Source organism: Acetobacter farinalis (assembly GCF_011516935.1).
Classification (GTDB): Bacteria; Pseudomonadota; Alphaproteobacteria; order Acetobacterales; family Acetobacteraceae; genus Acetobacter; species Acetobacter farinalis.
This window is the reverse complement of record NZ_WOTF01000010.1, coordinates 1-57,671: the sequence shown is the minus strand read 5'-3', so window position 1 is coordinate 57,671 and position 57,671 is coordinate 1. Positions and strand designations below refer to the sequence as shown.

The 57,671-nt window shown below is 59.1% G+C and carries 48 protein-coding genes (1 of these 48 running past the window's edge); 27 read left to right on the top strand and 21 right to left on the bottom strand.

Annotation, left to right across the window (positions count from 1 at the left end; translation table 11 throughout):
* From GOB82_RS09205 to GOB82_RS09195, 3 genes are all read left to right on the top strand, one after another.
* Nucleotides 1-259 carry the 3' portion of a Hint domain-containing protein gene (locus GOB82_RS09205; RefSeq protein WP_166122353.1) on the top strand. Its footprint begins 1,424 nt before the window's first position, so 259 of the gene's 1,683 nt are visible here — the last part of the coding sequence; its start codon lies beyond the left edge, outside the window; the stop codon is at nt 257-259.
* 177 nt (nt 260-436) lie between these two features.
* Entirely contained in the window at nt 437-1,666 is a 1,230-nt protein-coding gene (locus GOB82_RS09200) for a putative DNA modification/repair radical SAM protein (protein ID WP_166122352.1), read from the top strand.
* A 17-nt stretch (nt 1,667-1,683) separates the two neighbouring features.
* Nucleotides 1,684-2,607 carry a TIGR03915 family putative DNA repair protein gene (locus tag GOB82_RS09195; RefSeq protein WP_166122350.1) on the top strand — a complete coding sequence of 308 codons (924 nt, stop codon included), beginning with the start codon at nt 1,684-1,686 and terminating at the stop codon, nt 2,605-2,607.
* Here the strand turns inward: GOB82_RS09195 and GOB82_RS09190 are convergent.
* The 6 genes from GOB82_RS09190 to GOB82_RS09165 form a co-directional block, all read right to left on the bottom strand.
* Nucleotides 2,556-4,046 carry an L-serine ammonia-lyase gene (locus GOB82_RS09190; protein ID WP_166122348.1) on the bottom strand — a complete coding sequence of 497 codons (1,491 nt, stop codon included), beginning with the start codon at nt 4,044-4,046 and terminating at the stop codon, nt 2,556-2,558. The two genes, GOB82_RS09195 and GOB82_RS09190, sit on opposite strands and share 52 nt — an antisense overlap.
* Nucleotides 4,047-4,069: 23 nt before the next feature.
* Nucleotides 4,070-5,608: a glycine betaine/L-proline transporter ProP gene (gene proP / locus GOB82_RS09185; protein ID WP_166122346.1), complete on the bottom strand. Its 1,539-nt coding sequence runs from the start codon at nt 5,606-5,608 to the stop codon at nt 4,070-4,072.
* Nucleotides 5,609-5,731: 123 nt separating this feature from the next.
* Nucleotides 5,732-7,954 (bottom strand): TonB-dependent receptor, encoded by a 2,223-nt coding sequence (locus tag GOB82_RS09180; protein WP_166122373.1) that lies wholly within the window; start codon nt 7,952-7,954, stop codon nt 5,732-5,734.
* A 460-nt stretch (nt 7,955-8,414) separates the two neighbouring features.
* On the bottom strand, nt 8,415-9,359 hold the full coding sequence (locus tag GOB82_RS09175) for a 2-hydroxyacid dehydrogenase (protein ID WP_166122344.1): 945 nt from the start codon (nt 9,357-9,359) through the stop codon (nt 8,415-8,417).
* 23 nt (nt 9,360-9,382) lie between these two features.
* The gene (locus GOB82_RS09170; RefSeq protein ID WP_166122341.1) at nt 9,383-10,672 is read right to left on the bottom strand and encodes an MFS transporter; all 1,290 of its coding nucleotides are present in this window, start codon (nt 10,670-10,672) and stop codon (nt 9,383-9,385) included.
* Between the two features lie 9 nt (nt 10,673-10,681).
* Nucleotides 10,682-13,153: a TonB-dependent receptor gene (locus GOB82_RS09165; protein WP_265794540.1), complete on the bottom strand. Its 2,472-nt coding sequence runs from the start codon at nt 13,151-13,153 to the stop codon at nt 10,682-10,684.
* A gap of 606 nt (nt 13,154-13,759) precedes the next feature.
* On the opposite strand from GOB82_RS09165, the gene GOB82_RS09160 reads away from it, so the two are divergent.
* Nucleotides 13,760-15,055, top strand: a complete 1,296-nt coding sequence (locus GOB82_RS09160; protein WP_166122339.1) for an NAD(P)/FAD-dependent oxidoreductase — start codon at nt 13,760-13,762, stop codon at nt 15,053-15,055.
* 99 nt (nt 15,056-15,154) lie between these two features.
* Complete coding sequence (locus tag GOB82_RS09155) at nt 15,155-15,865, top strand: GntR family transcriptional regulator (RefSeq protein WP_166122337.1); 711 nt, start codon at nt 15,155-15,157, stop codon at nt 15,863-15,865.
* A gap of 42 nt (nt 15,866-15,907) precedes the next feature.
* Here GOB82_RS09155 and GOB82_RS09150 read toward each other — a convergent pair whose 3' ends face one another.
* On the bottom strand, nt 15,908-18,352 hold the full coding sequence (locus GOB82_RS09150; RefSeq protein ID WP_166122335.1) for a membrane-bound PQQ-dependent dehydrogenase, glucose/quinate/shikimate family: 2,445 nt from the start codon (nt 18,350-18,352) through the stop codon (nt 15,908-15,910).
* A gap of 295 nt (nt 18,353-18,647) precedes the next feature.
* On the opposite strand from GOB82_RS09150, the gene GOB82_RS09145 reads away from it, so the two are divergent.
* The 6 genes from GOB82_RS09145 (at nt 18,648) to GOB82_RS09120 (ending at nt 27,661) form a co-directional block, all read left to right on the top strand.
* On the top strand, nt 18,648-19,586 hold the full coding sequence (locus tag GOB82_RS09145; RefSeq protein ID WP_166122333.1) for a transporter: 939 nt from the start codon (nt 18,648-18,650) through the stop codon (nt 19,584-19,586).
* Between the two features lie 406 nt (nt 19,587-19,992).
* A complete protein-coding gene (locus tag GOB82_RS09140) occupies nt 19,993-22,095 on the top strand; it encodes a M13 family metallopeptidase (protein WP_166122331.1) in 2,103 nt (700 codons plus the stop codon).
* 170 nt (nt 22,096-22,265) lie between these two features.
* Nucleotides 22,266-23,069 (top strand): gluconate 2-dehydrogenase subunit 3 family protein, encoded by an 804-nt coding sequence (locus tag GOB82_RS09135; RefSeq protein WP_166122329.1) that lies wholly within the window; start codon nt 22,266-22,268, stop codon nt 23,067-23,069.
* A gap of 2 nt (nt 23,070-23,071) precedes the next feature.
* Nucleotides 23,072-24,853, top strand: a complete 1,782-nt coding sequence (locus GOB82_RS09130) for a GMC family oxidoreductase (protein ID WP_166122327.1) — start codon at nt 23,072-23,074, stop codon at nt 24,851-24,853.
* Between the two features lie 209 nt (nt 24,854-25,062).
* A complete protein-coding gene (locus GOB82_RS13600) occupies nt 25,063-26,409 on the top strand; it encodes a c-type cytochrome (protein ID WP_377792248.1) in 1,347 nt (448 codons plus the stop codon).
* 97 nt (nt 26,410-26,506) lie between these two features.
* Nucleotides 26,507-27,661 carry an energy transducer TonB gene (locus GOB82_RS09120; protein WP_166122325.1) on the top strand — a complete coding sequence of 385 codons (1,155 nt, stop codon included), beginning with the start codon at nt 26,507-26,509 and terminating at the stop codon, nt 27,659-27,661.
* A gap of 21 nt (nt 27,662-27,682) precedes the next feature.
* On the opposite strand, the gene GOB82_RS09115 is transcribed toward GOB82_RS09120, so the two are convergent.
* Nucleotides 27,683-28,183 (bottom strand): DUF6622 family protein, encoded by a 501-nt coding sequence (locus GOB82_RS09115; RefSeq protein WP_166122323.1) that lies wholly within the window; start codon nt 28,181-28,183, stop codon nt 27,683-27,685.
* Nucleotides 28,184-28,326: 143 nt separating this feature from the next.
* Between GOB82_RS09115 and GOB82_RS09110 the strand changes: the two genes are divergently transcribed.
* A complete protein-coding gene (locus tag GOB82_RS09110; RefSeq protein WP_198911963.1) occupies nt 28,327-29,205 on the top strand; it encodes a LytTR family DNA-binding domain-containing protein in 879 nt (292 codons plus the stop codon).
* A 70-nt stretch (nt 29,206-29,275) separates the two neighbouring features.
* Nucleotides 29,276-29,707, top strand: coding sequence for a hypothetical protein (locus tag GOB82_RS09105; protein ID WP_166122321.1), 432 nt, complete (start codon nt 29,276-29,278; stop codon nt 29,705-29,707).
* A 78-nt stretch (nt 29,708-29,785) separates the two neighbouring features.
* Here the strand turns inward: GOB82_RS09105 and GOB82_RS09100 are convergent, their stop codons facing one another.
* Complete coding sequence (locus tag GOB82_RS09100; protein WP_166122319.1) at nt 29,786-31,300, bottom strand: UvrD-helicase domain-containing protein; 1,515 nt, start codon at nt 31,298-31,300, stop codon at nt 29,786-29,788.
* A 205-nt stretch (nt 31,301-31,505) separates the two neighbouring features.
* Between GOB82_RS09100 and GOB82_RS09095 the strand changes: the two genes are divergently transcribed.
* From GOB82_RS09095 to GOB82_RS09085, 3 genes are all read left to right on the top strand, one after another.
* Nucleotides 31,506-32,966: an AMP nucleosidase gene (locus tag GOB82_RS09095; protein ID WP_242007308.1), complete on the top strand. Its 1,461-nt coding sequence runs from the start codon at nt 31,506-31,508 to the stop codon at nt 32,964-32,966.
* A gap of 49 nt (nt 32,967-33,015) precedes the next feature.
* Nucleotides 33,016-33,450, top strand: a complete 435-nt coding sequence (locus tag GOB82_RS09090) for an acyl-CoA thioesterase (RefSeq protein ID WP_166122317.1) — start codon at nt 33,016-33,018, stop codon at nt 33,448-33,450.
* A 188-nt stretch (nt 33,451-33,638) separates the two neighbouring features.
* Complete coding sequence (locus GOB82_RS09085; protein ID WP_166122315.1) at nt 33,639-34,463, top strand: ferritin-like domain-containing protein; 825 nt, start codon at nt 33,639-33,641, stop codon at nt 34,461-34,463.
* Nucleotides 34,464-34,541: 78 nt separating this feature from the next.
* Here GOB82_RS09085 and GOB82_RS09080 read toward each other — a convergent pair whose 3' ends face one another.
* A complete protein-coding gene (locus GOB82_RS09080) occupies nt 34,542-35,888 on the bottom strand; it encodes a glucosyltransferase domain-containing protein (RefSeq protein ID WP_166122313.1) in 1,347 nt (448 codons plus the stop codon).
* A gap of 237 nt (nt 35,889-36,125) precedes the next feature.
* On the opposite strand from GOB82_RS09080, the gene GOB82_RS09075 reads away from it, so the two are divergent.
* On the top strand, nt 36,126-37,334 hold the full coding sequence (locus GOB82_RS09075) for an acyltransferase family protein (RefSeq protein WP_166122311.1): 1,209 nt from the start codon (nt 36,126-36,128) through the stop codon (nt 37,332-37,334).
* 37 nt (nt 37,335-37,371) lie between these two features.
* Here the strand turns inward: GOB82_RS09075 and GOB82_RS09070 are convergent, their stop codons facing one another.
* Nucleotides 37,372-37,902: a GNAT family N-acetyltransferase gene (locus GOB82_RS09070; protein WP_166122309.1), complete on the bottom strand. Its 531-nt coding sequence runs from the start codon at nt 37,900-37,902 to the stop codon at nt 37,372-37,374.
* 305 nt (nt 37,903-38,207) lie between these two features.
* Here GOB82_RS09070 and GOB82_RS09065 point away from each other — a divergent pair, with 305 nt between their 5' ends.
* Both GOB82_RS09065 and GOB82_RS09060 read left to right on the top strand, forming a co-directional pair.
* A complete protein-coding gene (locus GOB82_RS09065; RefSeq protein ID WP_166122307.1) occupies nt 38,208-38,594 on the top strand; it encodes a VOC family protein in 387 nt (128 codons plus the stop codon).
* 183 nt (nt 38,595-38,777) lie between these two features.
* The gene (locus tag GOB82_RS09060; protein WP_166122305.1) at nt 38,778-39,737 is read left to right on the top strand and encodes a metallophosphoesterase family protein; all 960 of its coding nucleotides are present in this window, start codon (nt 38,778-38,780) and stop codon (nt 39,735-39,737) included.
* Nucleotides 39,738-39,812: 75 nt separating this feature from the next.
* Here GOB82_RS09060 and GOB82_RS09055 read toward each other — a convergent pair whose 3' ends face one another.
* Nucleotides 39,813-40,019 carry a cold-shock protein gene (locus tag GOB82_RS09055; protein ID WP_043551757.1) on the bottom strand — a complete coding sequence of 69 codons (207 nt, stop codon included), beginning with the start codon at nt 40,017-40,019 and terminating at the stop codon, nt 39,813-39,815.
* Nucleotides 40,020-40,195: 176 nt separating this feature from the next.
* A complete protein-coding gene (gene crcB / locus GOB82_RS09050; protein ID WP_166122303.1) occupies nt 40,196-40,660 on the bottom strand; it encodes a fluoride efflux transporter CrcB in 465 nt (154 codons plus the stop codon).
* Nucleotides 40,661-41,070: 410 nt separating this feature from the next.
* Between crcB and GOB82_RS09045 the strand changes: the two genes are divergently transcribed.
* The 3 genes from GOB82_RS09045 (at nt 41,071) to GOB82_RS09035 (ending at nt 44,250) form a co-directional block, all read left to right on the top strand.
* Nucleotides 41,071-42,075: a DMT family transporter gene (locus GOB82_RS09045; protein ID WP_194300441.1), complete on the top strand. Its 1,005-nt coding sequence runs from the start codon at nt 41,071-41,073 to the stop codon at nt 42,073-42,075.
* Between the two features lie 249 nt (nt 42,076-42,324).
* Nucleotides 42,325-42,651, top strand: a complete 327-nt coding sequence (locus GOB82_RS09040) for a hypothetical protein (RefSeq protein ID WP_166122301.1) — start codon at nt 42,325-42,327, stop codon at nt 42,649-42,651.
* A 258-nt stretch (nt 42,652-42,909) separates the two neighbouring features.
* A complete protein-coding gene (locus tag GOB82_RS09035; RefSeq protein ID WP_166122299.1) occupies nt 42,910-44,250 on the top strand; it encodes a hypothetical protein in 1,341 nt (446 codons plus the stop codon).
* Between the two features lie 135 nt (nt 44,251-44,385).
* On the opposite strand, the gene GOB82_RS09030 is transcribed toward GOB82_RS09035, so the two are convergent.
* The 4 genes from GOB82_RS09030 to GOB82_RS09015 form a co-directional block, all read right to left on the bottom strand.
* Nucleotides 44,386-45,153, bottom strand: a complete 768-nt coding sequence (locus GOB82_RS09030; protein ID WP_166122297.1) for an SDR family NAD(P)-dependent oxidoreductase — start codon at nt 45,151-45,153, stop codon at nt 44,386-44,388.
* An 84-nt stretch (nt 45,154-45,237) separates the two neighbouring features.
* The gene (locus GOB82_RS09025) at nt 45,238-45,663 is read right to left on the bottom strand and encodes a contact-dependent growth inhibition system immunity protein (protein ID WP_265794542.1); all 426 of its coding nucleotides are present in this window, start codon (nt 45,661-45,663) and stop codon (nt 45,238-45,240) included.
* A gap of 384 nt (nt 45,664-46,047) precedes the next feature.
* A complete protein-coding gene (locus GOB82_RS09020) occupies nt 46,048-47,445 on the bottom strand; it encodes an inorganic phosphate transporter (RefSeq protein WP_166122293.1) in 1,398 nt (465 codons plus the stop codon).
* Nucleotides 47,446-47,563: 118 nt separating this feature from the next.
* Entirely contained in the window at nt 47,564-48,085 is a 522-nt protein-coding gene (locus tag GOB82_RS09015) for an RrF2 family transcriptional regulator (protein WP_166122291.1), read from the bottom strand.
* Nucleotides 48,086-48,183: 98 nt separating this feature from the next.
* On the opposite strand from GOB82_RS09015, the gene hmpA reads away from it, so the two are divergent.
* The 4 genes from hmpA to GOB82_RS08995 all read left to right on the top strand — a co-directional run bounded on the left by hmpA (nt 48,184) and on the right by GOB82_RS08995 (nt 51,775).
* Nucleotides 48,184-49,407 (top strand): NO-inducible flavohemoprotein, encoded by a 1,224-nt coding sequence (hmpA, locus tag GOB82_RS09010; RefSeq protein WP_166122289.1) that lies wholly within the window; start codon nt 48,184-48,186, stop codon nt 49,405-49,407.
* 34 nt (nt 49,408-49,441) lie between these two features.
* Nucleotides 49,442-49,861, top strand: coding sequence for a DUF488 domain-containing protein (locus GOB82_RS09005; RefSeq protein WP_242007307.1), 420 nt, complete (start codon nt 49,442-49,444; stop codon nt 49,859-49,861).
* A gap of 469 nt (nt 49,862-50,330) precedes the next feature.
* Nucleotides 50,331-51,176: a formyltetrahydrofolate deformylase gene (gene purU, locus GOB82_RS09000; RefSeq protein ID WP_166122287.1), complete on the top strand. Its 846-nt coding sequence runs from the start codon at nt 50,331-50,333 to the stop codon at nt 51,174-51,176.
* Nucleotides 51,177-51,208: 32 nt separating this feature from the next.
* Nucleotides 51,209-51,775 (top strand): hypothetical protein, encoded by a 567-nt coding sequence (locus tag GOB82_RS08995; protein WP_166122285.1) that lies wholly within the window; start codon nt 51,209-51,211, stop codon nt 51,773-51,775.
* A gap of 47 nt (nt 51,776-51,822) precedes the next feature.
* On the opposite strand, the gene GOB82_RS08990 is transcribed toward GOB82_RS08995, so the two are convergent.
* A complete protein-coding gene (locus GOB82_RS08990) occupies nt 51,823-52,266 on the bottom strand; it encodes a hypothetical protein (protein WP_166122283.1) in 444 nt (147 codons plus the stop codon).
* Between the two features lie 279 nt (nt 52,267-52,545).
* On the opposite strand from GOB82_RS08990, the gene GOB82_RS08985 reads away from it, so the two are divergent.
* A complete protein-coding gene (locus tag GOB82_RS08985) occupies nt 52,546-53,580 on the top strand; it encodes a cupin-like domain-containing protein (RefSeq protein ID WP_166122281.1) in 1,035 nt (344 codons plus the stop codon).
* A 138-nt stretch (nt 53,581-53,718) separates the two neighbouring features.
* On the opposite strand, the gene pnuC is transcribed toward GOB82_RS08985, so the two are convergent.
* From pnuC to GOB82_RS08970, 3 genes are read right to left on the bottom strand one after another with little or no spacing between them, the layout of a single operon-like run.
* Nucleotides 53,719-54,279 (bottom strand): nicotinamide riboside transporter PnuC, encoded by a 561-nt coding sequence (gene pnuC, locus GOB82_RS08980; protein WP_166122279.1) that lies wholly within the window; start codon nt 54,277-54,279, stop codon nt 53,719-53,721.
* Entirely contained in the window at nt 54,276-55,487 is a 1,212-nt protein-coding gene (locus GOB82_RS08975; RefSeq protein ID WP_166122277.1) for a phosphotransferase enzyme family protein, read from the bottom strand. Before GOB82_RS08975 ends, pnuC begins: the two co-directional genes overlap by 4 nt.
* Before the next feature lie 5 nt (nt 55,488-55,492).
* Nucleotides 55,493-57,559, bottom strand: coding sequence for a TonB-dependent receptor (locus tag GOB82_RS08970; protein WP_265794535.1), 2,067 nt, complete (start codon nt 57,557-57,559; stop codon nt 55,493-55,495).
* Between the last annotated feature and the right edge of the window lie 112 nt (nt 57,560-57,671).

Here is a 57,671-nt window from a genome sequence, read left to right as displayed (position 1 = left end):
CCGTTATATGGGTGTCGCTGTCGCAGGTATTCATTTTACGGGAGCAAAAACCCCTTCAACATCCATCACCACGCATCTTGAGGATGTCAGACCAACCGGCTGGTATGCCAGAGAGCCGCAGGCTGACTGGGCATGGACTGACGGAAATGCTGTCCTGCCACTGCATGATGAAACGCAGGGGGAAATGGGGCTTCTGACTCTCGAAATCCGTGCGGCGGGCCCCTATGTGATCACACCGGCCAAACGCATGTCCGCCTGATTTTCCGTCACCTGTGCTCAGCACGGGGACTGCGAAAGATCCATAAAGAAAGCCGTCTCTTCCCGAACTGAAGGGAGGGACGGCTTTTTTATACAAGCCAGCCCCTACGGCCTCCTACACAGCCCCCCCTGCAAGAGAGCACTTGCATGGCACCAGACAAGAACATATCATGAACACATGAAGCAAAGCCTGTCTGACCGTCTGGCTCTCCTCTCGGATGCCGCCAAATATGACGCCTCCTGCTCTTCCAGTGGCGCAGGCAAACGGGATTCCGCAGCCACAAAAGGGCTGGGGTCTGTCAGCAACGGAATCTGCCATGCCTACACACCGGATGGCCGCTGCATTTCCCTGCTGAAAATCCTGCTGACCAACTTCTGCATCTATGACTGCGCCTATTGTATCAACCGCTCCTCCTCCAACGTGCCGCGCGCACGGTTTACCCCGGATGAGGTGATCTGGCTGACACTGGAATTCTACCGCCGGAACTATATTGAAGGGCTGTTTCTCTCCTCCGGCATCATCCGCTCTTCAGATGACACCATGAGCCAGATGGTGCACGTTGCGCGGGAGTTGCGGCAGACACATAATTTTCGCGGCTATATCCACCTCAAGACCATTCCCAACGCCTCCCCTGCCCTGCTGGCGGAAGCCGGCCTGTATGCGGACAGGCTCTCCATTAACGTGGAAATGCCAACCGAGCAGGGTCTGGCAGCGTATGCCCCGCAGAAGCATGCCTCGGAAATCCGCCACTCCATGGGGGAGATGCGCACGCATATCGAAGCCGGGAAGGATCGTACCCTCACAGGGCGCAAGCCCCCGCGCTTTGCGCCCGGCGGCCAGAGCACACAGATGATTGTGGGAGCCGATGCGGCAACTGACCGCGATATTCTCTCCAGCAGTTCCTCCCTTTATACCGGATACCGGCTGAGGCGCGTCTATTACTCGGCGTTCAGCCCTATTCCGGATGCCTCGGCCATTCTGCCTGTCAAAGCACCACCCCTGCTGCGTGAGCACAGGCTGTACCAGGCCGACTGGCTGTTCCGCTTTTATGGGTTCCAGTTTTCAGAAATCACCGCGGCCCGGCCAGATGGCATGCTGGACCTTGAGCTGGACCCCAAACTGGCCTGGGCGCTGGCCAACCGCGCCCTGTTCCCTCTGGACCTGAACCGCGCGCCCAAAGAAATGCTGCTGCGTGTGCCGGGGCTTGGCGTGCGCTCCGTGCAGGCCATTCTGTCCGCCCGCAGCCACCGGCAGTTACGTCTGGAAGACCTCGTGCGGCTGAATGTTTCCATCCGCAAGGTCAAACCGTTTCTCTACGCCACCGGATGGACCCCGGGCAGGCTGGCGGAGCGGCAGAACCTCCGGGAACTCTTCCTGCCGCAGCCCCAGCAACTTTCCCTGTTCTGACCACAGAGTGCCCGACCATGGCCTACGGCTTCGTTCTTGATGACTACGCTTCCTTTTCCGCATGGCGCCCTCTCGCCCGCCAGAGCTTTCTGGCTGGCTGCGCGCCGGAAGAGATTGAATGGCGCGGCACATCGGAAGAAACCACGCTGTTTGACACCCCGCTGGCATCCCCTCCTCCGGCCAGAGCCGGAGCGCAGCCACCAGTTCTGCGCAGCCAGTGCCATGCCCTGCTCCGCTCCATTCTCCGCCATGCGGACAAGACCCGCTTTGCGCTGGCCTACCGCATTCTCTGGCGTGCGCAGACAGAACCCGCCCTTGCCAGCATCGCGACAGACCCGGACATTGCCCGCGCCCTGCGCATGCATCAGCAAGTACGGAAAGATGTGCATAAAATGACAGCCTTTGTGCGCTTTCGGGAACATGGCTCCGCACAGGCAGGCCGCCGGTCCTTTTATGCGTGGTTTGAGCCGGACCATTACATTCTGCCCAGCGTGGCACCGTTTTTCGCAAGACGCTTTGTGGATATGGACTGGGTGATCCTCACCCCCAAAGGCTCGCTGGCGTGGAATGGGGACACCTGCGCCTTCAGCCCGGTTCCATGCGCAAAACCGAAACTGTCAGACACCATAGAGCAACTCTGGCAGACCTATTATGTATCCACCTTCAATCCGGCACGTATCAAGACAAAAGCCATGCTTTCTGAAATGCCGCGCAAATACTGGAAGAATCTACCGGAAACCACATTGATCCCACGCATGCTGGCCGAGGCGGACGCCCGCGTGACCGCCATGGCCGCGCAGGCCCCCCGCCCGGCCCCGGCGTTCCACCATAAATTGCAGCAACGCCGCAGCGCGACCGCACCTGCGGTGCAAGAGGAACCAGCTCCCCCTCAGCACTCCGGGAAATTCATAGCCAGCCCACCAAGCGATGTTTCCTTGTAGCGGTGGTTCATATCCCGGCCTGTCTCGGCCATGGTCTGCACCACCTGATCCAGAGAGACGCGATGCTCTCCATCCCCGCATAAGGCGAGTGAGGCCGCATTGATCGCCTTGATCGCGCCAAAGGCGTTGCGTTCGATACAAGGGATCTGCACCAGCCCGCCCACCGGGTCACACGTCATGCCCAGATGGTGCTCCATGGCAATTTCCGCCGCGTTTTCCACCTGCGCCGGTGTGGCTCCCAGCACGGCAGCCAGCCCCGCCGCCGCCATGGAGGACGCGACCCCCACTTCCCCCTGACACCCGACTTCCGCCCCGGAAATAGAGGCATTCAGCTTGAACAGGCTGCCAAGGGCGGCGGCTGTCAGCAGAAAATCTCGCATACCGTATCGGAAGGCTTCGGAAGCCTCTTCCCCGTCGGAACGCCCGCCATATGTCTGGCTGCCTTCAGGGCCGCCTTTCTGGCCTGCACCCTGATCGTACTCATGGCTGCTGCTCTGGTGGCAGGTCTGGCAATAATCCCGATAGTAGCGCAGCACCGCTGGCACCACGCCTGCTGCCCCATTAGTGGGGGCTGTCACCACCCGGCCCCCGGCGGCGTTTTCCTCATTTACGGCAATGGCGAACAGGCTGACCCAATCCATGATTTCATGCGGCAGGCTGCTGTTGCGCTGGTCTTTCTCTTTCAGCCGCTCATACAGCGCATGCGCCCGCCGTTTGACACGCAGCTTGCCCGGCAGAATACCATCCTGCGCAAGGCCGCGTTCAATGCACTGCATCATGATCGCGGCAATATGGTCCAGATGCGCCACCACGTCCGCAGCCGGACGCAGGGCACATTCATTCCGGAACACAAGCTGGGCAATGCTCAGGCCGGTTTTCTGCGTAAGCGCCAGCAGATCCGCGCCGGAACGGAAATCATACGGCACATCCGGCATGGTATAGGACGAGCTTTCCACGGCCTCTTCAGACACGATAAAGCCACCCCCGACAGAGCAGAACCGCGCGGCCAGCAGCAGGGCGCCCTGTACGTCAAACGCTTCGAACTGAAGGGTGTTCGGATGTTTGGGCGGCTGGGTTTCCTTGTCGAGAAGAATATCCACATCCGGCTGAAACCGCACCGGTGCCCTGTCCCCCCACGCAGGAAGGCTCCCCGTGGCCCGGACATGCGCCACCATAGCCTCGGTCTGGTCCGGCTGGACCGTTTCCGGATGCGCGCCACACAGCCCCAGAATCACCGCCTTGTCCGTGGCGTGGCCTGTCGCGGTCCAGGCCAGAGACCCGTACAGCGTCACCCGGATCTGCGCGACAGCACCGCCTGCGGCGGTCTGCCCCAGCGCAGCGCACTCCTCCGCAAAGCGCGCCGCGGCCCGCATGGGGCCAACCGTGTGAGAGGAGGAGGGACCAATACCAACTTTAAAAATATCGAAGAGACTTATCATACCCAGTCCCTTTCAGGGCGGCTTCAGGCAACAGGTGGAGGCGCGTGATCAACGGTCAGCGGTTGCTTGCTGTTCATCAGCCGCTCGGCCTCATCATCACTGGCCACTGCGGGCGGGGAGCCACGCAAGGGCAGCCGTGCCGTTTCCCGCACGGTCAGCATCGTGACCACCCCGATCACGGCGGCCCCCATCAGATACCATGCGGGCATATCCAGCATACCGGTTTTTTTCACCAGCCACGCCGTCACCAGCGGTGTGGTGCCCCCGAACAGGGAAACGGAGACATTAAACGCCACGGAAAGAGCCGTGTAGCGCACCGGTGTGTAAAACAGGGCGGGCAGAGTGGAAGGCATGGAACTGGTAAAGCAGACCAACGCCAGCCCCAGCAGCATCAGGCCCGCAAAAATCTCGAGATCATTGCCACTGCGGATCAGGTGCAGGCTGGGAATGGCCAGCACCAGCAGAGCCAGACAGGCGCTGATCACCATGGGCCGGCGGCCCAGCCTGTCACTGAAATATCCGCCCAGAACGTTCAGCGGCATCATCAGCACCATCACAAGAATGATCAGCAGCAGCCCCTTGCTTTCGGGGTAGTTCAGCGTGACGGTCATGTAGCTGGGGATATAGGTCAGCAGCATATAGTCCGTTACGTTAAAAACCAGCACCAGCCCGACACATTTCAGCAACTGCCGCCAATGCACCGCAAACAGGTGCCGCCAGCCGGGTTTTTCATGCTCACGCCGCTCCGCCTCCGCCGCATAAGCCTGAAAAGCGGGGGTTTCCTCCAGTCTGGTCCGCATATAAAGGCCCATCAGCCCCAGCGGACCCGCTACCAGAAAAGGAATGCGCCAGCCCCAGGACAGCATCGCGCTCTCATTCAGAAAAAACTGAAGTGCCGTCACCACCCCGGCCCCGGCCACATAGCCGCCCAGTGTTCCGAATTCGAGCCAGCTTCCCATCAGCCCCCGGTTCCGGTCCGTGGAATATTCCGCAATGAAGGTGGCGGCTCCGCCATACTCCCCGCCGGTGGAAAAGCCCTGCACAAGCCGGGCCACAAGCAGCAGCACCGGGGCCCAGAGGCCAATCCGGCCATAGGAAGGAATAAGCCCGATGCAGAATGTGCCCAGCGCCATCATGATCATGGTAACGGCCAGCAGCTTCTGCCGCCCGTAACGGTCCCCCAGCGGGCCGAAAACAGCTCCACCCACCGGGCGGACCAGAAAGGCCACGGTAAAGGTGGCAAAAGTGGCTATGAGCTGGAGTGTCGGGTCTGACGCGGGGAAAAAGACCTTCCCCAGCGTGACGGCAATATACCCATACACCCCGAAATCGAACCACTCCATGGCGTTGCCCAGCGCCGCAGCGCCCACGGCCCGCTTGAGCATATCGGCATCAACAACCGTGATATCGTCCGATGTGAGGTGCTTGCGGCGTTTGAACCAGCCGAAATGCGCGCGTGCTGCATCATGGCCTGTCGTGGGAAATCCCTTCTCTGGGGGAACTTTCCGGGTCTCTGTTTTCAGAATATCGGCGGCGGGTATGTCATCTTCACTGTAAGTCATACCTCTGATTAATACACAATACTGCCGCATATGTCGAAAAAGACATGTACAGCCGCCCCGCAGGCAGCCCGGACAGGCCGTTCTGACGGCGTTTTCGCCTGCCTTCACCTCACACGAAGCGCCTCAATAGGTGTAGGATACCCGCCCGCCAATAAAGCGCGGTTCCCCCGGAATATAGAAATACGTGGTGGTGGCCTGCCCGCCACTTTCCGCAAAGCGGCGGTTCAGGATATTACGGGCATACACCGTTGCCTCCCACCGGCCGGAAGCCGAACGCAGGGATACATGCGCCCCGAGCAGGAAATACGGTGGCAGGCGGTAAAAGCCCGTGCCGCCCGGGGTGATGGCCTGACTGCCCCGGTACTGCCAGTCCGGCCCCAGTTCCAGCGTATAGGCCCGCGCCAGCGGCTGCCGCCACTCCGCCGAACCATTCAGCGTCAACTTGGGCTGACCGTTATCCACTCCGGCAAAATTGTCGTTAATGGCTTTCCACACCCCGTGATGCGCATAATAGGCGTTTGTCTTGGCGCGATTGACGGTAGGAAAATCCTGAAAATTGCCGCGCTGCCAACCAAAATTCTGTGTCAGGTGCAGATGGCTGAAGGGATGTGCCTCAACCGTGCCCTCAAACCCCCAGCTTTCGGATTTTGGCGCATTGGTAATTTCGCTCAAAGGGCCGTAATCGGGGATCAGCACTGTGCCCAGAATCTGCTGATTATGAAAATCGTTGTAAAATGCAGCTCCATTGATGCGCAGCCTGTCCGGAATGGGGTCAGACTTGAAACCTGCTTCATAGGTCAGCACGGTTTCCGGTTTAAACGGATCAAGCTGCGCCTGAATCTGGGTATTGTTGGCGGTAAAGCCCCCGGGTTTGAAGCCCTTGCTCATTTTATAATAGACCAGCGCGTGCGGCAGCATCTGCCACGAAACCCCCAGTTGCCCGGCAAACTGGTCCGCAGTCGTGCTCTCACCATGAAAATTCGTGGTAGCACCACCAAAAATCTGAGATTTCAGGCCCGTGATGGACCGTTCATCCCGCTCATGCAGAAGGCCGCCCCACACCATCACGCCATGCGGCAGCCGATAGCTCAGATGCCCGAATTCCGAAAGACTTTGCTGATTGAGACCAAAGGTGGTCGCCATCATATAGCCGCGCGCGGGCCGGTAATCCGTATAGTCAAAAAAAAACCGCTGATCCATGCGGGTACGCTGGTAATGCGCGCCCACCACCCATTGCAGCCTGTCCTGCGTGTTGGAGGAATGCAGCCGCAGTTCCTGCGTAAACGTATTGGCGTCAATCGTGCGGTATGTATCCGCCTGAGAGAGTGCCGTGCCGTCCTGATCCGTATATTCGCCCTGCCGCTCTGTTTCGAATGCGCTGATGGCCGTAAGGCTCAGCGGCCCGAAATCATGGTCGATATGCAGGTCCGCTCCCCAGAACTGGTTGTGTTCGCTCGGTTTGAGGCCAGCCTTGCGGCCCACAAGATGCGCGAACTGCGGGCGGGAGGACCATTCCGCCTGCTGCCATGAGGAAAAACTCGGCAGAGGCTGCGTGCCGATCAACCGGCTGACGGGCACAGCCGTAACAACCTCACTGTTATCCTGCGTGACATGGCCGGAGAGCAGAATGGTTGTGTGCGCATCAGGCTTCCAGCGCAGTTTGCCGCGCAGGGCCCAGAGGTCCGCATCGCCCAGATGGTCCCCGTTCAGGGGGTTGGTCTGCCAGCCGCCACCGTGCTGCGTCTGCCCGGCCAGACGGAAGCTCAGCCCGCGCGCCAGTGGGCCGGACACATAGGCTTCGCTGCGGCTGCGGGCGTAGGAGGCAATATCCTGCGTCGCCCCGAAATGCCATGTGTTGGTGGGGTCATTCGTGCGCAGGCGCACTTCCCCACCCGTGTCGGACTGGCCGTGCTCCGTACCCACCGGGCCGGGGGTGACACTGGCTCCGGCAAGGTCAAACATCATGCCGCTGGTCATGGAGGAATATGGGAAGGCTACATCATCCACATACGTCAGAACCGGGGGCATGTTGTTCTGCGTGAAGTCATTGAACCCCACCCCGCGCAGATAGAAATTGGTGGATGCCGTGCCGTTGATGCTCTGGATCGTCAGGTTCGGGGCCACTCGTTCCAGCCCCCGCAGTGTCACCACGCCCCGCTCGGCCAGCCGCTCCGCCGTGATGCGTGTGGTGGCATCGGGGATATGCTGGGCTTCCTGATACGCAAAATCATGCCGATGCGCGCTGACATCCACAGCCGTGACCTGCCGCGCCGGCACCGCGCCGGGTTTTACCCTGCCGGAAGGCCGGACAAGCCCTGCCCGATGCCTCGCAACACCCACCTGCATCCCGCCCCGAGAGCGCGCCACCCCCGAACGTACGGCACCTGAAGGCGCAGAAGCCTTCGGTGCGGTGGAAGAAGACGCTGCTCTCTGATTTTCTCCCTGGCCCGATGCTGCCAAGGCCACCACAGCCGCCGTGTGTATGCCCCCCACACCCGGGCGACCGTTGGCCGATGCGCTAACACCCTCAGCCTGCGTCGCCGCACACCAGACAGGCATCATTCCCATCAGGGTCAGCGCCGTGCCAAATCTGCTCATCTGTCTGGCGTTTCCTGCCTTACGTCGGGAAACGCCATTTTGGCCAAGGTAGAAAATCAGAACACTCCTTCACTTCTTGCTTTCGGGCACCGCGTCCCGGCTGCCCGGAAACTGCCTTCCTATGGCGGCTGCCCCTACCCTCTTGCAAGCACGGAATGCCCTTCAGGCATAAAAATTCTGCTCTATCCTGCCCCCGGTTAACACGCTTTTAATACCCTTTTACCGGATCATAACGCAGAGGCACATCGCGCCCCTGCTCCAGCGCCTGAATAACGGAAGCCACATACTCAGCCCGCGCCGGGCGCGAGGACTCTGCTGCAGCATGCGGCGTGATCAGCACACGCGGATGCGCCCAGAGGGGCGACGCAGCGGGCAGCGGTTCAGCATCAAATACATCAAGCACCGCCATGTGCAGCGTGCCATCATCCAATGCACGCTGCAAGTCCGCCTCCACCACCAGCGCACCACGCGCAACGTTGATCAGTCCGGCAGGCCTGCGCAGCCTCGCCAGCTTCTCATATGTCACCATCCCGATGGTCTCTGGCGTTTCCGGCAGCAGGCACACCAATGTGTCACACGCCTGCAAAAAATCGTTCAACCCCTCGGTGCCCGTGTAACAGGTCACACCCTCCAGCGTTTTTGCATGACGCGCCCAGCCAGACACGCGAAAGCCCGCCTGCACCAGCCGGGTTGCCACCGGGCCACCCAGACTGCCCAGCCCCATCACCCCGACATGCATCTCTGAAGACATCCGCGCAGGGCCAGCCTGCCGGGTCCAGACCTTGTCCTGCTGCCCCACACGCCAGGTGGCGGCATCGCGCAAAATGGACAGCACCGCCCAGAGAACATAATCCGCCATCTGGAGAGCAGGCTCCTCACCCCCCATGCGGATAAGGGGCACATGCTTCGGCCAGTCCGGATCACTGGTGATATGGTCCACCCCCACGGCGGCACTCAAAATGGCTTTCAAATTTACCATTTTTGCCAACCGCCCCGGGTCAGGCTTCCAGACCAGCGCATACGTCACCTGAGCCGGGTCCAGCGCCGGATCATTCCACTCACGCACCTCGAGCCCCGGCATCAGTCTGGCAAACAGAGCCTTCCATTCCGGCAGGGCCGCAGCCCCTCCATTTTTGATGACCAGACACCCCATGCCACATGCTCCCCCATTCTGCCTCACGGCCCGTGCCCCAAAGACTGCCCGCGCTCAACTCCAGCATAACGCCGCGAACAGACAAGGCAGAGCAGACTTAACGCCACTGTCCCAAGCAGATAAAATCCCGGAACAGCCTTATCCTGAAAATATGTTACAAGAAAAGAAAGAATCATAGGTGTAAAGCCACCAAAAATCAGTTGCCCCAATGCATAACTCAGTGCAATGGCCGTTGTCCTGTTACGCGGCAGGAAAATTTCAGCAAAAAGCGCCGGAACGGAGGCATAATAGCCGCAATACACAGTGGTCACCAGAAAAGCCTGCACCAGAACCAGATGCATGCCAGAAGGACATGCCACCAGAAAATGGAACAGAGGCCACGCCATGAGGCCACCAGCCGCAGCCATCACAGCCATCATGCCCCGTCTCCCGACTTTATCCCCCAGCAGGGCAAACAGTGGCGGCAGAAAAATGGTCAGAACCCCTGAAACCATCGTTCCCATGAAAGAAACGGCATCTCCCAGATGCAACTGCGTTTTTGCCAGTGTTGGCATGTAGATGTTCAGATAGCTCCCGGTTGCTCCGGCACTTACCAACCCCATACCCAACAACAGCCGCAAGGGTTCATGCCGGATAACTTCCTGCAGAGGTCTGTGATTTTCCTGCCGCCTGAATTCGGGAGATTCATCACTAATCAGCCTCAACCACGCCGTGAGCGGCCCCAGCACCATGCCGAGTGCAAAAGGAAGGCGCCACGCCCACGCCAAAATCTGGGCCTCGGTAAAGGCCTGATGCACACCCCATGCCACAGCCGATGCCAGCGTGACCGCCACCCCTCCAGCCGACCACTGCAGGCTTGAATAAACGCCCCGGTATTTCGGGCTGCGCTCCGCCAGCATGGTTGCCGCCCCGCCAAACTCTCCGCCCGCAGCAAAGCCCTGCAGCAGGCGGGAACACACCACAACAAGAGGCGCGGCAAGCCCGATGGACGCATAAGACGGCACAATTGCCAGAAGGCCGGTGCCCACTGTCATCAGCAAAGAAGACAGAACCAGCCCCTGCCTCCGCCCCTTGCGGTCCGCATAAGACCCCAGCCACGCCGCCCCGACGGGACGCGCAACAAACGCCACCCCAAAACTGCCAAGGCTCAGCAGGAGAGAAAACCCGGCTGTTGCCGCAGGAAAAAACAGGTGAGACAGCGTTACGGCAAAAAGTCCGTAAAGAATAAGGTCATACCACTCCAGCACACCACCCAGCGTTGTTGCCAAAACAGAAAGCCAGAGGCGTGCGGTGGTGGGCGGAGCGTGAGCCATCTGCGTTTTTCAGAACCCCGTAGTGAAGCTGACAAGACCGGTAAAATTCCCGCCCGTGATATATGTTGGCGCACTACCCTTGATCACGGTATGCCCATCCGTACCCAGTGTATTCCGGGCGTTTGTGGTCAGGCCCCATGCACCGGACAGATAATGGCTGTTACCCAGATTGGTCATGTTCAACTGTATCTGCGGCCGCTTGAGGAAGAACACATCATTAAACCGATAGCCGATCCCCAGATTAGCTGTTTCATAGGATGGAATTTTTTCATCATTCATGAAGGTTGAATATTCAGAGCCGACATAATTGAACGCAAAATTCCCGAACACATGCCCATCATCATAGGACAAGCCAATGGAACCGCTGAATTTCGGGCTCAGCACGGCCACTTTCCCTGCTGTGGGCAAAAAGGTACTGCCAGATGCCAGATTGTTATCCGTTGTGGCATGCAGATACTGCCCGGAAAAATACGGCGTGAAGTGATGCCAGCGCGGCAGGCTGATTTCCCCACTGATCCCGCGTGTAGTCTGACCACCTCCGTTGAGTGACGTCGTGATGGTTGTGCCTTCCACCAGAGAACTGCTGGTAATCTGCCTGTTGGTGAAGTTGTAGTTAAAGAGAGACAGAGAGATGTTAAAATACCGGCCGTAATGGCGGTAGCCCAGTTCTTCCGCAATGGAGTATTCCGGTTTGATCCCACCGCTGACATGGCGGGATGTCATCTGCCCGGTAGCCGCACTGAACATGTCAACAGACGGTGTAATCGCTGCGGCCTCACGGAAGGCCGTGGTTCCGTTGAGATAAATCTGGTCCCGCGGGGTTACCTGATAGCTGATAGCCACCCGAGGCAGGGGCTGCGCATCACTGAAGCCGGTTGCATACGTTGCACCGGGCATCAGATTGGTAGCGGTACGGGTGATCATCGCTTCCTTGAAACCTGCCGAAATTTTCAGTCTTTCATGCAACAGGGAATATGTATCCATCAGGCTCAGCGTGTTGGTCTGCTGAATAACATGTGCATCCCATTGTTTGAGAGGCGCTCCGGAGGCTGTCAGAACGGGATGCTGCCCCCACCGGCTGGCATCTCCCGATGCGTCAGGCAGAGAATAGGTTGGATCTTCCGCATAATTGATGTAGGAATACCAGTATCCGAACTGAAGGTCATTATGGCCTTTTTTCCAGTCAAGAACACTGTTGATCCCGAATGTGGATTCCCTGAACGTATCGTTGGATTGCGCAACCTGCACGCTTGGTGAGCCTTCGGGAAACTGCAGCGGACTGGCAGACTCACTCCCCAGAAACGCCTTGTTCCGGTTCAGGGTGCTGCCACCCTGCACTGTACCATCCACATCGAAAATATACGGTGTGACAGACAGGTTCAGCCCGTCAGCCAACTTGAACTTCATCTGCACACTGGCACGAGCATGCTTCCACTCATACTGATGGAATTTATAATAATTCGTGTTGTTTCCAGTAAAATCCTTTCTGTAATTATAATCTATCCCATAAGCGTTCCATTGCGCCATTGTAGGATAGGTATACAGGCTTTCCCGCACGTCATTATAGGACATAAAGGCGGAAATACTGTTTCCATCGCCCCATTTCTTGGCCGCCTTGAAATCCACATGCCACCGGTGCAGATCACCCGGTCCACGCCAGTTGGAGGCCTGAGTATCTGAAAATGAGGCAAAGCTGCGAATTCCGCTATGCCCCAGTTCACCACTCTCCAGCCGGATAAACTCCCGTCGCATGTTGTTTCCGCCATACGTCAGATCCAACAGCCCGCCAAACTTATGTGATGGATCCCGCAATGTTTCACTGACCAACCCACCCACGGCGCTGAATGTCGGGGCCATCAGATCCGGCGCACCGGGCGTGACCATCACGGAGCCGATATTTTCCGTATCCGCCCAACCGGACGAGGTAGGAGAATAATACAGGACATCAGAAGGATTCATCCCTTCCAACTCATACCCCAACTCGTTCTGGTTCATTCCGCGAATAGACACACTCATGCGGTCCGTGGCCCCTGCGGGGTCGGCTGAAGCCACAACCACACCCGGCACATTCCGCACCAGTGTCAGCGCATTTGTGGCTGGAGCCTGCGCGGCAATATAGTCACGCGTGACGCCACTTTTTGCAAACGGCTCTGTCTGTCTGGGCATCATGCCGCCCCCGGCGGAGTGACCAGAAACCCCGTTCGGGGTCACCCCTGAACTGACGGTTATTTCCTCCGCCTTTCCCGCCATCAACGGACCGGCTTTGCGGGGTGCCCGGAAGGCGGCAGGGCGGGGTACCGCAGAATGGGAAGTCGCAGAACTAACCCCGGAACCAGAACTGGCCGCATGGTGCGGGGCAACCCGGATCGGCGCGCGTTTGCGCCCCGTATCTTTGCTGGTTTCTGCCCGTGCTGCTGTATTACCAGCCGCCAGAACCATAGCACACAAAAAACTTACGGAATTTGCTGAAAGACGATGCACAGTACGTCTCCTGTCACAGCCCAAGGCAGGGTTTGTCTGGTCTGAGAGCGCGTGACAGTCCGGCTTTCTGTATCCGTTCGGCATACAGAATTTTCAGACCATTACGGAATCGATTCTTCATCCCAAGTTTCGGTATACCGAGATTAGTCCCACAAGACCTCCTTCTGTCAATCATGTTTTGAATAAGGAATGATTAATCTATCAGCACAATGAATCATTTTCTCAAATGCCATTGACCTGAAAAATACCTACAGCATGCCCTGCCTCAAGATTTATAGAGCATTTTCAATATATTATCTTGAATAATTCCAACACCTCCGAACGCCATTCCCCTCATATTTCCTGATATGGACATACTTAAGAAAGGCTCATTATTTCACCCTCTCCAAAGTCGGGAACTCCTGCAGTAGGAAGCAAAGCGGAAAATACCATCAAGACTCTTTTGTTTACGGTTATTTTTACAAAATATGGGAGATCTTTTTGCATAAGATTCTCTCAACTCCGCATACAAAAACCTCTTCACAAGACTCCTGTCAGCGTTTATCTCTGATTTCAGTATGCTGAAAATTTCTCCTCCCACATACCCACAAGGAGAGTCTGACCATCATGGAAAAGCCCTGGCCCACCCCCCCGCATTATGATGTTGTTCTGGCCGGTGGCGGTATTATCGGCGTGTGCACAGCACTGTTTTTGCGTGAAAAGGGTCTCTCCGTCGCGGTTCTGGATAAAGGGCGCCCCGGCTATGAGCAGTCCAGCCGCAACTGGGGCTGGGTGCGCACCATCAGCCAAGCCATGGAAGAACTGCCTCTGGCTGTTGCCAGCCGTCCGCTTTGGGAGCAATGGGCCAAAGAAGGCGATTTCGGGTATACGCGCAGCGGCCTGCTTTCCCTCGCGCAGGATCAGGATGAATGGCAGGGCTTGGAAAGCTGGCTGGCCGCCGCGCGCACGCGCGGGTTTGATGCACGGGAACTGGGGCGTTCCGAAATCAGCACCCTTCTGCCCCAGAGCCGGGGCCAGTGGGCCGGAGCGCTTTACAGCCCGGGGGATGGTCGGGCTGAACCGGATAGCGCCATGCGCTTTCTTGTGCGGAAAGCTGAAGCGGCGGGTGTGGTCATTCTGCCGGATACCGCCGTTAAGAGCATTGATATTCAAGGGGGGCGTGCCTGCGGGTTTGAAACAGAAAACGGCCGGATAAGTGCATCTTCGGTTGTGGTTGCCGCCGGCATCTGGTCCCGCTGGCTGTGCAAGACGGTGGATATTGTCCTGCCGCAACTCAAGGTGATTGCATCTGTCCTGCGCACGGAGCCGGTGGCAGGCGGGCCAGATCCTATTGTAGCGTCCTCACGTTTTTCCCTGCGCCGGCGGATGGATGGAGGCTATACAGTCGCACAACGCAACTCCTCCATCACTTATGTCACGCCGGACTCTTTCCGCTTTTTGCGTGAATTCATGCCTAATTTTCTGAAACAGAAAAAACTTCTGAGTGTTCGCATCGGGTCTTCCTTTGTGCAGGAACGCAGGCAGGAAAGGCAATTTGGCAAAGGCAAACCCAATCCGTTTGAACAGTTCCGCGCGTGTGATCCAACCCCGGACAGCAAGACTCTTGCCCGCACCATGAACCGCCTGCGTGCAGACATGCCGGTGTTTGAAAAAGCCCGCATCGCCACCATGTGGGCGGGGGTGATTGATGTTGTGCCCGATGCCCTGCCCATTCTCTCACCTGTAGCCCGCTATCCCGGCCTGTATGTGGCCACTGGCTTTTCCGCTCACGGGTTTGGCGTTGGCCCAGCCTCCGGGAAGCTGATGGCCAATCTGATTACCGGGGAACCCGACACACTGGGCCGGGACCATTTCACCCTTGATCGGTTCGGTTGCAACGGAGAAGGATCCCGGGCAAGTTAATCTCTGCCTCCGGGGTCTCGTCACCATATATGCGTCCGCATGGCATGAGTTTCAGAGAGCCCACCTCCTTCCGCCCCTTGCCCCGGCTATGATGGACCCATGACTGACAGCCGCCCCACCCTGACTGGTGAAGAGCTTTATACAGCCCTGCGCCGCGATATGATTGACAACCGCGTGCAGGGCGGCACCGTCCTGCAGGAAGAAGACATAGGCCGCCGCTATGGCGTAAGCCGTACGCCCGTGCGTGAAGCCCTGCAACGGCTGCATCAGGACAACCTTATCGGGCGGAAAGGGCGGTTTTATGTTGTTGCCTCCCCTTCTCATGACAACATCCGGCAAATTTATGAATTTCGTGAAGCGATTGAAACCGCCACAGTTGCCCTCTGCTGCGAGCGTGCGGATGAAGTCCTGATTAAATCCCTTCAGGCCTGCCTGAATGAGCAGGGTAAAGCCGCACGCGCCAAACAGTTTTATGAATTTGAGCGGCTCGACACCCAGTTTCACGTCCTGATTGCAGAGGGCGCGAAAAATGACCTGCTGCGCCGCCAGCTTGAAATCAGTTACGATCAGATCTGGTTTTCCCGCGTAGGCAATCTGGTATCCCTGCCGGAATACTCTCTGGAAGAAACCCTTGCAGGCCACCAGCGTATTCTGGACGCCATCCGCCGCCGAGACCCCGGCGTGGCCCGTGCGGAGATGTATACGCACCTGCGCAGCGCTATTCTGCTCAGCGCTCGTTCCCGCCCACACGGCCGCAGCCCGGCTGCACCGCGCACATCACGCACAAAAAAACCGGCCCCAACCTCCTGAAAGGCTGGAACCGGCTTTTTTCAAACCGAGTGTTTAGTCAGATCAGTGTGCGGTGTCATCCAGTGCATAAGCCCGGATATAATCGCCGGAACGGGTGCCAAGCCCGCCATGCCCGCCAGCGGCAATCAGCACATACTGTTTGCCATTGACTTCATAGGACATGGGCGTTGCCTGACCACCAGCCGGCAGACGGTCACGCCAGATCACCTTGCCGGTGGCAAGATCAATCCCGCGCAGATAGTCATCAGCCGTAGCCCCCATGAAGACCAGTCCACCCTTGGTCACAACACTCCCGCCAATATTATACATGCCCGTGGGCAGCGGCAGGTTGGTGTGGGTGCGGAAAGGCCCGGTGTCCCGTGTGGTGCCAATCGGGTGCTGCCAGATGATTTTCTTGCTCACCAGATCGATCGCCGTCAGCGTGCCCCACACAGGCCCCTTGCAGGGAATTTGCAGCGGGTTCAGCCAAGGGTCCGTATAGGCCACATAAGGCGTGCCGTAGTTGGGTGAAAGCGCCAGAGCATTTCCCTTGGGTGTGGGTTCATTCCCGTCCCCGTTCCACTTGGGCAGCGCACCGCTTTCTTCCAGTTTGGTGCGGCGGTCCAGCTTGATGCGGAAGGGCAGATAGCTGGCATTGGCAATCAGCACCTTGCGCACGGGGTCCACCGTAGCGCCCTGCCAGTCCACAATGCCGTAAAATGCCGGGTAAACAATCGTGGTTTTACCAATATGAGGCGGCGTGAACTGTCCGTCATACGCTGCGGATTTATACTGGATACGGCAGATCAGCTGGTCCAGCAGTGTTGCTCCCCACATGTCCGTCTCTTTCAGATCCGGCGGGGTGAGAGAGGGCATGGCAACCGGGTACGGCTGGGTGGGAGAAACATGGTCATCCGGCGCAACCCCTGCTGTAGGCACAGGTTTTTCCTCAACCGGGTAGCCCGGAACCGGCGTGCCGGTGCGACGGTCCAGCACAAAGAATTCACCGCGCTTGGTGCTCTGCACCAGTGCGGGAATATTTTCCCCGTTCGGGCCAGGCAGATCAACCAGAGAAGGACCGGAAGGAATATCCATGTCCCACAGATCGTGATGCACGGTCTGGAAGGTCCATTTGCGTTCGCCGGTTTCAATATCCAGAGCAATGGTTGCGCTGGAGGTTGCATCATCAAACGGGCGGCGTGATCCACCCCAGTTGTCCGGCGGAGAATTGCCGGTGGGGATGTAGAGCAGCCCCAGTTCCGGGTCTGCCGTGTAAACACCCCATGCGTTGGGGGTATCACGCGTCAGCTCATCATTCGGGCCGGGTTTCCAGTTTTCCGGAGTGTGCCCGGCATCCCACGCCCATGCCAGTTCACCTGTCAGCGGGTCAAACGCACGCACGGCGCCGGAGGGTTCAAAATTGGCCTGGTTATCCATCACCCAGCCACCCAGCACCACACGATCCTTCACCACCAGCGGCGGAGATGTCACGAAATGGAAACCAAGCGGCACATTCCCCAGATAGGTACGCAGGGAGACGGACCCGTGATCCCCAAAATCATCACACGGCTTGCCAGTTTCCGCATTGACAGCCACCAGACGCACATCCGCCGTGGGGGAGAAAATCCGCTTCGGGCAGGATGTCTGTGTGCCTTCAGGGGCCTTGTAATAGGACACACCACGGCAGGCCAGATACACGTTGGCGGCCACATCCTTTTTGTCGGGATGCGGATCATACGTCCACTTGATCTTGCCGGTGGCAGCGTCCATCGCCACGATCCAGCTATGGGGCGTGCACATATATAGGGTGTCATCCACCTTGATGGGGGTGACCTCAAGGTTGAACTCATGCCCCTGATCAGGCCCGGCCACAACGGCTTCCCCAGCGTGGGCGGTATCACCCGTGCGGGTCTGCCAGGCCAGTTTCAGGTGGGAGATGTTCTGCGGGGTAATCTGCCCCAGCGGAGAATACCGATCTCCATGCGCGGTGCGCCCGTAATACTGCCAGTCTGCATTGGCAATGGCGTTATCTGTTTCCGCGCTGGCATCTGCTGTGGCCATGCGCTCCGCCGAAAGCGTGCCGTTGATGGAATAGGAGGAGAAGCAGCTTGCAAGCAGCACAGCCCCTGTGGCACCCAGCCCGACCAGCACGGCAGCCTTGTCAGCCATCCAGCCGCGCCCGGTGTACCATACAGCCGGAACCAGCAGCCACACGCCAAAGACCACAAAGGTCAGCAGCCGGACTTCAAGCCCCCAGATATTCAGGCCAGTCTCCTCCAGCGCCCACACAAGGGTGACGAGCATGAGTGCTGCATAAACCAGTGGCGCTGTGCGCGGGCGAAAAACCCCCAGCACAGCAGTGCCAACCAGAACAAGACCAGCAAAAACGTAGTAGAGCGAACCACCGAGAAGCGCGAGTTGTCCCCCGGCGATGGCAAGGTACACCCCCACCACCGCCAGAGCCGCACCGGTTACAAGCCCTAATAACCTCGATAAGGTCGGGTTCATCTTAACCTCACATATGAAATAAATGACATCTGGGCTTTAGAAAGTCTTCCGTAAAATGGTGCGTTTTCCTCTCTCCATTCAGCTCTGTTCCGTATTTTGCTACTGATCATTCATCCCAGAAATCTTTAAATAAAATGTATGTGATTTATGAATGAATCACCTGTTCGTGATATGCACGTTTTCGCAAACATCCCCCAATACTGACGCACGCCTTTTAAAAGACCGGCCAGAGGCACGGGCTGGAATGCGGTTGATCTGCCTGCAAACAGTAACAATAAAAAAGTGCCAAACCACCATGAAACATTCCATACATCCCACCCACCCCTTTTCTCACTTGACCAGAAAAATCCTTCCCTGTTCAGGATTTTTAAGACTGAATACCGCAACCATCGCAACCCTCCTGCTTACTCTCGCAGGAGGGCACGCAGCCCGGGCGGCGGATATCCCCCTGGCCATTATCGGCCCGCATGAATATGACCTTCCGGTAGATTTCAAACCGTTTAACGTTCTGGTGCAGTACGGCGATGGCAACGCCGCCGGGATGACATACAACAGTCTGGGTGCACGCAAGCCCGAAGGCGGCAGTCACACGTGGTCTGGCCTGACAAAATACGTGCATTTCAGAAGTTTTGACGCCATTCCCCATGTCGGCTTTGCCTTTGAGGTGATCCAGACAGAATCCTACAGGCTGGCCGGCGGCACAAATTATGGCGGCCTAGGCGGCACCATCAGCGGCCCGGCGGTATGGTTCAAACCAAATTCTCACAGCACCTTTGGTATCCAGACATTTTTACAAACCCCCAGCGGTACACGGGATTCCCTGTCCAGCCATTACTGGAGCAACCTCTCAAGCCTGCTTTTTGATTATGAATGGAAGCATTTCAGCTTTGGTGGAGACCTTGGCGCCATTGTCAACATGACAAAACATGTGAACGCGCAACATAGTTACACACCAGGCACCACCTTCCACAGCAACCTGCGCTTCAGCTGGAAACTCCACCGCCGGTTTGAACCCTTTCTGGCGTTTGACTGGCAGAACACCGCTGGCACGCGGGACCGCACCGTTCAGAACTGGATTGACAACTCCAGCAGCCGGGAAGTGGCCATGGGGATAGGGGCCATGTTCACGCTGACAAAAAATATCAGCCTGACCACCCGCTACTCCCACAGCGTGGAAGGCCGAAACACGCCTGAAACCAACGCGTATTATCTGAAATTTGTTTACCTGTGGTAAATATACTCTCTCGCGCCATAGTATTTCATGCAGGCGCCCCTTATCGGGATAGCCTGTACACGGACACACCTGCGGCACAGCACCAGCCTGCTCCGGCCACCGAATCTGAAAGTACAGCTGGACATATTTTCTCGTGCCCCTCTCATCGTGCCCCCTTGGGCCCCCTGCCTGCCCGGCACGACACCCGGACACCTCCCCTTCCAGCAGAGTACAGACCAACTCCCTCCGCCCCCGCTTTCACACCTGTCACGCGCCATTCCGGCCATCTGAACAGCGATCATTCCCGCAGGGTAGGCATTTTCCGCACGGTATGCTTTTATCCGCATACCGGAACAGTTTGTTCCACAAAACGACAGGGGGATGGCCTTTCGACGCTTCCTCCCTGAGCAGAATATAGGACAAGATCATGACCCTTGAACGTCATGCCAGACTGTCACGCCGCGTCGCTCTGCTTCTATCCGCCGGGCTGGGCCTGAGCAGCCTTGCAGGAATTGCCCATGCGGACACTGCCCCGCAGGCCACAGCCCCCGCCGCCGTACCGCCCGCCAGCTTCGGCGCATGGGGTGTGGACCTTGCCGGGCGCGATACCGCTGAAAAACCCGGCAACAACTTCTTCAAATACGCAAACGGCACCTATCTGGAGCATCTGACCATCCCGTCAGACATGACCAGCTATGGCCCGTTCAACGCGCTGGCGGAACTCTCCCGCACGCGGGTGCAGAGCATCCTGAATGATCTCTCTGCCCACCCGGTCAAGCACCCGAGCAGCATTGAAGAAAAGCTCGGCACCTACTACGCCTCCTTCATGGATGAAAAATCTGTCGAGAAGCAGGGCATCAAACCGATGCAGGCCGATCTGGACAGCATCATGAAAATGCGGGACGCCAAGGCTTTCGCCACGCTGGCAGGCGCTTCTGCGGGCAACTTCATGAAGTCTCCCTTCTCGCTGGGTATTAACCCGGACGCCAAGGACCCCACACGCTACGCACTGAATGTGGATCAGGATGGCCTTGGTCTGCCGGACCGCGATTATTACCTGAAGCCGGAATTCGCCAAGAAGCGTGAGGCCTATCAGGCTTATATCACGCAGGCACTCACGCTTATCAAATGGCCCGAACCGGCTACCGCCGCCGCCGCCATCGTGGCATTTGAAACAAAGCTGGCCGGAGTGCACTGGGCACGGGCAGACCTGCGTGACCCGCAGAAAACCTATAACCCGATGACCGTCAGCGCACTGGAAAAAGCTGCTCCCGGCTTTGACTGGCTCACCTGGCTGACCGCTGCCGGCCTGACCAAGGAAGGTCTTGAAAACCGCACGCTGATTGTGGGGGAACCCTCCGCCATCACGGGGGAAGCCGCACTGCTGGCCTCTGCCGATACCGGGCTGCTTCAGGCCTGGCTGGCGTTCCATACTGTTGAAAACGCATCCCCCTACCTGCCGGATGCCTTCGTGCAGGCACGCTTCACCTTTAGCAAGGCCCTCTCCGGCCAGCCCGCCCTGCCCGCACGCTGGAAGCGCGGCGTGCAGGCCACCAGCAGCGCCATGGGCATGGCTCTGGGCAAGGTGTATGTGGAACGCTACTTCCCCGCAGAAAGCCGCACGGCCATGCAGACGCTGACAGGCGACCTGAAGGATGCCTTCCGCATCCGCCTTCAGCACAATAGCTGGATGAGCAAGGAAACGCGTGAAGCCGCCCTGCGCAAGCTGGAAAACTTTGAAGTTCAGGTGGGCTACCCGAACGAATGGCGCGATTATTCGAGCCTGAACGTGACAAAGGGTGAAGTCTACAACAACGCGAAAAACGGCGTGGCGTTTGAATGGCAATACTGGCTGGACCGCCTGGACAAGCCGGTAGACCGTAACGAATGGGGCATGACCCCGCAGACGGTGAACGCCTATAACAACCCGCTGTTTGATCAGGTTGTGTTCCCCGCCGCCATTCTTCAGCCGCCATTCTTCAACCCCAAGGCTGATGCCGCCGTCAATTACGGGGCGATCGGGGGTGTGATCGGTCATGAAATGACCCACTCCTTCGATGATGAAGGCCGCCAGTTTGATGAACACGGCCGCCTGCGTGACTGGTGGACCAAGGCAGACGCCGCCCGCTTCCAGAAGCTGGCCGACCGCCTTGGCGCACAGTACAATGCGTTTGAAGTCCTGCCCGGCGTGCATGTGAACGGCAAGCTGACCATGGGTGAGAACATTGCCGATCTCGGCGGCCTGACGCTGGCGCTGGATGCATATCATGCCTCCCTGCACGGCCAGCCCGCACCGGTGCTGGATGGCCTGACGGGAGACCAGCGCGTGTTCCTCGGCTGGGCGCAGGTCTGGCGTGAAAAACTGCGTGATGACACAATCAAAAATCTGATTGTGACAGACCCGCACTCCCCGCCGCAGGCCCGTGTGAACCTCCCGATGCACAACATTGATGCATGGTACAAGGCATGGGATGTCAAACCCGGCCAGAGCCTGTATCTGACACCGCAGCAGCGCGTAAAAATCTGGTAATAAACCAGATTTTAACCGCGAACGGGAAAGGGGCGGCGCTTTCGGGCGTTCGCCCCTGCCTTGTTTCTGCCCCCCTCCTCCGCTAGTCAGAAAAATTGACGGGCCCGTATATAGAGCTGCGGGACCGGGGACCGACTGTGGTCATCCCCATCCACGGAAAAGAGCCGCAGATGCCTGACATACCACACCGCCCTCTCCCCACATCCCCTGAAGCCGCGCCCCCGCAGCCTTCTGCTGCCTCACCCACCCGCCGTCATGTGGTGCAGGGTCTGGGTACAGGCACCGCAGCACTGGCTTTGGCCGGGCTGGCCCCCTCCGCCGGGGCGCAGGCTGTCCCGCAGGGCGGCACAGGCCGCGCCGGCAGCGCCACACCCTCCGCCCACACGCCACCAGCCCCCGACGCTCCCCGCTTTTTCAGCCCGGCGGATTTCGCCCTTCTGCGGGCGGCCTGTGAGCGGATTTTTCCGGCGGATACCCAAGGGCCAGGGGCCATAGCCCTTGGCGTGCCAAATTTTATTGACGCGCAGATGGACACGCCGTGGGGCCGAGGGGAACTGTGGTACATGCAAGGCCCCTACCGGCCGGATGCCCCGGCCAATCTGGGCTACCAGCTTCCCTACAGCCCCCAGCAGATTTACCGGAAAGGTCTGGCAGGCGTGCAGGCATGGATGCGGCAGACGCATCAGGCGGCTTTTGAAACCCTGCCGCCGGAAGAGCAGGACCGCATTCTGGAGGCGCTGGAACACAACGCCACGCAGTTTGACGGCCTGCCTGCCGCCGTTTTTTTCGAACAACTCCGGACAGACACCATAGAAGGCGCGTTTTCTGACCCGCTCCATGGCGGAAACCGGCATCTGGCAGGCTGGACCATGATGGGCTTCCCCGGCGCGCGCGGAGATTACATGGACTGGGTGGACCAGTATGACACACCCTACCCTTACGGCCCTGTGTCCATTTCCGGGGAGACCGCCTGAACATGACTGAAAAAACCCTCTCCCCTGTGGATGTCGTGGTGGTTGGCAGTGGCTGGGCTGGCAGCATCATGGCCAAGGAACTGTGTGAAGCCGGGCTTTCCGTGGTGATGCTGGAGCGCCGGGGCCGCCGCTCCACCGCGCGGGATGGCGCGTACCCCAGCTCTCTTGATGAACTGGAAGGGGCTGTCCGGTACAAGCTGTTTCAAAATCCTGCTGATACAACAGTAACTGTGCGCAACCGCATGGATCAGGAAGCCGTGCCCTACCGGCGGCTGGCGGCATTCCTGCCCGGTGCCGGGGTTGGGGGGGCTGGCCTGCACTGGACAGGCGTGCATTTCCGCGCCACCCCGCAGGACCTGCGCCTGCGCAGCCATATAGTGGAACGCTACGGTCGCGCCTTTATTCCCGAAGGGATGAACCTTCAGGATTACGGCGTGACATACGAAGAACTGGAACCGTTCTTTGACCGTGCTGAAAAGGTTTTCGGCACCTCGGGCGAGGCCTATACAGTCGGCGGGAAAGCTACCGGTAAAGGGAACATCTTCGCGCCGGACCGCTCGGATGATTTCCCCCTGCCGCCCCTGCGCGATGTGTATACCGCGCACCTGTTCCGCCAAGCGGCGGCAGAGGCGGGCTATCACCCCTACGCCATGCCCGCCGCCAATGCCTCCCAACCCTATACAAACCCCTATGGCGCACAGATGGGGCCTTGCAACTTCTGTGGATATTGCAGCGATTATGCGTGCTATATGTACGCCAAGGCCTCACCCAACGTGAACATCATGCCTGCTCTCAGGCGGCATGAAAATTTCACACTCCGTAGCAACGCGCATGTGCTGAAAGTGCTGCTGGACTCCACGGGCCGGAAAGCCACTGGCGTGGTCTATCAGGATGCGGAAGGCAATCACATCACCCAGCCCGCCGGGCTGGTTATTCTGGCGGCTTTCCAGTTTCATAACGTGCACCTCATGCTGCTGTCCGGCATTGGCAAAGCGTATGATCCTGTCAGCAACACCGGCACGGTCGGGCGCAACTTCACCTATCAGAACATTACCAACAGCACGGTCTGGATGCCCCCCACCCGCAGCACGGACCAGTTTATCGGCTCAGCCGGGGGTGTTGCGATAGATGATTTCAACTGCGACAATTTTGACCACGGGCCACACGGCTTTATTGGTGGCTCTCCCCTGTGGGTCAATCAGGCGGGGGTCAAACCCATAGCCGGGGCCAAGGCCACCACACCGGGTGTGCCACGCTGGGGCAGTGCCTGGAAAAAGGCGGCCATCGACACATACCGCCACTCCTTCACCATCAATGCGCAAGGCTCGAACATGGCCTATCGCGATGTGTATCTGGATCTGGACCCCACATGGCGCACCAGTTACGGCCAGCCCATGCTGCGCATGACGTTTGACTGGAAAGACAACGATATCCGCATGAACCGCTACGTTATCGGGCATCTGGAGGGCATCGTGAAAGCCCTGGGCGCGCGGGATGTGCAGTATGGCATGCGGGAGGAGGGCAAACCGTTTGACGTCCGTGCGTATCAGACCACGCATCTGTGCGGCGGGGCCGTAATGGGGGAAGACCCGAAAACCTCCGCCCTCAACCGCTATCTGCAAAGCTGGGATGTACCGAATGTGTTTGTAGTGGGGGCCAACGCCTTCCCGCAGGGCATGGGGTACAATCCCACCGGGCTTGTGGCGGCCCTTGCCTACTGGTCTGCCTACCATATCCGCACCCAATGGCTGAAGGGCAATGGCGGCCCACTGGTGACACCATGAGCACCACCATGAACAGCCGGACATTCCCCCGGATCACCCCACCCGCATCCCTCGCGCCCCGTCACAACACTCAGGGAAAACATCGAAGAAACACGGGATTTTCTGCACTCCTTTTCTGCGCCGTGGCACTTTCCGTCCACCTCAGCGCCCCGGTTTTTGCAGCGGACTCCTCCCCGGTTTCACCCTCTGCCAGCACGCCTGCACAGCCCATTCCCGCCACTGCAACACACGCGCCCGCAGACCCCGCCACGCAGGATCTGATCACCAAGGGGCGTTATGTCGCCGCGGCGGCGGATTGCGCAGCCTGCCATACCGCTCCTGCTCCCGGCTCCGCCCCGCTTGCCGGGGGCTACCCGTTCGCATTGCCCTTTGGCACGCTGTATGCTTCCAACATCACACCGGATCCGGCCTACGGTATTGGCAAATGGACGGAAGCGCAGTTTGTCCGCGCCATTCGGGAGGGTGTCCGGCCGGATGGCACGTCGCTTTACCCGGTCATGCCCTACCCCTCCTACGCCCGCATGACGGATGCGGACCTGCACGCGCTGTATGTCTATATCATGCATGGCGTGCAGCCGGTGGCGCAGGCACCGCAGGCCAATACCATCCGCTGGCCGTTCTCCCTGCGCTTTCCGCTCACGCTCTGGCGGTGGATGTTCGCGCCCTCACCGGAGGCGGCGCGCGCATCGGCTGAACGCTCCTTTGCCTCCCCTGAGCTGGCACGCGGTGCCTATCTGGTGGAAGGCCCGGGCCATTGCGGGGCCTGCCACACCGCACGCGGCATGGCCATGCAGGAGCGTGCCCTCACCGCGCAGGATGGCCCGCGCTATCTGGCAGGGGGTGCGGCTGTGGATGACTGGACCCCGCCTTCCCTGCGCGGAGAACCCCGCACAGGGCTTGGAGCATGGAGCGAGGCAGACCTCACCGCCTTCCTGCGCACCGGCCGGACCACACGCGGCAGCGCCTTTGGCACTATGGAAATGGCGGTGCACCACGGCACGCAGTATCTGACGGATGATGACCTCACAGCCATGGCCCGTTACCTGAAAACCCTGCCCCCGGCAGATACCAAGGAACAGCCGTGGCAGGCTGACTCCGCCGCGTCCCGCGCCCTGCTCTCGGGCAGCAGGCTGACACAGGGACAAAAACTGTACCTGGATAACTGCGCGGCCTGCCACCGCAGCACGGGTGCAGGCTATGCGCCTGCGTTCCCGCCGCTGGCGGGTAACCCGGTGGTGATGAACCGTGCGCCGGACTCAATCATTCACATCATTCTGCACGGTGCCACGTTGCACGGCACCGATGCCGCCCCTTCCGCCTTCACTATGCCGGGTTTTGCCTCCCGCCTGACGGATGCGCAGGTGGCGGCCCTCGCCACATTTATCCGTCAGGCGTGGGGGAATAACGCCCCGGCGGTGAATGATATGGCCGTCACCCGGATGCGGAAAACTCTGGCACCCCCCAGCCCACACGGCAGCCCCGAGGAAAACCCGGAGAAAAATACCGTGACAGGCGGGGCGGAGAACGGCATTCACCCTCCCACGGATGCAGAGTAGGATTCAGGGTGGCAACAATGCTTAAGCAGTGGCAAAGTAACTGCTTCGACCGACCAAGACACACGGCGGTTCTTGCGAAGGAGAGATCCGGCACTTCATGACGGCGATGCTCAGCCCTTCTTCGCGCAAGCGAGATGGGCGGGAACCACGGCTGGTTCCCCCTCCCCTCTCCGGTACCGCACTTCCTGCCAGCCCGCCGCCTGCCCTGCAGGATGGTGAACGGGACCGGCTGTTCCCTTCCACAACACCCGTCAGCCGCCCCACCACGGGCTACCGGCGCGTAAAGGGCACAGCCACCCCCCTTATCCGCAAGGATCTGTACGCAGACCCGACGATCGGCCCGGTTCTCACCGCCTCGGCTCTGGCGCATTTCCTGCTGCTGGGAGCCTTGCTGTGGCAGGCCGCACACCACCCGTCCCACGGCACGCCGGATGGCCAGCAGCCCGCCCCGGTGGAAATGGTCTTTGCCCAGCCCAACGCCACCAGCGGCATGGTCGGCCCGCATTCTGATGAAGCCGGGGGCGGCAACTCCGGCAAAGCCCCCAGTCAGGCCGGGCAGGCCGAACCCACCCCTGCGGAGGCACCGCCCGCCCCTACCGTGCCATCGGAAGAAACGCCCTCAACACCCCCCCTGCCGGAAGCGGATGATGGCCTTCCCAAACCCATACCGCAGCCGCCGAAACCGGTGAAACCCGCGCACCCGCCCTCCGGCCACAAACCGCAGGCCCATGCCGTGCCGCGCCCCACGCAGCACACACGGCCCGCCCCGCGCCCCAGCCGCCATGCGGCCTCACCTTTTGATAATCCGATGGACCTCTCGTTCAACGAGGCTCCAGCCCCGCGCCGCAGCCGCCACGGCAGGCCGGGCGGTTCCGGCGGCCCGATTGACCTCTCCGTTGGCCCCGTGGTGGAAAACGGACAGATTAACGCGCACTACACCTCCCGCACCTCCGTGCGCGGTGTGAGCGATGACTATGGTGAGCAGATCAACGAATGGATCCAGCGCCATATGTATTATCCGGAAGAAGCCGCCCGGAATGGGGAGGAAGGCAGTTCTTCCGTGCATGTGGTGCTGGACCGCACGGGCCGCGTGAAATCCGTCTACCAGACAGGCTCTTCCGGCTCCTATTATCTGGATGCCGCCACCTCCGGCATGTTCCACGGCTCCCAGCTTCCCCCCGTGCCGCCGGATATGAAGGGCGACCATTTCGATATTGATCTGACAATCAACTATATCCTGATCAGGCATTAAGACACCTGTCAGGGCTGTCCCTCACTCCTGCTTCATGGCCGCCTTGCGTTCTGCCCGGAGGAACGCAAGGCCCCACCCCAGAAAATACCCCGCCATCACCCCGGAGAGAGCACTCCGCAACAGGCCCAGTTCCGTCCGCCAGGCCGGAAGCATGACCAGTGCGACCACACTCCCGAACTGCGCGCAGAACAGGCTGACATTGCGGATCAGCGGCCAAGGGCTGCCCGCACGATGCACGAGGCCCTGTGCGCGGTCTATCACCATCCGGCGTGGGCCGTAGCAATACCCCACCGGCACCAGGAACGCGGCCCCCAGTGCCCAGACCAGATAAGGGCCTATGCTGCCGCCTGACCGGGCAACCAACCCGGACACCCCCCAGAGAATGAAAACAAGCGGCAGCAGCGCCACCCGGCGCAGGGAAACCGTGTTATCCGACATGGCGGAAACACCCTGCCAGACCAGATAGGCCAGCAGCAGCCAGACCCAGAGCGGGACATGCGCGAGAATAAGCGAAAGAGACATAGCGGAAAGCTCCATATGCGTTGCGATGAGCAATCCTGCGAACAGCTACCGGTTTTGGGCAGAGGTGTTTTCGCCAATGTCTGGTCGTTTTCGTGAAGGAATGCTTATATGCCACTCACGAAGCGCGAATGGAGGCGTGGCGAATGGCGAGGGGGCTGGCCGTGCTGACGGATGGCATGAAGCAGCGCATCGGCTTCGTGCTGGCAACCGCTCTGGCCCTGACTTTTCTGGCCCCCTGGGGCAGCCAGAGTGTGCCGCTGCCGCGCCGTGCACTGGAATGGCTGGCCTGCGCCATCATCTGGGAGGCCGCCATCTGGCTGGTACGCAGGGTCGCGCTGCGCGCCTTTGCTTCACGCGACCCGAAACCTGCGCCCTCTTTCCGCTTTCACCTGCTGATATTGGGGCTGGCCGCCATCCCGGCGGTGCCACTCAGTATGCTCGCCGTTGGCATGCCGGTTGCAACACTGCCCGGCGTTGCACTCTTCACCCTCAATGCTCTTGGCCTTGGGCTGATCCTCACCGCCATCCGCCATGGCCTGCGCTCTCAGGCGGCGGCACGCCAGTCTGTGGCAAGCCCGCTACCTTCGGCCGCTTCTGCCCCTGCCTGCACCGGTACAGCAGACGCTGCCCGGCTGTATCCTGTGAGTGCAGCCCACCCTCTTGCGGAGGCTGCCCTGCCGCCTTCCGCAGCACCGGCAGGGATACAGCCGCGCGATTTCCTGCGCCGCCACGCACCCGAACTGGAAAATGGTACCCTGCTGGCTCTGGCGGCGGAAGACCATTACCTGCGCATCCATACCAGCCGGGGGCAGGCGCTCGCACTCCTGCGCCTGCGCGATGCCATAACCAGCCTGGGGGAAGAAGCCGGCGTGCAGGTGCACCGCTCCTTCTGGGTCGCGCGGGATGCTGCACCCCAACCCTCCAGACGCGGACAATCCTGGCAACTGGACTTGCCCGGCGGCCTTAGCATTCCCGTCAGCAAGGCACGGGTCACCGCCTGCCGGGATATGGGCTGGCTGTAAAATGCCGGAATAACCCTCCTTACCGTCTGAGGGGTGTTACTGATCTGGCCTCATACAAGGAAAACAAGCGATGACCTTATCAGACGATGCCTCACTCCGCAGTCTCGCGCAGCGCTTTCTCGACCAGAGCCTCCCGAAAAGCGAGTGGACCCATGCCGGGCATCTCGGCGCGGCATTATGGCTCACCCGCCATCGCCCGGATCTGACGGCTCCGGACGAAATCCGGGCGTGCATCATGCGCTATAATGAGGCCACGCAAACCCTCAATACGGATACCAGCGGATATCACCACACCATCACGCTTGCCTCCATGCGTGCAGTTTCCAGCACTCTTGAAGGCTTCGCACCGGACACACCGCTTCATAGCGTGTTGAAAGCTCTTCTGACCTCGCCGTTCGGGCACCCGGACTGGCTTTTTACATACTGGACACGCGGCACACTCTTCAGCGTGACCGCCCGAAAAACATGGGTCGCGCCGGACATCATGCCGCTCCCCTTTTAAGGGACCGGTTCAGGAAAATCTCACTCTGGAAAACGCAAGACGAAACGTCATCTAAACAGGAAAAATTCCGGCAAGAAGTTACGATTTTAAAACAGACTTCTCCCAGAACTGCCAGAGCGCATCCGGCAGGGAGAGGGTCAGTTTTGCGCGGGTGCAGGCAACGTAAAGCAGGTTGATTTCCTGATCACAGTTTTCAAGATCACGCTTGAGGCGCATTTTCTCCCGTGATGACAAAGGGCCTTTGTCCTGCTCTGTTTTTCGCACCCGCTCCATAAGCTGGCTCCGCCGCCTGCTCCATTCCTCAGGGCTCAGAAAATCATCCAGCATGATCACGGCATCAAACTCACGTCCCTTGGCCTTATGTGCGGTCGCGCACACCAGCCGGACATTTTCCGTGTTGTCACGGTACAGGGTTTCAATGCTCCTGATTTTATCGTTCAGCGTGTCCTTGTGTTTATCCACAATATAATAAAGCTTTTTTGCAACAGGATCTCCATCCCGTCCTTCCGCCGCATTTTCGAGATCCCGCCAGGAGGCATAGTCCAGCGCAGCCCCCTCCGGTTTCAGGGCAGGCTGGAACTGGCGCTGATAGAGGTTGAACGCCCCCCGAATTTCCTGGACGATATCGGTCACCCCGCCAAGAACATGGAAAGGCTGGGTGGCCTCGGCCAGCCCTTCAAACAGGCGGGCATTGGTCCGGGCCAGCACGAGGGTGTCATGCTCGGGCTTCACGCCTTTGCGGTGCGGCATGATCCGGCTTTTCACCGCAGGGTTCCCGTGCAGCCGGTAAGCCGGTGGGCGGGAGTGAGTTTGCAGAATGGCATGGGCCATCCGCGCCACCGGTTCACCAAACCGCCAGCTCCGGGTGAGCGGCAGCAGGGAGCCGTCCAGCGCCCCTATGGCGTCCACCGCGCCGCGAAAGGCATAAATGGACTGGTGCGGGTCTCCCACCGCGACAATCGGCAGGCCTGATTTTTTCAGGATGGAAAGCAGGACAGGGTTCAGATCCTGCGCCTCATCCACCATGATATAGTCATAGCCGGTAATTTTCTGCTCACGCTCGAATTTTTTCAGATACAGATCATGCGTGATGGGCAGATCATGTTTCTCAAAATCCACCAGATATTTATAGGCCTGCGCCACAAACAGGCGGACCTCCCGGTTGCGCTGGCTGTCGGGCTCCGGGCAATGGGCCACCGTAATTTTGGAACCCTCACTGATAAGAAAATTGCCCAGCGTTTTCAGCACTGTCTCGGCAGGCCCTCTGGCCTTGCAGCCCAGGATTTTTTCAAGCTGCCAGATATCCCGCGCCAGATAGCGGCCTGTAACCTTCCTGCCAGACTGGCCGATATTCAGGCTGCGATAGGCGTAGCTGTTGGCCGTGCGCGCTTCAACCCAGGCCGGAAAACGGGTACGGGCGTCCGCAGCGATTGCGGCATTGAATGCCAGATACAGCCCCCGGTGGCGGCTCCATTTCCTGCTGAACAGCTCCAGCGTGGAGGTCTTGCCACACCCCGCCCCGGCCACCACGCGAAAGCTTGAGGTCGGCTCCTGCTCCAGAATAGCGGTCTGTTCAGGGGTACACGCACTCATCTCGCTCTCTTCATACTTCTGCTGCCAGGTGCCCGGCGGCTGGTTGCCGGGCGGTATAGCGCACTTTTCCGTGCGCAGATACGCCGTCAGCCCCGGAAAACCGCCCCGACCCCAGCCAACCGCGGCCTGCCTGCTTGCACTCGGCCCCACCTCTCGGGCTATGGTGCCAGACTGATGCTGCTTACCTCATACTTTCAGGAGACCCATGACACAGCCTGATATGACAGCCCTGCGCGCCGCGGCCGGAACGGATTTTGAAGCCTTCACCAATGCGGAAGCCGCCATAGATCGCCTGTGCGCCCTGTATGATGAGAGCAGCCAGCGCCTGCAATCCGCCTTCCGCGCCCGGCAGGGCTGCCCGCCGGAGCAGGCCACCTACCCCTGCCTTGCGCTGGAGCTGCCCCCCGGCACCCGCGTGGAGGACCGCCCACCGTTTGACGTGATTCTGGCCCCCGGCTTTTACAGCACTACCATCACCCGTCCGGCCCTGTTCCGTGATTACCTGCGCGAGCAGATCAACCCCCTGCTGAACCATTATGGTCAGCCGGTGCTGGTGGGCCGCTCCCACCACCCCATCCCGCTGCCCTATGTGCTGGAAGAGGCCGTAACCGGACTGACAGAAGCTGACCTGCGCCTGTTGCAGGAGCAGTTCGCCATGCCCGACCTGCACGCCACGGATGACAGCATTGCCAACTGCGAACTGCTGCCAGACCCCACCAAACCCCGCCCGCTGGCGCTGTTCACAGCGGAACGCACGGACTACTCACTGGCGCGGATGCACCATTACACCGGCACCACGCCCTCTTCCTTCCAGCGGTTCATCCTGCTCACCAACTACCAGCGCTATGTGGAAACCTTCCGTGACTACGCCCGTGCGCAGGTGGATAAGGGCGGGGAATACACAGCCTTCATCGAACCCGGAGACCACATCTATACCGGCCCCGGCAGCCCTCTGGCGGACGCCCCGGCGGGCAGCCTGCCGCAAATGCCCGCCTACCATCTGTGCCGCCCGGACGGGAATGGCATCACGCTCATCAATATCGGCGTCGGCCCCGCCAACGCCAAGACCATGACAGACCATCTGGCTGTCCTGCGCCCGCATTGCTGGTTGATGGTGGGGCACTGCGCGGGCCTGCGCCGCTCCCAGGTGCTGGGAGACTACGTTCTGGCGCACGGCTACGTGCGGGATGACCACGTTCTGGATGCGGACCTGCCCACCTGGGTGCCCGTGCCACCGATAGCGGAAGTGCAGGTGGCCATGCAGGAAGCCACAACGCTTGTCACGGGCCTGCACGAGCCCGAAATCAAGACCCGCCTGCGCACCGGCACCGTGATGACCACCGATAACCGGGACTGGGAGTTGCGTCTGGCGCATCTGTTCACCCCGATCAACATGAGCCGCGCCATTGCGGTGGATATGGAATCCGCCACAATTGCAGCCAATGGCTTCCGCTTCCGGGTGCCTTACGGCACATTGCTCTGCGTGTCTGACAAACCTCTTCACGGAGAACTGAAGCTGCGCGGCATGGCCAATGCGTTCTATCGTGAACGCGTAAGCCAGCACCTGATGGTGGGCATTGAAACCATGCGTCTGCTCAGGCAGCAGGGCGTTGCGCGCCTGCATTCGCGCAAGCTGCGTGGGTTTGATGAACCACCCTTCCGGTAACGGCCCTGTCTGACCGCTTTCTCTTCTTTTACTGAAAAGGCTTCTTCATATGTCCCCCGTTACTTCTGCCGCCAACCTTCCGGAAGGTGTTCCCACCATCCGCGTGATTGCCATGCCAACCGACACCAACCCTGCGGGGGATGTGTTCGGTGGCTGGATCATCTCCCAGATGGATCTTGCCGCCGGCACCACCGCCGCCTTCCGGGCCAACGGGCGTGCCGCAACCGTTGCCATCAACGGCGTGGTGTTCATGGAACCCGTTGTGGTGGGGGATGAGGTAAGCATTTACACCCGCATCACCCGTGAGGGCCGGACATCCCTTACCATCCATGTGGAAACGTGGCGGCGCGCACGGCATACACACCTGACCACCAAGGTGACGGAAGGGGATTTCACCTTCGTGGCTCTTGATGAAAACCGCCGCCCCCGCCCTCTGCCGCCTGCAAGCCCGGCAAACTCTCCGACCATTGCCGCCAGCGCGTAAAAGCGCCTTATAGCGGGAAGACCGTTGCCGGGCCGGACTGTCTTTTTTTTGTCATGGCATTCCGTCTCGGCGAGGAATGGTCTAGAGCAACAGTCTGGGCCATCCTGCGGTGCTGTGTGCTGTGCTGTATACTGCGGGATTGGCCACATGACGAATGGCCTGAAGCAGCAGACAGGAGCCCGGCACACATGAAACATTGGCAGATTGACCAGTTGCCCTGGGACGAATTTGACCCCTCCCGCGTAGACCCGCAGCTGGTGCCCGCCATCAAGGCAGCAGCCGTGGTGGAGCGTAACAGCGTGGATTACGCCATCTACCTGAACAATGTGTTTCATGATGACCCGGACTTCAAACAGGCGGCAGACCACTGGGCCGTGGAAGAAATCCAGCACGGGGATGCCCTTGGCCGCTGGGCCATGCTGGCCGACCCGGAATGGGATTATCAGGCTGCCTTCCAGCGCTACCGGGACTTCTACCATATCCCTCTGGAGGTGGAGAAATCCGTACGCGGCTCCCGCACCGGAGAACTGATTGCCCGCTGCATGGTGGAAACCGGCACGTCCTCCTTTTACTCAGCTCTGGCCGACGCCACGGAAGAACCGGTTCTGAAAGCCCTGTGCAAGCAGATTGCCGCGGATGAATTCCGGCACTTCAAACTGTTTTATGACCACATGCACCGGTACCTGAAGCGCGAACGCATCAGCACCTTTCAGCGCGCCCGCATTGCGCTGGGCCGCGTGACGGAAAGCGAGGATGATGAACTCGCCTCCGCCTACTACACCACGAATGAACCGCCGACCCTGCCCTACGACCACAACCGCTGCATTGCGGCCTACATGTCCCGCGCCATGAAGAACTACCAGCCGCGCCACCTGCGCCGGGTGACAAGCATGGTGTTCAAGACCATCGGCCTGACCCCGCACAGCAGAATTCAGGATCTGGCCTTCTTCATTACGGAAAAACTGTTCTTCAGCCGTCAGCGCAAATTTGCCCGCATGGCCGGAGTTTCCTGACCCGGCACCTGCGCCGCCCGCCAGCACCGGGCGGCGGGCCTTTTATGCAGACAAACACTGTTTACAGGCCAGCTCCTTTTACAGGCAGGCCAGAACCCCACCATTCGGCAGGATATGCAGATACCCCTTCAACGGAAAGGCGGGTGACGTACGGCAGGTCTGCTGCATGTCCGCTGTGGGCGCCCCTACCGTCCAGTCCGCATTGGCAGCTTCATGCAGAATGCCGGGAATGGACCAGCCAACCCTGAAGCTGGAATGGCCATGAACCACCGGGCCTGTCACAACAAACAGGGTTGAGGGAGCCCGGTCCCCCAGTTCTGTCCGCACATCCACCACCAGCGTGGTGGCCATGGCCATGTCCCAGCGGTTCTCCTTGATCTGCTCTGTCAGGAACATGTTGGACACCATCATGGAAAACAGGGCCAGCCCCGCCAGCCCCACCATTCCGGCCCGCGTAAACAGACCAGACAGGCCACACAGCCACACCACGCCAAACGCCACCACAAATGAACAGCCCAGAAACATGCGCGGCGTCGGCTCCCAGCGGGTCAGGCTGACTGCGGGGAACAGAATGACCACGCACAGGCAGGCTGCCACCGCCACTGTCAGCACCGTGAGCTTCGGGTAAACCCGGAACGAGACAGCACACTGCACCCCGACTGGCACAAGTGCCACCAGAGCCAGCAGCCCAAGCCCATGCCGCGCTCCCGCCACCTTGGCCAGAGAGGCCCGGATTTCAAGCGCGCGCTGCCCAAAAGCCGAGAGTGGCAGCAAAGCTCCTCTGTCATCCCAGTGGTTTTCCCCGGCAATGTTACGGGTCAGGGCAAAAATCACGCAATACAGCGCCACACTGGCCAGTGGCACCACCAGGTTTCCCAGCGGAATACGGCGGTTTTCAAAAACGGCACAGAGAGAAAGACATCCAAAATACAGCACGATCACGCTGATAAAAATCTGATAACATCCCAGCGAAAATGCAAAGCACACCACTGCCGTAATAGCCCGCCCCCACGCCTCGGGCTGACGTAAAAAAACCTGATAACACCTTATGCCATACAAAAGCAGAAGCAGGCAGGCCGCCAGATTGAATGCCGTCTGCCGATAGCTGAGCAAGGTTGCCACAAGCGGGCTGGCCGCCACAGACATGCCCGCAGCCAGCACCAGTCGCCTGTCAAACCGGGCAGGCACGCAGTTCTGCAGCAGCACCACAATCAGCCCGGCATAAAGCAGCAGCACAAGGCCGGAAAACCCAAACCCGACACCAAACATGCTCAGATGGCTTGTATTCAGAATGCCCACCAGAATGGCTTCCACAAACCGCCCCTGCGCAAAGTATAACGCGGGCGGAAGCTGGGCGCTGCCGGCCAGAAAATCATCAGGGGTGTAGCCGGGCAGAAAAATTTGACCATAACTTAATAAAGTCACGCCAAAGATGCATAAAAATACAAAACTGGCGTCTTTATTGAATTTCAGATCCATTTCTTTATGCCCGTCAAACAATATTTTTAATTTAATGCCGCCTCAATACGGGAAAGAAAAAGGCCGCGTCAATCCTTTCTGGTTTTCTCAAAATATAGACCTTGTAAGGAATTTTCTTCTTTGTCTCATTTCCACCATAAAGACTGAACAGACTCTGCACTCCCCTCCCCCAGCAGGTTCCGCATGCCGCCCCAGCCGCCCGACACACTGCCCGTCTCCCCCGACTATCGTAACCGACGGATTGACCTCCTGCGTGGCGTGGCCATTCTTCTGGTGCTGTTCCACCATTTCTGTATTGCCTACCCGCTCGGCCATTCCGCACTGGGCACCCTGCTCACCCCCGACGGCGTGCGAGCTGTGGCGCGAAACGGGAATTATGGCGTCACGCTGTTTTTCGTGATTTCCGGCTTCCTGATTACCAGCACCACGCTGGCCCGCTGGGGCAGTCTGGCGGCCATGCAGGCTCGCGCCTTTTATGCCTTTCGCATTGCGCGCATCGTGCCGTGCCTGCTGCTCCTGCTCACGGCAGTCAATGTGCTGGCGCTGGCCGGAGTGCCCATTTTCGCCACGCATATCCCCGGCCTCTCCCCTCTTGCCGCCATGATGCGCGCCAATCTGGCCTCCCTCACCCTCAGCATGAATGTGTTCATTGCCCATTATGGCTGGGCCAATTACGCGCTGGGTGTCTTATGGTCCCTCTCGGTGGAGGAAGTGTTTTACCTCACCTTCCCGCTGGTAGCGCTGACCTTCCGCCGTCAGTCCCTGATTGTAGCCTTCTGGGCGCTGATCGCACTCATCGGCCCGTTCTACCGCATGACACATCAGGGGGATGAAGCCGGTTTTCTCTTCGCCTTTCCGGCTTCGTTCGATGGCATTGCCATCGGCTGCATGGCTGCTGTTCTCGCCACACGCTGGCGGCTGGAAGGCCTGCCCGCACGCCTGCTTCAGCCTGTTGTTCTGCTGGGTATGGTCACGCTCTATCTCTGGTGCTCCATCGGGCAGACCAATATCTGGGGTGTCTCCGCCATGGCACTGGGAGCTGCGGTGCTGCTGGTAGCCTCGGCACACCATGAAAATGGTCGCCTCGCCACCCGCTCCCGCCTGCTGCGCGGTGTGGAATGGACAGGCCGCCTGAGCTATGAACTCTACCTGTTCCACCTGATTATTCTGGGGCTGCTGCGCACGTTTTTTCCACCCGCGAGCGTGCCCCAGAGCGGGTTTGCGCGGTTGATGCTGCTCGCCGTGTTCTTTCTCGGCTCCTGCCAGCTGGCCAGCCTGATCAGCCGTTACTTTTCTGAACCGCTCAACCGCGCCCTGCGCAAGCAGTTGCACGCCACCGGCAAAGAAGCCCGCCCGCTGCCCGGCTCGGAGCCTCCCCTTTCATGTAAATGAGGCTCATGCAAGTACGGCGCACCGCTGCAAAAGCCCCTCACTCTGCGGCATTACGCTCAAACATCAGGGTTTCTTCATTCATGAAAACTGTTTTGGTGTAGAAGGAAAATCCAATCTTCTCCGCAACCCTGACAGACGCCGCATTTCCCGGCGCAATAATGCACAGGGATCGCCTGTACGGGGTTTCTCGGTCCAGCCACTGGCAGGCGGCCTGCACACCCTCCGTGGCAAATCCCTGCCCATGGCACCATGACGCAAGCACCCAGCCCGCTTCCGGGATGCCATCCATGGAGGGGGTCACACCGCGGTGCGCCTCATTAAACCCGATGGTGCCAACAAACCGGCCCGTCAGCTTCTCCCGCACAACCCAGAAGCCAAAGCCCATAATCCCCCACAGCCCCCTGTACTGCAGAAACCTGCCCCAGGACACATTGGCTGACTCCGGCACACCGGACGTATACCGCGCCACAACCGGGTCTGCTCGCATGGCGGCAAACTCTTCAAAATCCTCCCGCTGCGGAAGGCGCATAAGCAGGCGGTCCGTTTCAAGACACGGCACTTCAGACATTCCTGACCTTCCCCTTTCCCAACCCTCCCGCATGGAGCAGGACGCGGAGCCTCCGCAGGCGTCCCGGTTCGTTTCTATTCATCACCATAAACCCGCAGCCACGCAACCGGCCTTTGCCGTTCCGGCCCCTTTCCTCTGCCCCACTGCACACCACGCCCGGGGCCAGCACCGCCTTCCTCCCGGCATACGTGTGACCATGCGTCCTCCCCGCAGCGCGGCTGATCTGTGACAGAGCAGGATTTGACGGCGCTCCGTATCACGCTAGTCTGCCTGCCACCCAAAACGGGTCAGGAGAAAAACACTTCATGTTCAGCCATATCGCGCTTGGCAGTAACGACATTGCCCGCTCCAAACGTTTCTATGATGCCATTCTTGGCGCCACAGGCTGCGAACCAGTGGAACCCAATGCACGGGGGCGCCTGATTTACACGCATCGTGGAGGCCGCCTGGTCATCCTGCCGCCGCTGAACGGTGAACCCGCCACAGCGGGTAATGGCAGCACCATCGGGTTCGCCATGAACAGCCCGGAAGAAGTCAATGCCTGGCACAAAGCCGGTGTTGCCAATGGCGGCGTTGCCATTGAAGACCCGCCGGGTGTGCGCCATAGCCCTATGGGCGATCTCTACCTTGCCTACCTGCGTGACCCGGACGGCAACAAACTCTGCGCCGGACACCTCATGGCGTCTGAATAACCCTGTTTCTCCACAGAGTTCCGCCTGAAGTTCAAGCCTCCTGCGTCTTTTGATGCGGGAGGCATCAGAGCGTAAGTCCTCCAAAATATTAAACATTTGTGACTGAGTTGGAACTGCGTCCAGTTCCGCGCACACTGAGGCCTTCCGTTTCATCCCTTCTTTCGGATTGAGAAGACGCCTCTTATGTTGCAGCTTGACCGACGCTCGTTCCTCTCCCTTACCGCAGGTCTGGCCCTGACGACCGGTGCCACACTGACACAGAGCAGCCACGCCCTTGCCGCTCTGCCCGCCCGTCCGCCCCTGCGCAAGCACGAGCCGTTCACCTTCCTGTTCATTACCGACACACACCTCCAGCCGGAACTGAACGCCACGGCCGGATGCCATGCCGCCTTCCGTAAAGCACGCACCATTCCGGCAGATTTCGCCATTCAGGGCGGGGATCATGTATATGATGCGCTGGGCGTGAACGCCGGACGCGCCTCCACGCTGATGGATTTATACCAGCGCACAGCGGATGACCTCACGCTGCCCGTCCATCACACCGTTGGCAATCATGACTGTTTTGGCATTTACACCCAGAGCGGCGCCCAGCCGACGGACCCGCTTTACGGCAAGAAGTATTTTGAAGACCAGTTTGGCCAGCTTTACTATGCGTTCGACCACAAGGGCGTGCATGTTATTGTGCTGGACTCAATCGGTATTACGGCAGACCGGATGTATGAAGGCCGGATTGATGCGGTACAGCTCGCCTGGCTGGCGCGTGATCTTGCCGCCCAGCCGGAAGGCACGCCGATTATTGTAGTCACACATATTCCGCTTGTGACTGCAATGGAAGATTACGCCAGCCCCAGCCACACGCCGCCCAAGCATCATGCGCTGAGCGTGGTCAACGCGTATGAAGTACTCCCGCTGTTTGACCGCTACAACGTGATCGGGGTGTTTCAGGGCCACACCCACGTTCTGGAGCGGGTGGAATGGCACGGTGTTCCCTACATTACCGGCGGCGCGGTTTCGGGCAACTGGTGGCACGGCACGCGCTATGGCACGCCGGAAGGCTTCATGGTGGTGGATGTGGAAAACGGGGCCGTAAAAATCCGCTATGAAACATACGGCTTCCAGAGCATAGACCCGCATAATACCTGAGCCATAGCAGGGCCAAACAGAAAAAGCCGCCCGGACGGGCGGCTTTTCCACACAGCATTCCTGCGATTTAAAGCCTTAGAGGGCTTTAATGCTGACCGCAGATGTCTTGCCGTTCCGGCCAGCTTCCAGTTCATAGGAAACCTTCTGGCCTTCATTGAGGGTGTGCATGCCAGCGCGTTCGAGTTCAGAGATGTGAACAAACGCATCCTGACCGCCATCTTCCGGCTGAATGAAACCAAAACCCTTGGTGGGGTTAAACCATTTTACGGTGCCTGTTGCCATAACAAAGGCTCCTTTATCAAAAAGCGCGGTCGTGTACAAAACACACACGAAATCATAACTTTTAAGGAGAAAAACGAACGCAACACGCGCTGAATACCCGGATAAAAGCACCCGCTGGGCATACTCGTGCGCCTGTCAACCATGAAATGCAAGCATAAACGCACCTCTTCCCGTTTTCAGCCCCCCACCTCTCCTCCTCCCTCTCCCGCCGGAGCATCCGGCTGGCTTGCCTGTTCCAGCCGTGTTGCCTGACTGTTCAGGCGAGAGGCCAGAAGGTGACCAAAAGAGACCGCCCCAAGGCACAGCACCACAGAAAGTGTCACGTTTGCCAGCGCCCGCCCCCATGCCGCGCTGCGCAGCAGGTCCAGCGTTTGCAGGCTGAAGGAAGAAAAGGTGGTATAGCCACCACACAGCCCCACCATGACAAACAGCCGGGTATTATCAGAAACCGGATAGCGCCCATCCGCGAGGGTGAGGGTGCTGAAAAACCCGATGATGAACGAACCCAGCACGTTAATGCCCACAATCGTACCCCACGGCATCATCCGGCTGAGGGGGGCTGTCAGCAGTGTCATGGCGTATCGCGCAAGGGTACCCAGCGCGCCACCCAGCATGACAAGCAGACAAGACATAAACGACATCAGCAAGCCTTTCCTTCGGGCGGGCTTTCCTGAGCACCCGCCATACGCGGCAGGATAAAAGCACACCTTTCCTCCCCCAGAGAAGCTCGGCGGAAGCCCCCAGCCCGTGCATGGGCCCTATATTATAGGAGGGGATCCCTCCCCTGTGCTCTCCATTTCCTGGCACTCCTCACCAGAGAAACGAGTCAGAAGAGGCTTACCGTACAGCATCACACACCGCACCCTGAAATCCGGCCCAGAAATGCTGCCTCAAGAGCGCCCGAAACACATCCTGTCGCCACCCCGCACGAACAGGCTTCCAACACGCACCGTTTTTCCCTATTGCCCTGAAAAGGGTTGGCTCAGGCCAGTGTGCACAGGCACGGTTTTTCTCGCCCCCGCCCCGCTCACAGAACAGTATCAGGCAGAGTATGGACCCCAAAACCCTTTTCTCCGGCATCCTGCTTGCTCTGGCGGCTTTTGCGTCCTTCGCAATCAGTGATGCTTTCTCCAAGCTACTGGGCGGGCGGATCGACCCGTTCGAGGTCGCGTTCTCCGGCGGGGTGTTCGGCTGTATCCTGCTGCCGTTTATTCGCAAGCCCGGGGAATCCTACGCCGATATCATCCGCACGCAGGAACCGCTCATGTGGGGAGTACGGGCCACGTGCACCTTCGTGGCCACCGCCGCCAGCGTGGAAGCCTTCATGCTGCTCCCCATGCCCGAAGCGCTTTCCCTTATGTTTCTCATGCCACTGTTTGTCACCATCCTTTCTGTGCTGCTGCTGAAAGAGAAGGTAACCGGCTGGGCATGGCTGACGGTGGTGCTGGGTTTTATCGGGGTGCTCATTGTGCTGCGTCCGGGCCTGCGCGCCCTACATTTTGGCCATTTGTGCGCGCTGATTGCCGCGGTTGCCAACGCCGTGAGCGTGATCGCCTATCGGCTGGCGGGGCAGAACAGTGCGCGGCTTTCCCTGTTTGGCTCCAGCCTGATTGGCCCGCTGGTGGGGAATGGTGTGCTGATGTGGGCACACGCCACGTGGCCCCATGGCGTGACGACATGGATTTATCTGTTCGGTTACGGCTTTCTGGCGGCCTTCGGCCAGTTCCTGATGATGCTGGCCACAGCCCGCGCCCCGGCAAACCGCGTAGCCCTCCCGCAATACAGCCAGATGGTGTGGGGCGTGGCCCTGAGCTATCTGGTGTTCCAGCAGCCGCTGGATGGCTGGACCTTCGTTGGGATTGTGGTGGTCACAGCCTCGGGCCTGCTGAACTGGATTCGGCAGCGCATCAGATATGAGCGCATGGCCATGAAGGAGCGGCTGGAGCGTATGCAGGCCCGAAAAGCCGCAAAAAACCTTGCCAGAACACCCGCAGCCCAGCAGGCGCTTTCCGCCAGACAGCAGGCGGCGGCCACAAAGAAACCCCCTTCACGCTGAAACCTCTACCCCAAACGTAAAAAGACGTGGGCTGATGAGGGATTTGCGGAGCTGAAAAAGCGCCCTGGCCTGCCCGCAGCCGCAACGTAATCCGGGTTTCAAAGCGGTTTGGACATCGTTGATGTCTTATTAACGAGAATTCTCTTAATAATTGAGAAAAAGTCTTTTGACTTTTCTTAACGTAAGGTTACATCATTGTAACACCGGTAAGCTTAGTAAATTTCAAATCTTTTAATCAGGAGCATCTCTATGCGTATCCTTTCTGACTCCGAACTGACCGATGTTTCCGGCGGCGGTGCATCCCTCATCCCCCCCACCCTTGCCGGTCTTGCTGCTCTGGCAGGCAACACGATCATCGGGATCGATAACACCCTCAACAGCTTTCAGGATGCCATCGCTCCCATCGGCGTGGTTCTCACTGTCGTCACAGGCCCTGTTGTCGGAGCCCTGCACCAGTTCAATGATTTTGCAATCTACAAGGCTACACAAGGCCTGAATACTTTCGCACAGGCACTGGGCGGCACCATCGCGCCGGATTACCATTACGAAAATGAATGGATCAACGGCATCAACTGAAAAACCGCCTGAAAAGCCGGCCGCAAAACACTCCCGGTAAAGCGGCCGCTCCAGCTTGAAGTTGTTTGCAAACCTTCTTCAAACCTCAGGACATTTTTCCGCTTTCATAAAAAACATAGGCTGTTTCAAAATACTGTGTGCAAAACGGATGAGCCTTGACCAGGGCGGGAGACGTGCGCCCGCACATCTCTCCCGGCTTGAAAACAAACTGTTCTGCCACATGATTTTGTATACAGCCTAAAAAACAAGGATAACACGATGGCGTATACTGCATTGACTCTTACAGAAGAACAGCTTGAGAAGCTCCGGACTGACACTGATAACGGCACGACCAACGCGCTCAAGGGTTATCAGGATATGATTTCCTTTATTGCCGAGGCCGAAAGCAAAGGCACCAACACCCTCAGCCCGGACAGTTCCTTCTGGTACCAGCAGGCCATTACCGTCAATGGTAATGACATGACAAGCTTCGGCAACATCTTCATTCATGCTGCCACAGCCTACGGGTCACACTGGGATGGTGGGTCTGTAAACTTTCAGCCTCTGTCAGACTCCATTGGGGAATCTGTTATTCAGGACACGCTGAAGTCCGGCTCCCTGCAGCAGATCAACACCATGCTGCATGATGATATCGAGGCTTCTCTAAACATCGGGCACATGACACTGGGCGGCTGGGGCGGTTCCTTTTATTACTGGAACACGCCGTATGACGGAAAAGTGACAGTCGGCCAGCAGATTCTGGCAAACCCGCAGGAATATGACAAGTTCGTCGCCACCACGGCCAATGCCCTGTGCGTGACCGGAAACCAGGTGATCGAACAGCTTGGCCTGTCCGTTCAGTCCGGTTCTCTTCCTGTTCTGATCGACAATTTTGTCAATGCTCTGAGCGTGGGCGTGCCGACACTCCTCAACTCCTCCGCCCCCCTCAACGTCAAGGCCGACATTATTGCCCGCGCAGTGGATGTTGAATTCTTTGGCGGCAGCGCGGCAGGAAACCCGAACATGATTGACGGGTATATCTATATGGGGAAAGACCTGTTCGGTCACAGCCAGTGGGTTCCCACGCTGGGTGTCGTGACCTCACCTGTGCATCTTTCCCTCAAGGATGGCTGGATTTCCGACCAGCTTGATGACCTGCGTGCCACGCGCATTGCCCAGCAGGACACCCGTTCAGGTGATGCTCCCACCAATATCTATGAAGCCATCGCACAGGCCACGCACAGCCTGATCCCGGTTCCGTCTGAACTCCAGAAGCCTGACGGAACGTATATTGAACTGCCGGACCAGCCGTATCCGCAGCCTTTCAACCCCGGCAAGGACGCCAACGATCAGAACTCTCTGGTAAATGGCGTGCTCTCCAAGCTTCAGTCACCGCAGCTTAATGCTGCCAATGTCGCCACAGATTTCCTCGCCGCTTCTGCTCCGCAGGGATCTGCCCCGGCTGCAATGGCTGCTCTGGAAAAATCTGTTGAGTGGGCCGCACCTTCCACTCAGCCTGAAACACAGATGGTTGCAGCCGCTGGCGTTCTGGACACACAGTCCGCCCGTCACACCCCGCTGCCCACCGAACATCAGGGCCTGTTCAGCCAGGCTGCCTGAGTGTAGCAACACCGCGGCCTCTAAAAGCCGCGTACACAAAAATGCCGTGCCCTTTTACGGGGGCACGGCATTTTCATATCTAGCCCGGCATTGAGGCCAGGTTCCTCTCTACCGCAGAGCACGGCAGGTGCGGTGTTACCCGGCCATTGTCCGATCAACCGCAAGCCCGGCTGAAGCCTGACAGATGGGCATCATTTCCACATGGTTGATGTTCACATGCGCAGGCTGCGCCAGCACCCAGGCCACGGTTTCCGCAATATCTTCAGGCAGCAGCGGCTTTGTGCCTTTATAAACGGCATCAGCCTGCGCCTTGTCTCCCAGCCGCACCGCACTGAACTCACTGCCGCCGCACAGACCCGGCGCAATGGTGGTGGCCCGCACCTGCTTGCCCAGCAGGTCACTCCGCAGGTTCTGCATGAACTGGTCAACAAACGCCTTGGTCGCCCCATACACATTGGCACCCGGATAGGGATACGTGCCCGCCGTGCTGCCCAGTGACACCACATGTCCTTTATTGCGGGCCACCATCCCCGGCAGCAGCATACGGGTAATTTCCACAAGGCCCGTCACATTGGTGGCAATCATCCGTTCCCAGTCGGAAAGTCTGGCCTCCCACGCCTTGTCTAGACCAAGGGCCAGACCGGCATTGTTCACCAGCACATCCACCTCCTGCCAGCCTTCCGGCAGGGAGCCGGGCAGCGCCTGCACGGCGGCAAGATCCGTCACATCAAGCCGGAACGGCAGCAGCGCGGGGCCAGCCTCCTGCGCCAGCGCGTCCAGCCGCTCCTGCCTGCGCCCTGTGGCAATCACGCGGTAGCCATCCTTCACCAGCCGCAACGCAATGGCATGGCCAAACCCCGCTGTGGCACCGGTGACCAGAACTGTCTTGAGGGCATATGTCATTGTCTCTTCTCCATTGCGACGCTGAACGTGCCTTATCATGCGCCAAAAAAGCGCAGGCTGTCACGGGCTGGCTTACCTGCTCCCTCAGTCCTTCGGCTTCCCCAGAGACGCTGGCCACGGCCCGCGAGAACACTCGCACTGCGCCCAGATCTCCAGCAGTGCCTGCCCCAACTCTTCATCCGAGACTGAAAGCGGCACATCCAGATTTTTCTGGGGAAACTTCACCTCTGGCCATCCGGAATGCCCACCACCATGGGAACGACGCAAAGCATATATCGTCACAAAATCATCCACACGATAATGCCAGTTTGAGGAAACCATATCATCCTTCTTCCACATCGCCTCGATCGTCTTGAAGCCGTAGGCCTGCCGCATTTCCTCATCAAAGGCCCGACGCCGCAGATTGGAGGCTTCTTCCATAGGAAGAATATTCTCCCAACCCAGACTCTTTTCGCCGGGCTGATTAAAATACTCACTACTCAACAACGCCTTCCTGAAATTCTCTCCCAGCCAGAGCGGTGTTGCCGCTTCAACAGACGCATGCGCGCACCAGCCGGTGCGGGAAAAATAGGACCCTCTCCAGACTTCAAGAGAGACAATCGCAACAAATTTTGGAGTTCGACGAAATTCAGCTTTTTTTACGATACATCGCCTTAATCTGTTCCGGCGTTAACGGCGGCGGAGAAAACATCACGAAACCTCATCAAACTGTATGGTCAGCGGTTTTAAGGAAACGCCTGTAGCGAGTTCATAAGCTGCTATTTTTTCATCGGCTGCGTGATATGCCTGACAAATCTGTGTCCATACCGCATACCCTTTTGAGATGGTCCGTCATACAGGAACCGCCAAGGTATTAAGGCGCTTATTATCCCACCGCGCGTCCCCTGCCCGCCCTTACGGACTCAGCACATAGAACAGTCCCGCCGCCATGAGGATCGTAACCGGCAGGGTCGCAACCCACGCCAGCATAATGCGCGCGACCATGCTCCCCTGCACCCCGCTGCCAGCCCCCATCATGCTGCCTGCAATACCAGCGGTAATGATGTGTGTAGTGCTCACCGGCAGGCCAGTGTAGCCCGCCGTCAAAATCAGACCAGCCCCCACCAGTTCTGCCGAAGCGCCCTGCGCGGGAGTTAAATGCGTGCGGCCAATTTTCTCGCCCAATGTGCGCACAACGCGCTGATACCCGATCATGGTGCCAAAGCTGAGGCACAGGGCGCTGAGCAGCCGCACCCACCAGGGGGCAAATTCCACCACAGGCTGCACATGCTTTCGCAGGGTTTTCGCACTGGCCCGATCTACCGCCGGAGTGCTGGCGTTATAGTCCACCTGCTTCAGCCCGGCCAGAATTTCAAACACATCAGCCCGCAGCGCCATCAATGGGCGTGTTCCCACCACTGGCTCGTTCTGTGCCCCGCCCTGCGCAGCAGCCACAAGCGCCTCGGCCTTCAGGCGAGCCGCCGCAGCCAGAGCCTCCGGGCGCAGGCCGTCATGATCATAGCGGGTCAACAGAGTTTCAATCTGCGCAGCCTCCGCTACGGGCAGTGGCAGGCGGTGCGCTTCCTGCGGGTTCAGCGCATAAAGGGCTGGCAGCAGCCCCACCACAGTCAGCATGATCAGGCCGATACTTTTCTGCCCGTCATTATTGCCATGTGAAAAACTGACCCCACTGCAACTGGCCACCAGCAGCCAGCGCACCCAGCCCCGGGGCGGAGCCTCCCCTTTCGGGGGCTGATACAGGGCCGCATCCTTCACCATCGCCCGCAGGGCCAGATAGAACAGCCACGCCCCCACCATTCCCAGCAGGGGCGAGACAGCCAGCGCTTCCAGCACCTTGAACACCTGATGCCAGTCCACCCCCTCGCTCAGACTGCGTGTGTGCACAAGGGAGTCCCCCACAGCCACCCCCACAATCGCGCCAATCATGCAGTGCGAGCTGGAATTGGGAATCCCGGCCCACCATGTCAGCAGGTTCCATGTCAGCGCGGATCCAAACAGGGAGAGCAGCATAACCACGGCGGGCATGCCATCAGGCGGAGAGAGCACATCCGCCGGCAGCAGTTCCACCATGGCGTACGCCACACTCAGCCCTCCGGCCAACACCCCCAGAAAATTCATCAGGCTGGACAGCAGCACCGCCTGACCCGCCCGCAGGGAGCGGGTGTAAATCACCGTGGCGACCGCATTGGCGGTATCATGAAACCCGTTCACGACTTCGAATACACACACCAGAACGCCGCAGAACAGCAGGGCCATGATGGAAAACGGCGAATCAGGTGTGACATGCAGCATGAGAAAACGGACAGTCCTTCTTTTGTGCCGCCCGTTGATAGAGGAAGAAGAACAGGTTTTTAATCTGTTAATTCTATTTTTTACGACAAAGGCAGCCGCCGCACCTCGGCAACCCGCCTTATTCCGCCTTCCGGCGCACTTTCGGGGGCACGTTGGGCGTGCGCTCCGCCGCCATTTTTGCGCTCTCCGAAGTGGCCTGCGTCAGAATCCGGCGCTCACCGGGCCGGAGCAGATCCGCCAGCGTGCGGTTATCCAGCACAGCCATGAACGCGCCCAGCGCTTCCCCCAGCACACCCCGCAGCGTGCAGGCCCGCGCCAGAAGGCAGTCCTCACCCGCACGTCCGCTCTCTTTTCCGGGTTCGGTCATGCAGCCCACCAGAGCCATATCGTCTTCCGTGTGGCGCACCACATCACCCAGACATATCTGCTCTGCGGGGCGAGCAAGCATCAGCCCGCCATTGCGACCTCGCAACGTATCCACAAAGCCGCCACGACCCAGATGGTGGATAACTTTCACCAGATGATTCTCTGAAATACCATACACTTGCGCCACTTCATGAATAGACACACGCCACCCGGAATGCACCCCAAGATAGAGGAGTGTTCGCAGGGCATAATCGGAGTGAAGAGTAAGGCGCATCCCAAACAGGTACCATATTGACAGGTTTTCTTCCAGCGCCGATAAGATGTATGTAATTTACATCTTATAACGCATTCCTAAATGCAGGAGACCACATCATGGTCGCACTTCTCGACGATAAAACCCGCGCCCTCGTCACAGCTTGCGTGCCCGCTCTGGAAGCACACGGTGTGGACATCACCAGCGAGATGTACAAACGCCTGCTGGCAGACCCGGCCATCAGCGCTCTTTTCAATACCTCGCACCAGAAAAACGGAACCCAGCCCACCGCCCTCGCGCTGGCCGTGCTGGCCTATGCCCGCAACATCAATTCCCTCGACAAGCTGGGCACCATGGTGGAACGCATTGCTGAAAAGCATGTGGGCCTGAACATTCTGCCCGAACATTACCCGCATGTGGGCCGCGCCCTGCTGGGGGCCATTGCCCATGTGCTGGGTGATGCCGCCACCCCCGAAATCATGGATGCATGGGCCAAGGCTTACGGATTTCTGGCGGATGTGCTGATCAACCGGGAAAGCCAGATTTACGAAGCACATGAAGCCGCCCCTGGTGGCTGGGCTGGCTGGCGCTCCTTTACCATCCGCGCCCGCACACAGGAGAGCGAGACCGTAACCTCGTTCGATCTGGTCCCCACAGACGGTAAACCCGTGATGGCGCATGTGCCGGGGCAGTATCTCAGCTTCAACATCACCGTGCCGGGGCATGGCAGCCAGCGCCGCAATTACAGCATTTCCTCCGCACCCAACGGCCACAGCTATCGTATCAGCGTGCGCCGGGCCGATGGCGGCGTTGTCTCCCCCTGGCTGCATGACAGCGCACAGGTGGGCACGGAACTTCTCGTGTCCGCCCCTGCCGGATCTTTCACCCTGCCCACACCGCAGCCCGCCAGTGTCGTGCTGCTGAGCGCTGGCGTGGGCCTCACCCCGTTTATCGCCATGCTGGATGCCTGCGCGAGCAATGCTGGTGCGCCGCTGCACTTCATCCACGGCACGCACAACCCGCAGACCGAAGCCTTCGGCCCGCTGGTGCGTGATCTTGCCGCCAAAGGTCGGGTCAAGGCGGATATCTTCTACACCGGCATCCCGGCTGATGCCGCTGCCAGCCACAGCGCCCCCGGCACCACCGCCCATACGGGGCACATCACGCCGGAATGGCTCAGGGCCAATACCGCCGTTGGTGCGCTCTATTATATCTGCGGCCCGGACGCCTTCATGCAGGAGATGATCACCGGTCTGCGCGCTGCGGGCGTTCCGGAAGACCGCCTGCGGCATGAAGTGTTTGGCCCCGCCACCACGCTGGAAGACGCCCTGCACGCAGCCTGAGCGTTCCTCTTTCTACTCCACGGAGTTGCTCCCTATGTCCGCACATTCAGATGCAATGGCGTCCGCACACAGCTGTGCGGACATTCAGGTCCGCCGTATTTACGAAGCCCCCTCTCCCGAGGATGGTGCCCGCGTGCTGGTGGACCGCCTGTGGCCGCGCGGCGTGAGCAAGGAGCGCGCGGCTCTGGACCTGTGGCTGAAGGACATCGCGCCCTCCACGGAGTTGCGTCAGTGGTTCGGGCATGAACCGGCTCGTTGGACCGGCTTCCGCGAGCGTTACAGGGCGGAACTGGAGGCCAACCCCGCCTGCGTGGCCCAGCTTGAAACGCTCGCCCGCAAAGGCCGCCTGACCCTGCTGTTCGGGGCCAGAGACACGGAACAGAACGAGGCCGTGGTGCTGGCCGAGTATCTGCAGGACCGGCTGAAACACACCCCGCACTCTCCCAACACCTGATCCTGCACAGGCTCCCCTCCGGCCCATACACCGCACCGGGCCGGAGGGAGCCTTTCAGCACAGCGGAACAGAACAAACCGGGAAACGTGAAAAGAGTGCGCGCTGCATCTGCGTTCCAGAAAACTATCCACAGAGTTTTCCCACAGTCTTTCCCCGCTTTCTGTGGATAAGAAGACTCCGCACCTCAGAAACAGGCCCTTTATAAGTGGCAGTTTTCCGGGCCTTAGGGCTTTTTTTACATTTTTATGATTGACACATCCGAACACTCCGCCGCCTGAACGAGTCGGAAAAAGTACGAATCATCCACACCACGCGAACTCTGGCAGTCCTTGCCGGCACTCCGGCACCCTGTTGCCGTACGACATCTGCCTTGGCACAGTGGCGGGCCTATTTCAGCCTTACCGCGCCCTGAATCGCGTTCCGGCCGGTCTACCCGCCCGGAAGACACCCAGAGGACAGCAGACACTCCATGCATTTTATCCTGACCTTTTCATGCCCCGACCAACCCGGCATTGTGGCCGCTGTTGCCACCGCCCTGGCGCAGAAGGGTGCGGATATTCTGGAAACCCACCAGTTCAGTGACCACGCAACCCGACAGTTGTTCATGCGGCTGGCCTTCACGGCTCCCGCCCCCGGGGGTGTGGAGGAACTCAAGGCGTGTCTCGCCCCGGTAGCCACAAAATTCAGCATGACCATGCGGCTGCATGACGCCGCTGTGCTGCCACGCCTGATTCTCATGGTCTCCCGGTTTGATCACGCCCTGCTCAACCTGCTCTATCAGGTGCGGGTCAACTGGCTGCGGGCGGAGATTGTGGCCATTGTCTCCAACCATCAAGACAGCGCCGCCACCGCCGCGCAGGCGGGCATCCCCTATTATTACTGGCCCGTAAACAAGGACAACAAGGCCGAACAGGAAGAACGCCTGAGCGCCCTTGTTACCGAAACGCAGGCGGACCTCATTGTGCTGGCCCGCTACATGCAGGTGCTCTCCGATGCCTTTTCCACCGCGATGAGCGGCCGCATCATCAACATCCACCATTCCTTCCTGCCCTCCTTCAAAGGGGCACGGCCTTATCATCAGGCCTACGAGCGCGGCGTAAAGCTGATAGGCGCCACAGCCCACTATGTGACGGCGGATCTGGATGAAGGCCCGATTATCGAGCAGGAAACCGCCCGTGTCACGCACAGTCTTTCCGCGGAAGATTATGTGGCTGCAGGCCGCACTATTGAATCCCAGGTACTGGCCCGCGCCGTCAAACTCCATGTGGAACAGCGCGTGATGCTGAACGGCCACCGCACGATTGTTTTTTCCTGACCCCAGCGCGTTCTGAAAAGAGGCCCCACCCCATGTCAGACCACACGCCTGAACCGGACCAGACACCAGCGCTCACACCCGCCGGAGAAGCCGAACGTTCTGAAAGCCGCTTTTCTGTCAATTGGTTTTACTGCCTGCGTTGCCTGCTGGCTCAGGCAACCTTATGCCCGCTTGGGCTGACAGTCCTGTTTCTGAGCGGCGCAGAGAAACCTGCTCCCCTGCATGGTTCCCTCCTGCTGTTTGGGTTCATGGCGATTGTGCTCGCCCCACCGCTGGAAACTTTTCTTTTCTTCTATCTGCCGTATCGATTTTTCCGGCTGTTCATCAAAAACCAGACATGGTTGTGGGGCGTTTCCTTTGCCGTCACCACCATCCTGTTCATCATGGATCACCATGGCCGGATTGGAAACAGCTTCCAGCGGAACTGGCCCGCGGCCATTAATGTCGGGCTGATAAGCGCAGTCTGCTTTTTTGCGTGCTTTTATCTGACCAGCAAATCCCGGCGTGGCAGCCCGTTCTGGACCACGGCAACCTGCCACGCCCTCTATAATAGCGGCGTGACTGCCGCCGTTGCCATACAGGCCGCCCTCGCCCCGTAACGAAAGCCCGGCTTACGCATGGCCTCCGTCACGGCAGGGACTTCTTCTTAAAGCTTCACTTCGCTCTTCGGGGCCTGAACTACCATTCCCAGTTCGCTCAGGTCCGGAAGGTTCCGGATCGGTTCAGGCAGCTTGGGTTCACCCATAACCGCTGTAATCACAGACACTTCCGGCAGGATCAGCTTCGGTTCGTGCGGCTGATGCCCCCCCTGAACCGCCGTAATCACATGCACGTCCGGCCCAGTCAGCGGCGGCTCGGGCAGTTGATGACCACCACCATGAACCACCGTAATCACATGCACTTTCGGCTCAACCAGCTTCGGCTCGGGCGGCTGAAGATCACCACCAAGAACCGCCGTAATCACACGTCCTTCCTGAAAAGGGCTGTGGCCTGCATGGTTACCCAGAGCATGATGAAACGCATCAGCATGTCCCGCACCAGTATCGGGAGAATTCGGCAGGGAAAGAGGCGAAACAGATGTAGCCGTCATGATGTGCATCCTTGAGTTTTCTGGAATAGCGCATAAAAAATAGTAAACGCGCTGTATAAGAGGCACGCCGCCAAACGAGGCGTCAACAAATACAAGAGCTTTCCAGCCTGATTTCATAGAGTTGTAAAAATACTTCTTTTCTACCACCACAATTCTTTAACAATAACGTCATATTTCCCTGGAAAATGAATGTTAGAACGCGCCAAAACCGCATTTTCCAGACTCGCATCCAGTGTTCAGACACGCGCCTGACACGACCGTTCCTATGGAGAGCTTCATTTGACGCAGCAAATCTTCCCCGACCATATGAAAAGCTGGATTGCCGAAAATCTGGCGCAGGGATGTAGCACGCAGCAAATCAAAACCTATCTGCTCAACACCGCGTATCCGGAAGATCTGGTAGATCAAGAAATTCTAGCGGCCTCCACCAGCCCCTATCTGCCAGCGGTGCGTGCGTATTCCAGACTCCTCAAAAGGCGCGACTCGCTTTTAAAAACACTTGATTTTTACTGGAATCTAAATTCTGATCATAAAGAACTTATACGCAAACCCCTTCCTTTTTATGCAGATTTCATAAAAGACTATCTTTCGCAAAATCGTCCGGGCCTGTTTTCGGGGGCATTTGAACATTGGCCCGCACGAGGCTGGACTCCCAAACTGCTTGAAGAAAAAATCGGTCCAGACACGCAGGTTCCTGTGCAGTCCGGGCGCAACTCTGACCCGAATTATGATGAAAACAACCCGCAACACGGGGCCATGATGGCCTGCCGGGATTTTATCTCACTTGTGGAAAACTCGGTCGGGAATGATGTGTATCTGACAGCCGTGAACTTCGCGCTGGATAAACCGGAATTCGGCTTCGTGCGGGAGGATATCGGCTCGATCGGGGACGGATACATCACTCCCACCCCTGTTCCCAAATCCATTTTTCTATGGATGGGCCCTGCCGGTGTGGTCACCAGCATGCATCAGGACCTGAACCATATCCTATTTTGTCAGATATACGGCCGTAAAACCTTCAGGCTCTATCCGGCCATTCAGGTGCCCTACATGTACAACCATCGCGTGGTTTACAGCCCGGTCAACCCGGTTCAGCCGGATCTGGAACGCCACCCGCTGTTTGAAAACGCCAACGGGATCGAAATTACAGTGGAAGCGGGTGACATGCTCTACATCCCCATTGGCTGGTGGCATCACGTTGTGGGGGAAACCGCCAGTATCAGTGTCAGCCTGACCGATCTTGTCGACATGCCAAACCATTTTGTGGATTATCCCTACAACGTGTTTTCCGGAGTAGAACCAGTCGAAAGCTGACCCTCTTTCAGCAGACCGACTCCCTGCGGCGCTCCGGCTCCCCTGCGTGGATGCGCCCCAGAAACCTCTCAAACCGTACTGTAGCACTGCTAGCCGGAAAGCCCCGTCCCGCGCCGTGCAACTTGCTTTTCTGTGCCGTTACAACGGTTTTTCACACGCCCGCCACTGCATCCAGCCATAGGCTGCCAGCACCACAAAGGCTGCATAAAGGCCTGCTGTCAGGTCAAGACCACGCACCAGAAACAAGCCGGTATAGAGCACATCAACGCCCAGCCAGACCAGCCAACAGGCCAGATAACGGCGAGCCATCCACACCTGCCCCAGAATGCTGAAGGCGCTGAGCAGAGCGTCCATCAAAGGGTTCGGATCATCCGTCCAGCGTTGCAGGCCAACCCCCAGCAGCACCCCGGCGGCCCCACTCAGCATCACGCCCCGCACCATCACACCACGCGGGGGGGTAAGAACCTGCACCGTGCCCGCATCCCGCACACCGCGCAGCCAGTTCCACCAACCATACCCAGAAAGGCCTGCAAACACGCCCTGCAACGCCGTATCCGCATATAAATGCGCCCGCCAGAACACCGCGCCATACAGAACGGACGCCACCAGCATCACCGGCCAGCATAGCACTGTTCTCCGGCCCGTAAGCCAGACCCCCGCCGCGCTGAACAGCACAGCAGCCAGCTCCAGCAGGCTCATGGCGCGGCTGGAACGCGGGCCAGCGCGGTGGGCAGCCAGTCCAGCAGCTCTCGCCCTTCAGGGCTGGCAAACCAGCGGGCGTGGCCCAGCAGATACTCCGTATAGGCCACCTCCGCCGAAGCCGCATCCTTCAGCAGTGTGCCGAAATACGCCACTTCCGAAAAGGCAAACTCCACATGCACAAGAGGCAGCAGCGCCACCAGCAGGGCGCGTTCCGCCACACTGAGCGGGCGCACACTCTGGTAGCCTTCCAGCAGCACCTGCATCTGCCGATACACCGCCACGCCACGGTTCGGCAGGTTCAGCCAGTTCACGCCACTCCGCTCCAGCGCCACGGCCAGATCAAACACCGCACAGGTGCGGTCCGCCATGCCAAAATCCAGAATACTGGTAATGGCAGCGTCATACCCCGGTGCCCAGAGCAGGTTGGAGCCATGCCAGTCTCCATGCCCCCAGCAGGGTTTTACCTCCGGCAGCAGGGGGCGCAGTTTTGCGTGAAATGGCTCCAGAACCGTGCGAACATCCTGCTCCCATGGACGCCCTGCCAGTTGGGCCGCCAACCCCGGCTGCCGGGTTATCCAGACCTGTAACGCCGGCAGCAGCTCGGGCTGCCCCACCGCCACCATGCTGGACACCAGCGGGCAGTTCTCTCCCCGCGCGGGAGCCGTAAAGCCTTCCGCCGCCCTGTGCAGCCGGGCAAGTTCCGCCCCCGCTGCCCGCGCATGGCCTGCGGACTGATAAGGCTGCCAGGACATGGTATCCCGATACAGGTCCTCCCCATGAGCAGGCAGAAAAACCTCATAGGTCCACGGACCTTGCGTGAGGGCCGTAGCGCCGGTGCTGGTAGCCAGCACCGTGCTGGCTGGAATATCCCGCTCGCGCAGATGCTGCATGAAGGCATGTTCCACCTCCAGCGCCGCCACATTGCGCACGTGAACATGATGCCGCTTGATCACAACTGTTTTCGGACCAGCCCCTTGCAACAGCACAATCCCCGCGGCGGAAAAAGGCCGCATGCTGTGCCAGAGAATGGCCGTTGCCGGTGGCAGGGACGTATAGTGCGCCAGCACCGCCGCCACTTCCGCCTCTGTCAGGGGAGGCCAGTCACGCTTGTCCTGCACACCGTGTACGCCAAACTGGCCGGGCCGGTCCGCCGGGGCGTAGGCTGGGGCGGCACCATGAAGGCCGTGCGAACCAAAGCTGCTCATCCCGCTCAAAACCCCGTGGAAGCGGTAAACAGGGCCGCAAAGCCACCCCCCACGTAATAGTCCGGCGCACTGCCGGAAAGGGTTGAGCCATAACGGCCTGTGGTGTCCTTTGCGTTCAGCGTCGGGTCCGCCACGCCGGAGAGGTAATGCTGGTTACTGATATTGATGAAATTCATGCGAAACTCCGGTTTATGCAGCATGGCCACATCGGAAAGCCGGTAGCCCACGGCCAGATTGCCCGTTACATGATCGGACATCCGTTCATCATTCATAAACGTGGCATATTGATGCCCGGTATAATGCAGCGCCGCCACACCGAAGAAATGCCCGTCATCATAGGTCAGAGCAGCAGCGGCCTGAAGGGTGGGGCTGCGCACGGCGGTCTTGCCGCGTGTGGGCAGAAGATCACCACTGGCGGCAATGTCATTATCAATCGTGGCGTGCAGATACTCCCCGGACACATATGGGCTGAAATGATGCCACGGGCGCAGGCCGAATTCCACATCCACCCCCCGGCTGGTCTGACCGCCCGCGTTCAGGGTGGATTGCACGAAGGAGCCGTTTTCTGAAATAAGCGTTGCCACCTGTCTGTTTGTAAAATTGTAGTTGAACAGGGTCACGCTTCCCACAAACCGGTCATCCGTATACCGGTAGCCCAGCTCTTCCGAGATGGAATATTCATTCTTCACATGCGCGGTACCCTTGCTTTCCAGTTGGCCGGATGTCGGGTCAAACACATCATACAGTGCAGTTTCAGCCGGAGTGCGGAAATTGGTCGTGGTATCAAAAAACACCTGATGGCGCGGCGCAATCTGGAAACGCGCCCCTATGCGCGGCAGCGGCACCGCGCTGCTGGTGTTGGCATGATACGCCGCACCAGGCATGGCGTTGGTGCCGGTGCGCGTCATCATCACCTCCTTAAACCCTGCCGTCAGCAAAAGCCTGTTATGCAACAGGGAAAGACGATCCCCCAAGAACAATGCATTTGTCTGTGTAATGGTGTGGTTACTGGTGCCTAGAAGGAGAGAGCCGTCCGAGAGATGAATACCCGTCCGCCCGCCATTCCCCCAGATATTGGCGGCATATCCATCATCAGACATCGGGGTGAACTGCTGCTTCTCGTTATCATCGGTATAGTCGTACCAGTAACCCAGAACCAGATCATTCACTCCGCGCTTCCACTCCAGCGCGGTGGTAAAGCCGGACCGTGCGCTGCGCTGCGTATAGTCCGCCCGCACTGTGGCCCAGCCCGCCTGCGTGCTGGGCAGTGTCAGTTCATCCGCCAGAGGTTGCGTGCCATTATACAGGCCGGATGTGGGGATTTGCGTACCCCCCGCCGCATTGCCGTAAGCCCCTTGCGCGTACGGTGTGGCTTTCAGAGTCAGTCCATGCGCCATGTGCACCTGTACCGGTGCGGCCAGATACAGGGTGCGTTCGGGCTGCCGATACAGCCGCCAGTAATCAGAGCCCCCAGCCGTATCAGTCACATCATATCGGGCAGCCAGATTGTTCGCGCCGTGAATACCATCCTGCGCCCAGCTTTCTTTTGAAACCTGAGGATAATAGCTGTCAATTGCCTGGTTCCATGACCCCAGAAGTGCCGCGCTGCTGCCGTGCCCCCAGTCTTTTTGCAGCTTGAAGTCCACATGCTGGCGTACATCCCGCCCCGGCCCGCGCCAGTTATCGGTCGCGCCGTGAGAATAAGACACAAACCCCCGCAGGCCGGTCTTGCCCAGTTCGCCACTGTCCAGACGGATAAATTCGCGATTGGTGTTGTAAGAGCCGTAAGAGACGTTCACCAGCCCCCCGGCCTTCTCTGGCGGAGTGCGGAAACGCAGGCTCATCAGGCCTCCCGCGGCGTTCAGAACCGGACTATCCAGATCGGCAGCCCCCTGCTGGAGGGCGATGCTGTCATAATTCTCGCTATCCGCAAACTGGCTGGGGTAACCTGTATAATAGGCAATATCATTCAGCGGCATGCCTTCCAGCACGTACCCAATGGCATCTCCATTCAGGCCGCGTACGGAAATATTGGTTTGCGGGGAAAACCCCAGCGGATCGGAGGAAGCCACATTAGAGCACGTCCACTTTATTCCGGCTCATATCCAGCGGCTGTAAAGAAGTTGGCGCATTCGTCAGGAGTGAAAGCATCCAGGACTGATCCGGCGGCATCCCACAAGGTTG

Bases quoted from the DNA above. Each gene is read 5' to 3' on its own strand.
- GOB82_RS09045 (WP_194300441.1), top strand. From the start codon at position 41,071: ATGGACCCCAAAACCCTTTTCTCCGGCATCCTGCTTGCTCTGGCGGCT.
- GOB82_RS09090 (WP_166122317.1), top strand. From the start codon at position 33,016: ATGTCCCCCGTTACTTCTGCCGCCAACCTTCCGGAAGGTGTTCCCACC.
- GOB82_RS09075 (WP_166122311.1), top strand. From the start codon at position 36,126: ATGCCGCCCCAGCCGCCCGACACACTGCCCGTCTCCCCCGACTATCGT.
- GOB82_RS09200 (WP_166122352.1), top strand. From the start codon at position 437: ATGAAGCAAAGCCTGTCTGACCGTCTGGCTCTCCTCTCGGATGCCGCC.
- GOB82_RS09170 (WP_166122341.1), bottom strand. From the start codon at position 10,672: ATGGCTCACGCTCCGCCCACCACCGCACGCCTCTGGCTTTCTGTTTTG.
- GOB82_RS09015 (WP_166122291.1), bottom strand. From the start codon at position 48,085: ATGCGCCTTACTCTTCACTCCGATTATGCCCTGCGAACACTCCTCTAT.
- GOB82_RS09005 (WP_242007307.1), top strand. From the start codon at position 49,442: ATGTCCGCACATTCAGATGCAATGGCGTCCGCACACAGCTGTGCGGAC.
- GOB82_RS09135 (WP_166122329.1), top strand. From the start codon at position 22,266: ATGCCTGACATACCACACCGCCCTCTCCCCACATCCCCTGAAGCCGCG.
- hmpA (WP_166122289.1), top strand. From the start codon at position 48,184: ATGGTCGCACTTCTCGACGATAAAACCCGCGCCCTCGTCACAGCTTGC.
- purU (WP_166122287.1), top strand. From the start codon at position 50,331: ATGCATTTTATCCTGACCTTTTCATGCCCCGACCAACCCGGCATTGTG.
- GOB82_RS09040 (WP_166122301.1), top strand. From the start codon at position 42,325: ATGCGTATCCTTTCTGACTCCGAACTGACCGATGTTTCCGGCGGCGGT.
- GOB82_RS09110 (WP_198911963.1), top strand. From the start codon at position 28,327: ATGGCGAGGGGGCTGGCCGTGCTGACGGATGGCATGAAGCAGCGCATC.
- GOB82_RS09195 (WP_166122350.1), top strand. From the start codon at position 1,684: ATGGCCTACGGCTTCGTTCTTGATGACTACGCTTCCTTTTCCGCATGG.
- GOB82_RS09095 (WP_242007308.1), top strand. From the start codon at position 31,506: ATGACACAGCCTGATATGACAGCCCTGCGCGCCGCGGCCGGAACGGAT.
- GOB82_RS09130 (WP_166122327.1), top strand. From the start codon at position 23,072: ATGACTGAAAAAACCCTCTCCCCTGTGGATGTCGTGGTGGTTGGCAGT.
- GOB82_RS09085 (WP_166122315.1), top strand. From the start codon at position 33,639: ATGAAACATTGGCAGATTGACCAGTTGCCCTGGGACGAATTTGACCCC.
- GOB82_RS09145 (WP_166122333.1), top strand. From the start codon at position 18,648: ATGAAACATTCCATACATCCCACCCACCCCTTTTCTCACTTGACCAGA.
- GOB82_RS09100 (WP_166122319.1), bottom strand. From the start codon at position 31,300: ATGAGTGCGTGTACCCCTGAACAGACCGCTATTCTGGAGCAGGAGCCG.
- GOB82_RS09030 (WP_166122297.1), bottom strand. From the start codon at position 45,153: ATGACATATGCCCTCAAGACAGTTCTGGTCACCGGTGCCACAGCGGGG.
- GOB82_RS09160 (WP_166122339.1), top strand. From the start codon at position 13,760: ATGGAAAAGCCCTGGCCCACCCCCCCGCATTATGATGTTGTTCTGGCC.
- GOB82_RS09105 (WP_166122321.1), top strand. From the start codon at position 29,276: ATGACCTTATCAGACGATGCCTCACTCCGCAGTCTCGCGCAGCGCTTT.
- GOB82_RS08990 (WP_166122283.1), bottom strand. From the start codon at position 52,266: ATGACGGCTACATCTGTTTCGCCTCTTTCCCTGCCGAATTCTCCCGAT.
- GOB82_RS09055 (WP_043551757.1), bottom strand. From the start codon at position 40,019: ATGGCAACAGGCACCGTAAAATGGTTTAACCCCACCAAGGGTTTTGGT.
- GOB82_RS09035 (WP_166122299.1), top strand. From the start codon at position 42,910: ATGGCGTATACTGCATTGACTCTTACAGAAGAACAGCTTGAGAAGCTC.
- GOB82_RS09115 (WP_166122323.1), bottom strand. From the start codon at position 28,183: ATGTCTCTTTCGCTTATTCTCGCGCATGTCCCGCTCTGGGTCTGGCTG.
- GOB82_RS09065 (WP_166122307.1), top strand. From the start codon at position 38,208: ATGTTCAGCCATATCGCGCTTGGCAGTAACGACATTGCCCGCTCCAAA.
- GOB82_RS08995 (WP_166122285.1), top strand. From the start codon at position 51,209: ATGTCAGACCACACGCCTGAACCGGACCAGACACCAGCGCTCACACCC.
- GOB82_RS09150 (WP_166122335.1), bottom strand. From the start codon at position 18,352: ATGAACCCGACCTTATCGAGGTTATTAGGGCTTGTAACCGGTGCGGCT.
- GOB82_RS09175 (WP_166122344.1), bottom strand. From the start codon at position 9,359: ATGGGGTGTCTGGTCATCAAAAATGGAGGGGCTGCGGCCCTGCCGGAA.
- proP (WP_166122346.1), bottom strand. From the start codon at position 5,608: ATGACTTACAGTGAAGATGACATACCCGCCGCCGATATTCTGAAAACA.
- GOB82_RS09020 (WP_166122293.1), bottom strand. From the start codon at position 47,445: ATGCTGCATGTCACACCTGATTCGCCGTTTTCCATCATGGCCCTGCTG.
- GOB82_RS08975 (WP_166122277.1), bottom strand. From the start codon at position 55,487: ATGAGCAGCTTTGGTTCGCACGGCCTTCATGGTGCCGCCCCAGCCTAC.
- pnuC (WP_166122279.1), bottom strand. From the start codon at position 54,279: ATGAGCCTGCTGGAGCTGGCTGCTGTGCTGTTCAGCGCGGCGGGGGTC.
- GOB82_RS09060 (WP_166122305.1), top strand. From the start codon at position 38,778: ATGTTGCAGCTTGACCGACGCTCGTTCCTCTCCCTTACCGCAGGTCTG.
- GOB82_RS09140 (WP_166122331.1), top strand. From the start codon at position 19,993: ATGACCCTTGAACGTCATGCCAGACTGTCACGCCGCGTCGCTCTGCTT.
- GOB82_RS09190 (WP_166122348.1), bottom strand. From the start codon at position 4,046: ATGATAAGTCTCTTCGATATTTTTAAAGTTGGTATTGGTCCCTCCTCC.
- GOB82_RS09180 (WP_166122373.1), bottom strand. From the start codon at position 7,954: ATGCAGGTGGGTGTTGCGAGGCATCGGGCAGGGCTTGTCCGGCCTTCC.
- GOB82_RS09155 (WP_166122337.1), top strand. From the start codon at position 15,155: ATGACTGACAGCCGCCCCACCCTGACTGGTGAAGAGCTTTATACAGCC.
- GOB82_RS09070 (WP_166122309.1), bottom strand. From the start codon at position 37,902: ATGTCTGAAGTGCCGTGTCTTGAAACGGACCGCCTGCTTATGCGCCTT.
- GOB82_RS09120 (WP_166122325.1), top strand. From the start codon at position 26,507: ATGACGGCGATGCTCAGCCCTTCTTCGCGCAAGCGAGATGGGCGGGAA.
- crcB (WP_166122303.1), bottom strand. From the start codon at position 40,660: ATGTCGTTTATGTCTTGTCTGCTTGTCATGCTGGGTGGCGCGCTGGGT.